The following is a 57,271-nucleotide window of genomic DNA, read 5'->3' as shown; positions in this document are numbered from 1 at the left end:
GCCCAGTACGGCAAAAAGGCGCCCAGCGCCGCGAAATAGAAAAAATAAAAGCCGGACAACCGGCCGTAAGGCACTTTACGCGCCGAGAGCATGGCTGGCGGAAGATCGTTCGGGGCTACGGAGCCCTGGATGGAATCGGCGCCAATTCCGTCTTCACGTCCGGATTCTGGGCGCGATGCCGCAGGTAATGATCCATCAGCACTAGGGCCGTCATCGCTTCGGCGATGGGGGTGGCCCGGATGCCGACGCAGGGGTCGTGCCGACCCGTGGTGATCACCTCCACGGGCTCGCCCCTGACGTTCACGGAACGGCCCGGCAGGCGCAAGCTGGAGGTCGGCTTCAGTGCGATGCTGGCAACGATATCCTGTCCCGAGGAAATGCCGCCCAATACTCCGCCGGCATGATTGCTCAGGAAACCTTGCGGACTCATCTCGTCGCGGAACTCGGTGCCTTTCGCCTCGACGCAGGCGAAACCGTCGCCGATCTCCACCCCTTTGACGGCGTTGATGCTCATCAAGGCATAAGCCAGCTCGGCATCCAGCCGGTCGAAAATCGGTTCGCCCCAGCCCGGCGGCACGCCGGTCGCGACGACGTTGATGCGCGCGCCGATGGACTCCCCTTCTTTGCGCAGAGCGTCCATATAGGCTTCCAGTTCCGCGACCTTCTCGGGGTCTGGGCAGAAGAACGGGTTGTTGTCCACCTCCTCCCAAACCACCCGATCGATCTTGATCGGGCCGAGTTGGGCCAGATAAGCGCGGATCGTCACGCCGACCCGTTCTTTCAGATATTTCTTGGCGATGGCGCCGGCAGCCACCCGCATGGCGGTTTCGCGAGCGGACGAGCGCCCGCCGCCGCGGTAATCCCGGAAGCCGTATTTCATATGGTAGGTGTAATCGGCATGACCCGGCCGAAAGGAGTCGGCGATCGTGGAGTAATCCTTGGAACGCTGATCCACGTTTTCGATCAGCAAACCGATCGGGGTGCCCGTGGTACGCCCGTCGAACACCCCGGACAAAATCTTCACTTCGTCGGGCTCGCGGCGTTGCGTGGTATGCCGGGATTTGCCGGGGCGCCGCCGTTCCAGCTCCCCCTGAATGTCGGCCTCGGACAACTCCAGGCCCGGCGGGCAGCCGTCCACGATGCAGCCGATGGCGGGACCGTGGCTCTCGCCGAAGGAAGTGACGGTAAAGAGTTTGCCTAGGGTGTTTCCGGACATGGTAAAGATTTCAAACGTTCCTAAACGACGGAGCTATTAAGGTTCAAATCGCCCCCGCCACCTTGAGCCGATCCGCCACTGCCTCGGCCAGCATCCGATAGCCCGGCCCATTCGGGTGTACCCCATCGGATTTGAGCGAATTGTCCCGGATGATTTTGCTCAGCGTCCCGGTTTCGAAGGGAATCGCGAACTCTTCGGCGATCTTTGCATAAAACTCGGGCGGCGAGAACATCAGCCCGAACTTGGGCACGGCGATCAAAACCACGCTGATGCCGCGGTCCCTGGCCAATTTGACCATGGCCCGGACGTTGTCGGCCGCCTGCTGCTCGCCCAAGTTGCGCAGAAAATCGTTACCGCCGTGGCATAGAATCAACAGCGTGGGCTGATGCTCGTCCAGCAGTGCCGGCAGGCGCTCCAGACCTTCCGCACTGGTTTCGCCCGGCACGCCGGCGTTGATGACCTCTCGCCCGATCAAGCCTTGCAATACGGATGGATAACTCTGCTCGGAACCGGCGCCGGTTCCGAAAGTCAGACTGTCGCCAAACGCGAGCACCTTCGCCTCCGTCGGAAGCTTCGGCAGTTTCGCGCTAGAGCCACAGGCCACCAGCCATAACAGCAGAACAGACATACCGGCGAATTTTAACTGAACCCTCATTGTTTCCCTCTGCTTGATCTTGTTCGTTAGTAACGGGTCGATCACGTTGAATCAACGTGCAACAAATCCTGGGCTGTGGTTACGAGGAACCGCATAGTGAACGAAGCATACGGTTCGCGTACTCATCGCCCCCGACAAGAATAGTCGTGCCTCGGATTGCTGCCAGCAGAGATTCCATGAGAGATGCAATATTGTCCCAGCGCTGGCGGACTTGTCAGCTTCTTCTAACTCTTCTGAAAAAGCTTGCTACACCGGTCGACCTGTTCGGCAGTCAGCAGGAACACACCCTCGCCGCCCCGCTCGAAATCCAGCCAGTAGAAGGGAACTTCCGGGTAGGCGGTTTCCAGGGCTTCGGCGCTGCTGCCGACTTCGACGACAAGAACGCCCTCCGGTTTAAGGTGGCGATGGGCGTCCCGGAGGATGCGGCGCACGCAATCGAGGCCGTCTTCGCCCGCTTCCAGGCCCAGCCTCGGCTCGGCGTGATATTCCGGCGCCAAGCCGCGCCACTCGTCGAGGTTTACGTATGGAGGATTGCTGACGATCAGATCGTAACGCCGGTCGCCCAACTCGGAATAAACGTCCGATTTGATGGCGTTCACCCGGTCTTCCAGGTGGTGCTTCTTGATATTGATACGCGCCACTTCCAGCGCGTCCGACGAGATATCGACGGCGTCGACCCGTGCCTCCGGAAAGGCGTAAGCGCAAGCGATGGCAATGCACGCGCTGCCGGTGCAAAGATCGAGCACGTCGTGCACCCGGTCCGCCTCGATCCAGGGAGCGAAATGGTTTTCGATCAGTTCGGCGATGGGCGAACGCGGCACCAGTACCCGTTCGTCAACATAGAAGGGCAAACCGGCAAAAGAAGCCTCGTGAATGAGATACGCCAGAGGCTTGCGCTCGACGATGCGGCGCTGGACGAGTGCGAGGACACGCTCGCGCTCGTCCATGGTCAACGTGGCCGCGAAATAGCCGCCCGGGAGATCGTAAGGCATATGCAAGGTATGAAGCACCAAGGCGGCGGCTTCGTCCAGTGCGCTGGCGGTACCGTGGCCGAAAAACAACTCCGCTTGCACGAAACGGCTGGCGGCCCAACGGATGTAATCGCGGATGGTGGTTAAGGTTACGGACGGATGGGGTGATGTCGACATGGCCGAAGATTCCGGTAGACCCGGTATTGTAATGGAAAATCGCCCCGTACCGACGAGGCTTATGGAAAATCCGCCGACGGACGCACTAGAACCAACGCGTACGTTACCACCAGAGCTACGGTTTACGCGAACGGTCTACTTGAGTCTCTGCCCGTCACCACTGAAACCGCTTTAGGGATAAAGCCCGATATTTCTGAGCCCTTTCGTTTCCTCCAGGCCAAACATCAGGTTCATGTTTTGCACCGCTTGGCCGGCTGCACCTTTCACCAAATTGTCTATGACCGACAAAATTACCACCGTATTGCCGTCCATAGGCCTATGGACGGCAATCTGGCATCGGTTTACGCCGCGCACGTTGCGAGTGTCGGGATGGGAACCCGCCGGCAGAACGTCGACGAAAGGTTCGGCTCGATAGCGCTCCTCGAATAGCGCCTGCAAGTCGCCGTGCGCGGCGCTCAGTTCGGCATAAACCGTGGCGTGAATACCCCGAATCATGGGGATCAAATGGGGCACGAAGGTGAGGCCCACGTCCTGTCCTGCGGCTTGGTCCAATCCCTGCTTGATTTCCGGCCAATGACGATGGCCTTTGACGCTATAAGCCTTGAGGCTCTCGCCCGTTTCGCTCATAAGCATGGAAATTTCTGCTTTGCGCCCGGCGCCGCTAACACCCGATTTCACGTCGGCGATGATGCGGTCCAAGCGAATCGCCCTCGCCTCAATCAATGGCAATAATGCCAGTTGAACCGAAGTCGGATAACAACCGGGGCATGCGATCAGCCGCGCCGACCGAATCAGTGCCCGATTCACTTCGGGCAGCCCGTAAACGGCTTCTTCCAACAGCTGGGGAGAAACGTGCGGCTCTCCGTACCAATGAGCCCATACATCCGGGTTTTTGAGGCGGAAATCGGCGGACAGATCGATAACTTTGACGCCCCGCGCCAACAAGGCTTCGGCCGTCCGCATCGCAGTGCCGTTGGGCGTCGCGAAAAACACCACGTCGCATCCGGCTAGCGCATCCGCCGAGGGCTCGACGAAGATCGCATCGACGAAACCCCGCAGGTTCGGATACAACTCGTCGACTCGTTTTCCGGCATCGGCCCGCGAGGTGACGATGGTTATGGCGACGTCAGGATGAAGCGCGAGAATCCGCAGCAACTCCACACCGGTATAGCCGGTACCGCCTACAATGCCGACTCGGATCATTCTCGGCTCTCTCGTTCGAAACGAATTAGGGACGATTTCCGCGAAGGAAGCAGGTCAAGAAAACTCAAGACCCTCGAGATTTTTTCGCACTCGGCGCTTCGCTTTCTAGCCGAACGTTCTCGGCGTTTTGTCTCGAATACGCTTCCACGCTGACCTTCAATTTCTGTCCCGGCTTGAACGTCACCACACGGCGCGCGGTGATCGGAATCTCTTCACCGGTTTTCGGATTTCTGCCCGGCCGCTGATTTTTGTCGCGAAGATCGAAATTGCCGAACCCGGACAACTTCACTGAATTTCCTTGCGCCAGCGCGGCCTTGATCTCTTCGAAAAACTGGTCGACCAACTCCTTGGCATCCCGCTTGTTAATGCCGTGGTTCTCGAAAAGCCTCTCAACCATGTCTGCTTTGGTCAGTGCCATCTTTTCAATCTCTCAACCTAGCATTGAATTCTATGCTCAGACGTTCCAAAACGCGTCCTACCGTTTCATCGACCCTGGCGTCGGTCAAGGTTTCGGCCTCATCCTGCAACACCAAACCGAGAGCGACGCTCTTCCGACCGGTCTCGACACCCTGCCCCCGGTAAACGTCGAACACCACGACCTGGCGCAAGATAGAGCTATCCGCTTCTTTCACGCACTCGATCAAACGATCGATCGTGACGGATTCGTCAACGATGACCGCGATATCCCGGCGCACCTGCGGGAACTTCGATATTCCGTGGAATACCGGAATATGCCTTCCGAGCAGCACGTCTTGATCGAGCTCGAACAGAAACACGCTCTGTTCGAAGCTTAGTTGCTTTTCCAGGCGAGGATGCAGCATTCCGATCCAACCGAGCCGTTCGCCGTCGAGCCGGATTTCCGCCGATTGCCCCGGATGAAGTGCCGGATGAGCAGCGGCGACAAATTCCAAACCAGCCTCCCGGCCGGTCAGTTTGACGATGCCCTCGACATCGGCCTTCACGTCGTAAAAATCCACGGAGCGAGCCGCTTCTCCCCACTGCTCTTCATGTACCGCCCCTATCGCCAGGCCAGCGATAGATTTCCGCTGTTCGATGCCGCTGCCCCGCCTCGCGAAACGCAGACCTGCTTCGAATAGGCGCACCCGGTTCTGCTGGCGGAACGTGTTCTTGAGAGCCGCGTCCAGCAAACCGCACCAAAGGCCGGTGCGCATGACGGCCAAGTCGGAGGAAATCGGATTCTTCAAGGCCAGATAGGGAATTTCCGGCTCGATCAGCGCCTGCCGAGCTTCGTCCACGAAACTGTAGGTAATCGCCTCCTGGTAACCGCGATCGACCAGGAGGTTCTTAACCCGGTCCAGATCGAGTATTCGTTCGGACACCGGACGCATCGCCGTCGCCATGACCGGATGGCGGCGCGGCAACGATTCGTAGCCGTAGACCCTTCCGAGTTCCTCGATGAGATCGGCCTCTATGGCGATATCGAAACGAAATCCGGGCGGCGTCACGGTCCATCCCTCCGGATGGTCCGCGAGAGTCATTCCCAGCCGTTTGAGAATTTCGGCGACCTTCGGTTGCTCGATGCTCATGCCGAGCAGACGGGTAATCCTCTCGTAACGCAGCGGAATCGGCGCGCGTCGCGGCAAATGCGGGGGGCTGGCCGCTTCGACGATGGGTCCCGCTTCTCCGCCAGCAATGGATAACACAAGTTCGCTCGCCCGCTCGATGGCACGAGTCTGCAACTCGGGATCGACGCCTCTCTCGAAGCGATGGGACGATTCGGTATTCAGCCCATAGCGCCTAGCCTTGCCCATGATCACGCTCGGCGTGAAAAAAGCGCATTCGACGAAAATATCGGCAGTGCCATCGCCCACCGCGGAGTCGCTGCCGCCCATGATGCCCGCCAATGCCAAGGCTTTTCGTTGATCGGCGATCACCAAAACATCGGAGTCCAGCGCGATTTCCTCGCCGTTCAAGAGGCGCAGCTTCTCGCCCGGCGCCGCATAGCGAACGTGGATGCCGCCCTCCAGCTTGGCCGCGTCGAAGGCGTGCAAAGGTTGTCCCATTTCCAAGAGCACATAATTGGTAACGTCCACTACCGCATCTAGGGATCGGATACCGGCGCGCCGCAAACGTTCGCGCATCCATAGCGGCGTCTGAACGGTACGCGATACGCCTTTGATCAGCCGCCCCAAATAGCGCGGGCACGCTTCGGGTGCGGAAACGCTCACCGGGTGCTCTTCTCGAATCGTTGTAGGAACGGCAGGAACGTCCGGTACTGCCCAATCCAGAGCGTTGAGCGAGGCCACTTCGCGCGCAATGCCTTCTACGCTTAGACAATCTGCGCGGTTCGGTGTCAGATCGACCTCGATGATGCAATCGTCCAGCTTCAGATAATCCCGAACATCGGTCCCCACTGGAGCATCCGAGGGCAATTCCATCAGCCCTGTTTGGGGATCGTCTATTCCCAACTCCTTGGCCGAACACAGCATGCCAAACGAGGCGATGCCGCGAAGCTCCGATTTCCGAATGGAAACATCCCCCGGCAGACGTGCCCCTTCGATGGCGAGCGGCACACGCATCCCGACCCGGACGTTAGGCGCTCCGCATACGATTTGAAGAGGCTCACCGGAACCGCCGGACACCAGACAGACTCGCAGCCGGTCGGCCTGTGGATGGGGCGAGACCTCGAGGACTTCGGCCACGATAACGCCGCTGAACGATGCAGCGGCGGGTTCGGCGCTATCGACCTCAAGACCCGCCATCGTCAACTGATGAACCAGTCTTTGCGTGTCTATCGATGGATTGACGTATTCTCGTAGCCAGGCCTCGCTGAAGCGCATGGGAAGGACCGTATGTTGTTCTTAAAATGCCGCGAATTGTGAAAGAAATCTAAGGTCGTTCTCGAAAAACAGCCTGAGGTCGTTGATGCCGTAGCGCAGCATCGCGAGCCGTTCCACGCCCAAACCGAAGGCGAAACCGGTATAGCGTTCCGGATCGATTTTGACGAATTCGAAAACCCGCGGATGGATCATCCCGCAACCCATTACCTCCAGCCAACCGGTCTGCTTGCAAACGCGGCAACCTTCGCCTCCGCACATGACGCACTCGATATCGACTTCGGCGGACGGTTCGGTAAACGGGAAATAAGACGGGCGGAAACGTACCTGCATGTCCTTTTCGAAGAACAAGGTCAGGAACTCGTAGAGAATACCCTTGAGGTCGGCAAAGCTGACGTCCCGATCGACGACGAATCCTTCCACTTGATGAAACATCGGGGTGTGGGTCAAATCGGAATCGCAGCGATAGACGCGGCCCGGCGCGATGACCCTAAGCGGCGGGCTCTGGGTCTCCATGATCCGCACCTGCACCGGTGAGGTATGGGTACGCAGGAGGGTGTGCTCGTCGAAATAAAAAGTGTCGTGCATCGCCCGCGCGGGATGATGGGCGGGTATGTTCAATGCTTCGAAGTTATGGTAATCGTCCTCGACTTCGGGGCCTTCGACGATGTCGAATCCGATGTTCTTGAATAGTTGGCTAATGCGCCGCAACGTCAGAGTGACCGGATGGAGCCCTCCCGTACGCTGCCCGCGCCCCGGCAGGGTAACGTCGATGGTTTCCCGCTTGAGACGTTCTTCCAGCTCGCTCGCCTCCAGAACGCTCTTTCGGGCCTCCAAATCGGCTATAAACCGGTCTTTGGCCCGATTAACCCGGCCTCCGGCCTCCCGTCGCTGTTCCGCCGGAAGCGTACCGAGTTCTTTCATGCGCTCGGTAAATACACCTTTCTTGCCGAGATAATGTACTCGCACTTGATCGAGTTTTCCGAGCGTATCGGCCTCGGCCACTTGCTTTCTGGCCTGCACGAGAAGCTCTTCAAGGGGTGTACTCACAGCCTTGCTCGCTTGGACAACGGTTTTGAAATGAAGAACGGGAAAAACTCGGGGCGAGTCTTTCCCGTGAAGATCAGGCGCGGGCTAACCCTGGGCGATCTTGGCCAATTCAGCGAACGCATCTTTGTCGCGAACAGCCAAATCCGCCAGAACTTTACGGTCGATTTCGACGGACGCCTTTTTTAGGCCATCCATAAAACGGCTATAAGACAGTCCGAATTCGCGTGCCGCGGCATTGATTCTCACGATCCAAAGCGCACGGAATTGGCGTTTTCTCTGTCTGCGATCCCGATAAGCGTATTGGCCGGCTTTGATAACCGCCTGCTTGGCAACGCGATAAACTCGGCTACGGGCGCCGTAATAACCTTTCGCCTGCTTGAGAACCTTTTTGTGCCGGGCTCTCGCAGTGACGCCTCGTTTTACTCTAGGCATGGGCTTCTCTCTCGATGGGCAAGAAAAAATCAGCTATAAGGCAACAAGCGAGTCGCGCTCCGCACATCCGAAGGGTGCAAGGCAGCGGGATTGCGCAGTTGGCGCTTTCTCTTGGTGCTCTTCTTCGTCAGAATGTGACGACGATGCGAATGATTGCATTTGAAACCGCCGGACGCAGTACGCTTGAAGCGTTTCGCTGCGCCGCGATTGGTCTTCATCTTAGGCATATAAATCTCCAACAACTCAAGATTATTTTTTTCTCTTCGGCGCAAGCGTCATGCTTAACTGCTTACCTTCCATTTTCGGAAACTGCTCTACGACGGCGTGCTCCACGAGGTCCGTCTCGATCCGCTTCAGAAGGTCAATGCCTAATTCGCGATGACTCAGTTCTCGACCGCGAAACCGAACAGTGACCTTTGCCTTATCGCCGTCCGATAGAAAGCGAATGAGATTGCGCAGCTTGACCTGGTAATCGCCCTCGTCCGTACCCGGCCGGAATTTGATTTCCTTAACCTGAATCTGCTTTTGCTTTTTCTTGGCCGCTTGCAGCTTCTTATTCTGCTCAAAACGGAATTTACCGTAATCCATTACCCGGCAAACGGGAGGATCGGCTGCCGGCGAAATCTCGACCAGATCCAGATTCGCATCATAAGCAATTTGCCTGGCTTCTCTGGTCGACACGACTCCTACTTGATTACCGTCGGGTCCGATCAACCTGACAGTGGGCGCCGTGATCTCTTCATTCAGGCGCGGCTCTTTTCTTTCAGCAGTGATATCCTATTCCTCCGAACGCAATTATTGAAACGCAGCGCGACTCGCCACCTCGTCGGTAAACTTGCCGATCAAATCCGGCAAGCTGAAACCGCCTAGATCCTGGCCTTTCTGTGTACGAACAGAAACGGTACGGGAATCCAGTTCTTTATCGCCGACGATTAATAAATAAGGCACACGCTGCACGGTATGCTCGCGGATTTTAAAGCCGATCTTCTCATTTCTCAAGTCGGACTTTACCCGAAAGCCTTGTTTTACAAGCTCCGCAGCCAATTCGGCGGCATATTCGGCTTGATTTCCGGTAATGTTGAGCACCACCGCCTGAACCGGCGCCAGCCAAAGCGGAAAATACCCTGCGTAATGCTCGATGAGAATGCCGATGAAGCGTTCCATCGATCCTATGATCGCCCTATGCAGCATGACCGGCGTATGGCGGGCATTGTCTTCGCCCACGTATTCGGCACCGAGACGCCCCGGCATCATGAAATCCACCTGAATCGTCCCGCACTGCCATACCCGACCGATCGCATCCTTCAACGTGAACTCGATCTTGGGGCCATAGAAAGCTCCCTCACCGGGCTGCAATTGGTATTCGATGTCTTGCGCGGCCAAAGCAGCCATCAGCGCAGCTTCGGCCTTATCCCAAATTTCATCGCTGCCGAGCCGCTTGGGCGGGCGCGTGGACAGTTTGTACTGGATATCGGTAAAGCCGAAATCCGCGTACACCTTACGCAAGACACCTATGAATGCGACAACTTCCGCCTGAATTTGATCCTCGGCACAAAAAACATGGCCATCGTCCTGATTGAAACCGCGCACACGCATGATCCCGTGCAAGGTGCCGGAGGGCTCGTTGCGATGACAGGAACCGAATTCCCCGAACCGGATCGGCAGTTCGCGATAGCTATGCAGATGCTGTTTGAAAACCTGGATGTGACCGGGGCAGTTCATGGGCTTTACCGCATACTCTCTATTCTCGGACGCGGTAAAAAACATATTCTCGTGAAAGTTGTCCCAGTGGCCCGAAGCTTTCCAAAGGCTTACGTCCAGAATCTGAGGACAGCGGATTTCTTGATAGCCATTCTCACGGAACACCCGGCGCATGTACTGCTCGACCTGCTGATACAGCGCCCATCCATTGGGATGCCAGAACACCATTCCGGGAGCTTCCTCCTGAGTATGGAACAGGTCCTGCAGCTTGCCGATCTTGCGATGATCGCGCTTATCCGCCTCTTCCAGCCGATGCAGATAGGCGTCCAAATCCTTCTTGTCGGCCCAGGCGGTGCCATAGACACGCTGCAGCATGGCATTGCGGGAATCCCCCCGCCAATAGGCACCCGCCACCTTCATGAGCTTGAAGGCTCTAAGCTTTCCGGTATCCGGCACATGGGGACCGCGACAAAGATCGGTAAAATCCCCTTGCGAGTAGAGGGAGATTTGCTCGCCCTGAGGTATGGCTTCGATAATTTCGGCCTTATAGTGCTCGCCCTGGTCACGGAAAAATTTGACGGCTTCTTCCCGACGCATCACCTCCCGCCTGACGGGAATCGCCTTTGCCGCCAATTCCGTCATTTTCTTTTCGATTGCCTCGAGGTCTTCCGGCGTAAAGGGACGTTCGAAGGCAAAATCGTAGTAAAACCCGTTTTCCACCACCGGACCGATCGTCACTTGCGCGCTCGGATACAACGCCTTAACGGCCTGAGCCAGCAGATGGGCAGTTGAATGGCGAATAATCTCCAGCCCGTCCGCGTCCTTACCCGTGACGATTTCGACTGCGGCGTCATGTTCGACAAGAGTCGACAAATCGACCAGTTTCCCGTCGATTCGACCAGCCAATGCCGCCTTAGCCAATCCCGGACCAATGGACTGCGCCACCTCCATAAGCGTTACGGGGTGATCGAATGTGCGAGCGGAACCATCCGGCAGACGTATCACGGGCATCAGTCGAAACCTCTTCAACAAAAAAAGCATCGCCCAGCGATGCTTTTCGGAATTGGTAGGCGCGATTGGACTTGAACCAACGACCCCCACCATGTCAAGGTGGTGCTCTAACCAACTGAGCTACGCGCCTAAAATCAAGAGACGCAATTATAGAGCTATTTTTTGTTTAATTAAAGCCTTTCGTTCTCATCGCATTTAAGCGGCAAAATTTCACGGGTGGCAACGACGGGAATTGGTTATGATGGCCACTAGATGTGAATTCGGCAGGAGCAGTTCTGTCCAATTAAGAGGAAAGCAGTTCCGCAAGGGTGATAAACATGGCCATGTCACCGATCGAAACCTCGATTTCGGAAGTTTGTTTGGGTAGATCGAAGTTGTTCCGATTAGTATTGTTATGGATAACGCTCTTAAGCATAGCGGGGTGCGCAACCAGCCCGTTTTCGAAACCCATTCGGACGGCGACGAAAACGCAGCCATCGTTCTCGGAAATCAGCGCCCGCCCCGACGCCTACAAAGGCAGGACGGTCATGCTGGGCGGCGTGATCGTCCAAACCAGCAACCGCCCACAGTTCACCGAAATCGAAGTCTTGCAAAAACCGCTAGAAAGTTCGGATCGCCCGGAAGACGTCGACACTTCCGCCGGACGATTCCTGATTCACTGCAACCGCTTCCTGGATTCGGCGGTCTATGCGAAGGGACGCGAAGTGACGGTCGCCGGAGAGGTCCAAGGCAAGGAAACCAAGCCTCTCGATCAAATCAACTACACCTACCCGGTAATCGGTTGCAAGGAAATTCATCTTTGGGCCAACCGGCCGACTTACACCTATTATCCGACGCCATACTGGTACGATCCTTGGTGGCGAGGCTGGCCCGGCTATTACCCTTATTGGTACCCTTATTGGTAAGACTCATTCAACTCAAAAGGCTGCAACGCTACTGTGAGAGAATCTCGGATCTCGAAAAAGGACATCCGATCCGGCTACCCAATATCCTGGCCCCGCTTTCTCGGCCTGGCCGCCTTACTTGCGATCACGCTACAACTCAGCGGTTGCGGCTCGGTACTGTCGCGAGCGACCATGGACCAGGTCGATCCGAAACTTTCGCCCGAAACTGTCCTGAATAACCCAAAAGCGTTTATCGGCCAAGCCATTCTCATCGGCGGAACTATCCTTAGCGCCGAAAATCTACAGGAAGGCACGTTAGTCGAAGTACTGACCTATCCCACCGATAGACGAGGCGAGCCGGAACTCAGTGAGCCCGCATTGGGCCGATTCTTAATATTGTATCCCGGCTATTTAGACACACTCATCTACGAACAAGGCCGGCGAATTGTTGCAGCCGGTCGCGTCATCGGCGAACGCACGACGGAAACCGGCGAAGCGACTCGTGCATTTCCGTTGTTACGTCCTTTGGAGATCAAACTGTTATCCGAATATGACACCGGACCTCGGATCGGTATTGGCTTAGGCGTTGGATTTGGCTTTTGATCGATGATCATAGCCTCGCGTCTTGCCGGTCCCTGCAACACTCAATCCCACCCGATAAACCAGTTAGAAAACGTGCGGATTGAAAATCCATTCGATGCTATCCAAAATGGCGTCGCGTGCATTCGCCAAGGCGGATGCTTTTTCCAATTCGTGCTCTTTGAGGCAACTCTATGGAAAGATTTGCAGCCCCTTAAGGATTGTTAGTTAATGCCCATCTCTTATTTTTTATTTTTATAGTGAAAAAATGATTAACGGTTTACTCGACCTCCCCTGGTGGGGACTTATTGCCGTTACGCTCGGTCTGACCCACATCACCATTGCCAGCGTCACGATTTTCCTACATCGCCACCAGGCGCATCGCGCTTTGGACCTTCATCCGGCGGTCAGCCATTTTTTTCGGCTCTGGCTGTGGCTGACAACTGGCATGGGCACCAAGGCCTGGGTCGCGATTCATCGCAAACACCACGCCAAATGTGAAACCCCGGAAGACCCCCATAGCCCTCGCGTGTTTGGCATAAGCAAGGTCTTATGGGAAGGCGCGGAACTCTACCGGACCGAAGCAGCCAATCCGGAAACCTTGGATCAATACGGCTACGGCACGCCTGATGACTGGCTGGAGCGAAAACTTTACTCGCCGCACCCCGGTCTTGGCGTCGCGCTTATGTTTCTCGCCGACGTTGCGCTGTTCGGCTTCTTCGGCATTACCATTTGGGCCGTACAAATGCTCTGGATTCCCTTTTGGGCAGCGGGCGTAATCAACGGCCTGGGGCATTTCTCCGGTTATCGCAATTTTGAAACCCGCGATGCGTCCACCAATCTCTTCCCGATAGGCTTACTGATCGGCGGCGAGGAACTTCACAATAACCACCATGCCTATCCCTCTTCGGCGCGGCTATCCTCCCGTTGGTGGGAATTGGACATCGGGTGGGCCTACATTCGCCTGATGGAACTATTGAAGTTAGCAACGGTTCGCCGGGTTGCTCCAAAAATTCGCATTCTTCACGACAAGAAATTGATCGATTTGGCGACAATACAGGCCGTAATGCGTAACCGGGTCCATGTGCTGGCTTTATACGGCCGTAGCGTGGTGCTTCCGGTCCTGCGTCAAGAATTAAAGACTGCCCTCCCGGCATCCCGACGCCTGCTCCGCGATGCAAAGCCGCTCTTGGTTCGAGAGGATATCCAATTCGATGAGGCCGCCACCCACATCCTTGATCGAGCACTGAACTTGAGCCAAACACTTCACACCGTTTACCAATTCAAGGAGGAATTGAAACAGCTTTGGGCGAACTCTTCAGTCGGCTACGAAGCACGTGTGCAGTCGCTCAGAGAGTGGTGCCAACGAGCGAAGGAGACTGGCATCCAATCACTTCATGAGTTTGCCGACTTGTTGCACGGCTATACCATTACAAATCGGCTGTCCGTCAATTATTTACCCAGCACTTAAGCCAAGCACCACTCACATGCTGCCGTGCGGCGTCTCATGTGAGTCATGATATGGTCGGGAAAGTAGCGACCTGTTCATCCAGGATCAGGCTTTCTCGGCCTTCCGCAACGATCATTTGCGATTGATAAGAATCCCCGATTTACTTGGCGCACCGGTCCTTAGGTCGGCAATCCATAGCGACAAACCCATTGCGTAGAAAAAGGATTTTCGACTTACAAGTCGTGCAGCGCTGTAAGCCGGAATAAGCATTTCCGCGGGTTTATCCATGTAGCTTTGGACAGCGATGCCAAGGACACGGGCCCAAAGCTGAAAATGCTTCAAAAAAAAGCCCCATCCGAAGATGGGGCTTTTTTACACTTAAATGATCGGTCGGCGATTACATCATGTCGCCCATGCCGCCCATTCCACCCATGCCTGCCGGCATCGGAGTCTCTTCCTTCGGCTCTTCGGCAACCATTGCCTCAGTGGTGATCATGAGACCCGCCACGGAACCGGCGTTCTGCAGCGCGGTACGGGTCACTTTCGCCGGGTCCAGAATGCCCATGGCGACCATATCGCCGAATTCGCCGGTTGCTGCGTTGTAGCCGAAATTTCCGGAACCCTCGGCTACCTTGTTCAGAACCACGGACGACTCGTCGCCGGCATTGGCCACGATCTGGCGCAGCGGCTCTTCCATCGCGCGGCGGGCGATGCTGATGCCGACATCCTGATCGTGGTTTACGCCTTTCAGATCCTTGATCTTTTGCAGAGCGCGGACCAGAGCCACGCCGCCGCCCGGCACGATGCCTTCTTCAACCGCAGCGCGGGTCGCGTGCAACGCGTCTTCCACGCGGGCTTTCTTCTCCTTCATCTCGACTTCGGTGGCCGCGCCGACCTTGATCACTGCCACACCGCCGGCCAACTTCGCCAAGCGCTCTTGCAGCTTTTCTCTATCGTAGTCCGACGTGGTCTCTTCGATCTGCTTACGGATCTGGGTGATACGGCCCTGGATTCTTTCCTTAGCGCCGGCGCCATCGATGATGGTGGTCTCTTCCTTGCTGATCTGAACCTTCTTGGCATTGCCCAAATCGTTCAGACTCGCTTTCTCCAGGCTCAGACCCACTTCTTCGGAAATTACGGTGCCGCCCGTCAGGATAGCGATGTCTTCCAACATGGCTTTACGGCGATCGCCGAAACCGGGCGCTTTAACGGCGCAAACCTTGATGATGCCGCGCATGTTGTTGACGACCAAGGTCGCCAGCGCTTCGCCTTCGACATCTTCCGCGATGATCAGCAGCGGACGACCGGCTTTAGCGACGCCTTCGAGTACCGGCAGCATGTCGCGGATATTGGAAATCTTTTTCTCGCAGATGAGGATCAGCGGGTTTTCCAGCTCGGCGCTCATGCTTTGCTGATTGTTGATGAAGTACGGCGACAAATAGCCGCGGTCGAACTGCATACCTTCGACGACATCCAGGCTGTTTTCAAGGCCCGAACCTTCCTCGACCGTGATCACGCCTTCCTTGCCCACCTTGTCCATCGCTTCGGCAATGATCTTGCCGATGCTCTCGTCTGAGTTGGCGGAAATGGTGCCGACTTGAGCGATCGCGTTGCTGTCGGTGCAGGGAACGGACATCTCGTGGATAGCGTCGACGGCGGCGGTGACCGCCTTGTCGATACCGCGTTTCAGATCCATAGGATTCATGCCGGCGGCCACGGCCTTCAGGCCCTCGACCAGAATCGATTGCGCCAGAACGGTGGCGGTGGTGGTGCCGTCGCCCGCGACATCGGAAGTCTGAGACGCGACTTCCTTCACCATCTGAGCGCCCATGTTTTCGAACTTGTCGGAGAGCTCGATATCTTTCGCCACGGATACGCCGTCCTTGGTGACGGTCGGCGCGCCGAAACTCTTTTCGAGCACCACATTGCGGCCTTTCGGACCCAAGGTCACTTTCACCGCCTGTGCCAGAATATTGACCCCGCGAACCATGCGGATCCGCGCGTCATCACCGAATCTTACGTCTTTCGCTGCCATTACGATTTACCTTCGTTGGTTGATGTTGAATTCCGGGCGTGCTCAGTCTTCGAGCACAGCCATGATGTCGTCTTCGCGCATGACAAGGATATCCTCGCCATCGAGTTTCACCTCGGTGCCGGAATATTTGCCGAACAGCACCTTGTCGCCCGCTTTGACTTGCAGCGCGCGCACTTGCCCGTTATCCAGAGTCTTGCCGTTACCCACCGCAAGAACTTCACCGCGCATCGGTTTTTCCGCAGCCGTATCCGGAATCACGATTCCGCCCGGCGAAGTCCGCTCCTCTTCGAGGCGCCTCACGATAACACGGTCATTCAAAGGACGAATTTTCATCATACTCTCCTGTTCCTACTGATGATGTATTGACTGACGAGCGGTCGACCAGACCCTAGCTTTGTTAGCACTCGACTAAAACGAGTGCTAATCATAGCCGTCGAATATTTCATGTCAAGATCAACGCTCCCCCACCACATGTGGAAGAGCTGCGCGAATCCGCGTTTTTCCTGGGTTAAGATTCGTGCGCAACCAGCTTCGAGAAAAGAACATGGACCGCACCGAACGCTTCTACAAAATCGATCAACTGATCCGCGACCGGGAAAACGTCTCTCAAAAGGCGTTTCTTGAAGAATTGGGTATATCGGCAGCCACTTTCAAGCGTGATATCGAATATATGCGTAGTCGATTCAACGCGCCGATCGTTTGGGACCGAAAAACCCGCGGCTACCGCTTCGGGCCCCATGGCGGCGATGCGGCCTACGAGCTGCCCGGCCTTTGGTTCAACGCCTCGGAAATTCACGCTCTTCTCACCATGCGCCAACTGCTCGCAGACCTTCAGCCCGGACTGCTCGAACCGCATATCCAGCCGCTGCTCGCTCGCCTCAATGCCCTGCTCGGCGCCGGCGATCACGAGTGGCAGGAAGTCGAAAAACGGGTCCGGGTGTTCCATGTCGCACGGCGAACGGTGGATCTACAGCATTTCGAAGTGGTTGCGACGGCTCTGCTCAGACGCCGCCGGCTGCGAATTGTCCATTACAACCGCAGCACCGATGAAACATCCGAACGCACGGTGTCGCCGCAGCGCCTGATCCACTACCGCGAAAACTGGTATTTGGACGCCTGGTGCCATCTCCGTGAAGCGATCCGAAGCTTCGCCGTGGATGCGCTCCGCTCCGCATCGGCGCTCAACGAACCCGCCGTAGACATCCCGGACGAAGAGCTGGATCGAGAACTGGCATCCGGTTACGGCATCTTCTCCGGCGCCGAAATCCACTGGGCGGAATTGCGTTTTACGCCCGAACGCGCGCGCTGGGTCAGCCATGAAATCTGGCATCCCAAGCAAAAGACCCGGTTCGAGCCGGACGGCAGTTACACCCTCGAAATCCCCTACGCCGACGACCGCGAACTGATCATGGACATCCTCAAGCATGGCGCGGACGTCGAAATCCTCGCTCCCGAATCGCTCAGGAGCAAACTGCAAGAAACGGTTCGGGCAATGGCGGCCCGCTACGAATAAAAATTTTTACCGATAGAGTTAGTGGCTCACGCCCTGAGCGACTACCTGTCGTAGAGTATCTCCGTCGTTACACCCATCGGAGATACGATCATGTTCAACGTCTTCTCTTCCATCCGCAAAATCCGGAACGCTCGGGCTTCTGCAAGCTCCGCCACCAGCCATCCCGCCTGTCCTTTACAGCCGAGCCCGTTATCCCGCCAAACGCCGGATGCTTCGGCGCGCGTCAACTACGATATTCCGACGTACATCCGACGCGGTATCAAACTCAGCAGCTTGAACTAAGAAACAAGCACGGAACGGCACGATAAATACCAAGCCGAGAATTCGATACAATGACCATATTAACTGGTCATATAGTATCGAGGTATCAATCATGGAAATCACCGCAGCGGAATTCAAAGCCAAATGTTTGAAACTGATGGACGAGGTCAGCAAAACCCATGAGCCCGTCGTCATCACCAAGCGAGGCAAACCGATTGCCAAACTGGTACCGATCGAAGAACCGTCGGAAACCCAATTCGGTTACATGAAAGGCACGGTCACCGTTCTGGGCGATGTCGTTTCCCCTATCGACGAACCCTGGAGCGCGTTAACGGGCGACGAGGATGATCTCTACCGTGATCTCGCGCCGGGTGGACAACCCAACGATGGATGCCGGGCAAATAAATGAACGGACTGTTGCTGGATACCCACGCGTGGCTTTGGTACGCGGAAGGCAATTCCGAGCGCTTGCCGGCGGATGCGGTCGCACATATCGAAGCCATGCGCCGACAGTCGAGACTATTCGTTTCCACGATTTCCATTTGGGAAATCGGCATGTTGCAGAACAAACGCAGACTTACGCTCTCGGCGGCGTTCAATGTTTGGGTCGAGCACGCAACGGCTCTACCGGGGCTTCGATCACTGCCTCTGGATGCCGAAAGCGCGGTGGAAAGCACCCAGCTTCCCGGATCGATCCACGGCGATCCCGCTGATCGTTTTCTTATCGCTATTGCGCGAGTCAAGGGGCTGCATCTGATGACCGCCGACGAGAAGATCGCCGAGTATGCGCGGGAAGGTTATCTCAAAGTTTTCGGTTTGGCGGGCTGAAGGAAATCACATTGCCCGAAGACGATGTAAAAGGCCCAAATCCCTTATTGGAGTCCATGTAAATGTATGGAGGTGCGGTGATCTACTATGCACACAGCGATAACAAGGCCGGATCCAAGCATCCACTAGCAGAGCATTTGCGGGACGTTTCGAAACTCGCAGGAAAATTCGCGGAAGCTTCCAGCTTCGCGGACGAAGCCGGCCTTGCCGGGCTCTTGCACGACCTCGGGAAATATGGCGATCGGTTTCAGGCACGGCTTGAAGGAAAGGACCATGGACTGGATCACTGGTCGATAGGTGCTTGGCTGGCGCTACAAAAGGACTATCAAGCCGTCGCTGCGGCGCTGGCGATTCAAGGTCATCACATTGGCCTGCAATACTTGCGCGGGTCCGAGTTGGCGAAACTAAACCCGACCAAGCTCGTTCAAAGCCATCCCCAACAACTCAGTTTGAGTGAAACGGATCTGGCAACCCTCAAATCACGCCTCCTCGCCGACGGTCTGACTCCGGCAAAGCCCGAGAAAACTGTCTGTGGAACGGAAATCAGATCGGGCTTCGATCTTATGCTCGACATTCGCCTGCTGTTCTCCGCCCTGGTCGATGCCGATTTCCTCGACACCGAAGCACATTTCCAAGGCGGACCGGACGGCAAGCGCCACCGGCCGGACGGGCCGAAGTTGCAAGCTAGCGATGCGCTGGAAATTCTGCTGGCCCATATCGACAAACTCGGCCGCAGTTCGAAGGCCGATCCCGGAGTGGCAAAAGTCCGACAATGGCTGCGCGACGACTGCCTGAGCGCCGCGGAACATCCGCCGGGGCTATTCACACTGACGGCACCGACCGGCAGCGGAAAAACCCTCGCCATGCTCGCCTTCGCCCTGGCGCATGCTGCGAAATACGAATTACGACGGGTGGTCGTCGTCATCCCGTATCTCTCGATCATCGAACAGACGGCTGCCATTTACCGAAGTCTGTTCGAACCGCACTTCGGTACCGACTATGTCTTGGAACATCACTCGCTGGCCGGTTTGGGGAAGGAAGAGTGCGGGTCCGATGCGGAGGGGGAATTTGGTGACTCCGACGAACGCCGACGGCGACAACTCTCGGAGAACTGGGATGCGCCGATCATCGTTACGACCAGCGTGCAGATGTTGGAATCATTGTTTTCGAACCGGCCGTCCGCCTGCCGCAAGCTTCACCGCCTGCCCCGGTCCGTGATTCTGTTTGACGAGGTCCAAACGCTGCCCGCGCCGCTGGCAGTACCGACGCTGGCGACGCTTACTCACTTGGCTCACGCCCATAAGAGCAGCGTCGTGTTCGCGACGGCAACGCAGCCGGCGTTCGAGCATTTGCACGCCCATGTTCGAACGCATGCGCCAGCGGACTGGCAGCCTCAAAAAGTCGTTCCGGCACCGGAGCGCCTATTTACACCGATGCAGCGAGTTAAAAGAATATGGGCTGATCCAAGCCAGCCCGTAGTTTGGCCGGAATTGGCCGAGCAAATCCGTGAAAAACAGCAAATCCTGTGCATCGTCAATCTCAAGCGTCACGCGCGTAAGCTTTGGGAAGAGTTCGACGATCCGAATACCTTTCACCTTTCCACAAATCTTTGCCCTGCGCACCGGCAAGTGTTGTTGGCGGATATCCGTGAACGGCTTGCCACGGATAAACCAGTACGCCTGATCGCCACCCAATGCGTGGAAGCCGGTGTGGACCTGGACTTCCCATCGGTTTTTCGCGCTTATGGCCCGCTCGAAGCTATCATCCAAGCTGAAGGCCGTTGCAACCGAGAGGGAAGACTCGTCGATTTGGGAGAGCTGCGGATATTCATGCCCGAAGACGAAAACTATCCACCGGGCGGTTACCGCCAAGCTGCGCAAATCACCAAGATGCTGTTACAGCGGTTCGGGCCGGAAGGCATGACATTGGATAACCCCGATTTCATCACGGCCTACTATCGGGAGCTTTACGACATCGGAAAACCGGAGGCTTCGAAAAAAACGGAGGAACTCCTCCAATATGTCCGGGAAGGCTCCTTTCCGGATGTTGCTCGCACTTACCGCCTGATCGAACAGGATGCCATTAACGTAATAGTGCCCTACCAGGGAGAAATGGCCTTGTTCGAAGAACTCCTCCGGATGGCGGAAGAAACCGGATTAACCGGAGAGTTCATCAGAAAGGCACGACCGCTCGCTGTCAGCCTGTTTCGCCCCGAATCTGGTAGCCCGGTATGGGACAGTCTGTTGGAAGTTCAGACTCTGAAAAAAGGGCGACGGGGGCGACAAGAAGAATGGTATATCGCCGCGAAATCCGAGCACTATCATCCGCAATTGGGTTTCATGCCGCCGGAAAGCTTGAATTTGTGGATTGCATGAACCATGCGATTAAATCAGTCATCAGCCGCCGAATAAGACTCACTACTACAATTGATCGAGTGCATTGCTCGTTCGAATTATGACAAAGGGGGGATTACTCATGCGTGGACAAACGCACTGCTTGGAAGTGTGGGGCGATTTCGCTTGCTTCACCAGGCCGGAAATGAAGGTCGAGCGCTTCAGTTACCCCGTCATTACGCCGTCCGCCGCCCGCGGCATCTTCGACGCGATTTATTTCAAACGGAGTTACGGGTTCTACTGGCAAATAGAGCGGGTAGAAGTTTTGGCATTTCCGAAATACGTCGCTCTGCGCCGCAATGAAGTAAAAGACAAAGCTCCCAGCGAACGCACGCTGTGGGCATGGATGGAACGAAGAGAGGAACCCGAACCATTGTGGGCGGACGGCGATCGGGACTCCCTCGGCACCGATCAGAAAGGGCGCACACAAAGGCAAACCATGGCGCTTCAAGACGTGCGCTACCGGATTCACGCCCATATTCGGTTACGACACGAAACCCACGACATTCGCGAACTCGACGAACAATTCGCCCGCCGTGCACGAACCGGCAAATGCTTTTACCAGCCCTATTTCGGCTGCCGCGAATTCCCGGCTTATTTCGAACCCGTCGACGAGACCTCTCCGCGGAAACCAGCAATCGGCCTCGATTTGGATTTGGGTTGGATGCTGTATGACGTATTCGACTTGAATCTTGCCAACGATTCTTTCGGAAAACCCTCCATCAGCGTATTCCACGCTCGAATGTCACGCGGAGTGATCGAAATTCCGCCCTATAACAGTTCCGAAGTCCGTAAGAACGAGGAAGCCGGACATGCTTGATTCGGTTCTTAAGCAAGCCGGTAACTCCGAGCCAGGCTTTTCCGAAAAGACCGTCAAATGGCTGATTACCTGCACGAGCGAAGGGCAATTTACCGGGCTGGTCTCTTTAGGCGAAGGCAGAGGCCGTACATTTTCTTCCTGCCCGAATCTGACCCAACCCGAATTGGTCGGCGGCGGTGAGGTACGCAGTCATTTCCTGATCGAAGGACTCCCTACTGTCGCTCTGTATCTTGATCCGAAAGCCGACGAAAAAGAGAAAGCCAAGTTCGAAGCAAAGCACGCGTATTTCATTCATCTACTTAAGCAGGCCGCGGAGCATGCGCCGTATTTGACTGTTGCGGCGAGCCTTCTAGAAAATCCCGAGGCGCTGGCAGCAATTCGGGAAGAACTGCGCGGAGCTAAAGCCAAGTTCACCGAAACCGCAACGCTGCGTATCGACTCCATCACTCCCTTAGAACGAGACGAATGGCGGAACTGGTGGCGGACATTCCGCTCGGGCCTACGAACCGCAAAAGGTAGAAAAGCATCGCCGATGCGCTGTCTCGTTACCGGGGAACTGATCGAGCCAGCCCCTACTCATCCCAAAATCAGCGGCTTGGCAAGCGTAGGGGGTCTCCCTGCCGGTGACGTCCTGGTGGGTTTCGACAAAGCCGCATTTCAATCCTACGGACTGGATCAATCGGCCAACGCCGCCATGTCCGAGGAAATCGCAACGGCCTACACGGAAACCCTCAAACAGCTCATCGCCAAAAAGAGCGTCAAACTCGCCAACACTCTTGCCGTCTATTGGTACACCGAGACTCCCGAACTACCTGATGAAGAGAATCCGCTCAGCTGGATAACCGAAGCACCGGAACTGACCGCCGCAGGCGCCGAAGCCCTGGCCCGCGATCTGCTAGAAGCCATCCGCGAGGGCAAGCGCCCCGACCTTGCCAACAATCGTTATGTCGCCCTGATGCTATCCGGCCAAGCCGGCAGAGTCATGGTGCGGGACGTAATGCAGGGCTGTTTCGAGGAGCTTACTGAGTGTGTTGGTAATTGGTTCGATGACTTGGCCATCGTTACCCGCGATGGCAAAAGCGTGGCCAAATCGCCCAAGTTTCTCGCTGTAGCCGGAAGCTTGGTCCGCGATCTCAAGGATTTACCTTCGCCCTGGCTCCAACAGCTTTGGCGAGCGGCGATAACCGGCGCGCCGATTCCAACCTTCGCTTTGGCGCAAGCGGTTCTGCGCGCCCGCATCGACGTCATCAACCACAACCTCGCATCCCATCCCCGCATGGGTCTCTTGAAAGCCTTTCACATCCGACAAGGAGATCGAGCCATGAGCGCATATTTGAATCCGGAACATCCAAACTCCGCCTATCACTGCGGCCGTTTGCTGGCCGTCTTCGCTAGACTGCAACGAGCCGCTCTGGGCGATGTCGGCGCCGGTGTCGTGCAACGCTACTACACGGCCGCCAGCCAAACGCCGGGACTGGTATTGGGACGATTGGCCGCGAACGCCAAAAATCATTTAAGCAAGCTGGAGGGAGGCTTGGCGTGGTGGTACGAAAACCAGATCGCCGACGTAATGAGCCGGATTCGCGACCAAATTCCAGGCACCTTGACCTTGGAAAATCAAAGCCTGTTCGCCCTCGGTTATTACCAGCAGCTCGCCGCATTGAATGCCGGCAAAGGCAATGGCAATAGAAATTCAGGCATAGAGACTGATCAAAGCACTTCACCCGAATCACAAGACTAACAACAACGACAAGGATCACGGACTATGGCTATCGTAAACCGTTACGAATTCCTGTTTCTGTTCGACTGCGAAAACGGCAACCCCAACGGCGACCCGGATGCGGGCAATGCGCCCAGGATCGATCCCGAAGATATGCGAGGACTGGTTTCGGATGTCGCTTTGAAACGGCGGGTGCGGAACTATGTACAGATAGCGCGAAATAACCAGATGCCCAACGCCATTCTGGTGGAGCATGCCACCAATATGAACCGGCCGATACTTAAGGCGCATGAAGAAACCGGGGGTATCCCGGAAAAAGGAGCGTCCAAGAAAAAGGTCGGCGAAGCTAGGAAATGGATGTGCCAAAGCTTTTTCGACGTACGCACATTCGGCGCCGTAATGAGCACCGGCACTAACGCTGGTCAGGTACGCGGCCCGGTCCAATTCACTTTCGCCCGATCGCTCGACCCGGTCCTGCCGCTGGATATTTCCATTACGCGCATGGCCGTTGCCGAGGACGTCAAAGGCGCAAAAACGTCGGCGGAATTTCAGCAGTGGGAGGAAGAACAGCCCGAAGACAAACTCCGCACCATGGGCCGCAAAAACCTGATTCCCTATGGTCTCTATGCTGCCAAGGGTTTCATCAGCGCCAATCTAGCCCAAGATACAGGCTTCGGCGACGACGATTTGGCCTTGTTTTGGGAGGCGCTCGCCAATATGTACGACCATGACCGTTCCGCCAGCAAGGGTTTTATGTCGTGTCGCGGCCTTTACGTGTTCAAGCATGTCGGCACCGATTCGAATCTGGAACAGCGCAAACGCCAAGCGATGCTCGGTTGCGCTCCCGCTCACAAGCTGCTGGATATTGGCAGGACCCCGGAGGAAGGCAAAGTAATCGAGATTTGGCTGAAGAAACAACTTGAGACGGCATCGCCCCGTCGCTTCAACGATTACGAAATCAATGTCCGCGCAGATAGGATCCCCGCCGGTGTAGAACTCTGGATGTGGGACGCTGAACGCGGGGCGTTGGTCAAGCAATGACCGACACAAAACCACCTGATCTCATCCCCCTCTCCGCTCTCAACCAATACGCCTATTGCGCGCGGCGCTGCTTCCTCATTCACGGTGAGGGCGAGTTCACGGACAACGTGCATACCGTGAGCGGATCGCGGGAACACGAACGGGTCGATAACGCCGGCTATGAACACAAAGCCGATGTCCGGGTCGAGTATGCGGTACCCGTTTGGTCGGATCGCTTGGGGCTGACCGGGAAATGCGACGTACTGGAGTTTCGAGATGACGGAACGATTTATCCCGTGGAATACAAGCACGGTCCCAAACGGCGCTGGCTAAACGATGACCTGCAGCTCGCAGCTCAAGCCATGTGCGTGGAAGAAATAACCGGCAAACTCGCGCCCAAGGGAGCGATCTTTCACCAAAAATCGCGACGACGGCGCGAAGTGATTATCGACGATTCCCTTCGCTCGCTGGTGAAAGAGACGGCCTCAGCAATTCGCTCGATGCTTGCCGCAGGCGTCAGCCCACCTCCTATCGAGGACTCACGGCGTTGCGGGGAATGCTCTCTCAAGACGATATGCGAACCGGAGCTTCTGCGGGCGGTTGCCCATGTATCGAAATTGGCAGCCGGTCTGTTCCAGCCTGAAGAGGACGCCGTATGACCGTTCTTCTCAACACCCTTTACATCACCACGCCGGATGCATACTTGCGCCTCGAAGGCGAAACCGTGTGTGTGATGATCGAAGAGGAAAAACGGCTACAGGTACCGCTGCATCATTTGGGAGCCTTCGTGCTGTTCGATCATGTAATGCTGAGCCCGGCACTGCTGGGGCGCTGCGCGGAGGATGGCCGCTCCATCGTTTGGCTGGACCGGTCGGGACGCTTCAAGGCACGGCTCGAAGGCCCGGTCAACGGCAACGTGCTGCTGCGCCAGGCCCAGTATCGGGCGGCCGACGACGAGTCGCAAACGCTGGCAATCGCCCGCGCCACCGTCGCCGGCAAGCTGCGCAACAGCCGCCAGGTGCTCATGCGGGGTGCACGGGAAACCGACAGCCCGCCGGAGCGGGACGCACTGGTTCAGGCGGCGCGTCTCATCGCCAATCAGATCCGCAAGATCCCCCAAGCGGACAATCTCGACACGTTGCGGGGGCTCGAAGGCGATTCCGCGCGCATTTACTTCGATGCCCTGCCCTATCTGATGAAGCCGTCGGCCCGCGAAGCTTTTCCTTTCTCGACCCGAAACCGCCGCCCGCCGCGAGACCGCTTCAATGCTCTGATCTCGTTTCTCTACGCCTTGAAGCTGGCCGACTGCCGATCGGCGCTGGAAACGGTCGGGCTCGATCCGCAACTGGGATTCCTTCACGCGGTTCGGCCGGGGCGTCCGGCACTGGCGCTCGATTTGTTGGAGGAATTCCGCGCGCCCCTGTGCGATCGGCTCGCGCTGACCCTGATCAATCGCGGCCAGATTCAACCCAAGGATTTCGACGAACGGGAAGGCGGTGCGGTGCTGCTCAACGACAGCGGCCGGAAGACCGTGATCGCCGCGTATCAAACCCGCAAGCAGGAAACCTTGAAGCATCCGGTGCTGGATGCCGAGGTATCCATCGGTCTCTTGGCGCAATTGCAGGCGAGGCTGTTGGCCCGCTATCTACGCGGCGATATCCCGCACTACGTTCCCTTCCTGAACCGCTGAGGTAAACATGTTGCTTCTGGTCAGTTACGACGTCTCGACCGAAACCTCGGAAGGCCGCCGACGGCTCCGGCGAGTCGCCAAGGTCTGCCTCAACTACGGTCAGCGTGTGCAAAAATCGGTGTTCGAGTGCAAGGTCGAGCCGATGCAACTGGAAATCTTGAAGAACGACCTGCTGGACATCATCAATGAAGAGGAAGACAGCTTGCGGATTTACCGCATCGTAGAGCCGCTTGAAAAAAACGTCATGGAATTCGGCAAGTTCAAGGCGGTCGACTTTACGGATACCTTGATCGTATGAGTGCTCTGCCGATGCGCGAACTGGAAGCAATGGCAAAATGCCGGGACATTCGCGCAGACCATAAACTTATGACTTTATTCCCTTTCGTTGCCAAGAATTCAAAATTTCTTCCGGCTTTGACACTCCCGGTCCTCCCGTTCGCGCTTTCCTGCCGTTTTTTCCTGATTTATTCTTGCTTTGCCGAAAGGCTGTATCTCCCGGCTTAATAGCCGGGAGTGGATTGAAACAGCAAGGTTTTGGACGGTTCAACGGCTGAGGATTTAGCGTATCTCCCGGCTTAATAGCCGGGAGTGGATTGAAACTCAATGGGTTCTGGCAAAAAACCTGTCCGAAATAGTATCTCCCGGCTTAATAGCCGGGAGTGGATTGAAACTCCGATTCGATTGATCTCCGCTGGAATTTGCGGAAGTATCTCCCGGCTTAATAGCCGGGAGTGGATTGAAACTTACAGTGAGCATTAGTTATACACACATTTCCTTAGTATCTCCCGGCTTAATAGCCGGGAGTGGATTGAAACGCGAGATAGCCGACATTGCCCAAATGCTCCAGCCGTATCTCCCGGCTTAATAGCCGGGAGTGGATTGAAACCAATAAATGGCCATCACTGCTACCGAAATCGAGTGTATCTCCCGGCTTAATAGCCGGGAGTGGATTGAAACTCTCAACCACGGAGTTAAATCCATGTATTTTCTAAGTATCTCCCGGCTTAATAGCCGGGAGTGGATTGAAACATCGCGGGCGTAACGGGCGCAATCTCGGTATACGGTATCTCCCGGCTTAATAGCCGGGAGTGGATTGAAACCGCCTCCGCACGCAGCATAAGTTCCAGTCGTGCCGTATCTCCCGGCTTAATAGCCGGGAGTGGATTGAAACTAAAAGCAGGTAAGTAATGGCGAAACGAGGCGTGAGTATCTCCCGGCTTAATAGCCGGGAGTGGATTGAAACCTGCGTATCGGTATTGGGCGTAATGGCCGCAATCGGTATCTCCCGGCTTAATAGCCGGGAGTGGATTGAAACCTCGATAGTGTTCTGAGTACAGATAAACCGTGTCAGTATCTCCCGGCTTAATAGCCGGGAGTGGATTGAAACTTCTTGCGCCTGTTGCTTGAGATAGGCAACGCCGCGTATCTCCCGGCTTAATAGCCGGGAGTGGATTGAAACGCGGTTTAACCCTCAATCCAGTTGAATGCCTTATGTATCTCCCGGCTTAATAGCCGGGAGTGGATTGAAACTCGTCGACCGTGCACTTCTCCCGCCAGGTGCGCAGTGTATCTCCCGGCTTAATAGCCGGGAGTGGATTGAAACATTTATTGGCCTTCGCTTTCAGCCGCTTATGCTTTGGTATCTCCCGGCTTAATAGCCGGGAGTGGATTGAAACTTGATCGCGTCATGGGCGGGTATCACAAATCCGAGTATCTCCCGGCTTAATAGCCGGGAGTGGATTGAAACATATCCCATACCCGCCCCGGTAGTTATTCACCCACGTATCTCCCGGCTTAATAGCCGGGAGTGGATTGAAACCCTCGTGGCGTTGAGCGCTACACCGATGCGATGTGGTATCTCCCGGCTTAATAGCCGGGAGTGGATTGAAACTTGCAGCGTAACAGTACGCAACAAATCGTTGAATGTGTATCTCCCGGCTTAATAGCCGGGAGTGGATTGAAACCTTAGCTGTAATCGTTTTACTGCTCAATGTGTCAGACAAGTATCTCCCGGCTTAATAGCCGGGAGTGGATTGAAACTACGAAGATTCGATGAAAGAACAAATTGCACGGGAGTATCTCCCGGCTTAATAGCCGGGAGTGGATTGAAACAATCGGAACGACGACGGAGACATAGCAATCAACGGTATCTCCCGGCTTAATAGCCGGGAGTGGATTGAAACTTCTCGGCCAGTTCCTTTTGCATTACAGCGCTATGTATCTCCCGGCTTAATAGCCGGGAGTGGATTGAAACTCACTCGGGACGGCTGCATGTCGGCGTGATGATCGGTATCTCCCGGCTTAATAGCCGGGAGTGGATTGAAACTTCTTTCAGTTTTTGATATTCGACCCAGTTTCCAGTATCTCCCGGCTTAATAGCCGGGAGTGGATTGAAACGTCTTTGAAGTAGCTATTAGCAATTTCCTGTAGGGTATCTCCCGGCTTAATAGCCGGGAGTGGATTGAAACTTGTAGTCATCGTATCGGCACCATGAGCCTTTAATTCGTATCTCCCGGCTTAATAGCCGGGAGTGGATTGAAACGTTAACCGCGCTATCAATCATGTAGCCGATTCCGGTATCTCCCGGCTTAATAGCCGGGAGTGGATTGAAACTATTCACGACAGGCAAATACGGCGATTGCATCGGATGTATCTCCCGGCTTAATAGCCGGGAGTGGATTGAAACAACCATGCCTAGCGGCGTGAGTATGTCGCAAGAAGTATCTCCCGGCTTAATAGCCGGGAGTGGATTGAAACTTCACGAGCTTAGTAGCATCACCGGAACGGTTAAGGGTATCTCCCGGCTTAATAGCCGGGAGTGGATTGAAACCAGGTGCCTATATTGATGTGGGCGGGGCCGGTGTAGTATCTCCCGGCTTAATAGCCGGGAGTGGATTGAAACGCATCCCGGTTGATCGTGAACGCCGCCAGGCTGTTGTATCTCCCGGCTTAATAGCCGGGAGTGGATTGAAACTGGATATGCTTGTTTGTATAACTCCATCCTCGAGTATCTCCCGGCTTAATAGCCGGGAGTGGATTGAAACTACAGAAAACTATCGCCTCGCGAGCTTGAAGCGCGAGGTATCTCCCGGCTTAATAGCCGGGAGTGGATTGAAACATTTTATGGCGGCTATGCGGCTCAGGCCGGAAACGTATCTCCCGGCTTAATAGCCGGGAGTGGATTGAAACTTCACCCCTTTTGTGTGCTCCCTAAACCACCGGCGTATCTCCCGGCTTAATAGCCGGGAGTGGATTGAAACATCGTCCGATCCCGGCTCGCTCTCGAAGCAGGCGCGTATCTCCCGGCTTAATAGCCGGGAGTGGATTGAAACAACACGGATGAAAAATATGGCAGCAACGAGGAAGTATCTCCCGGCTTAATAGCCGGGAGTGAATTGAAACTTCCACGGCCCCGCTGTTACCACACTGATCCATGTGTATCTCCCGGCTTAATAGCCGGGAGTGGATTGAAACCATATCCCCATGCTCATGCCGGTGAATACCCCAATGTATCTCCCGGCTTAATAGCCGGGAGTGGATTGAAACAAATAGTATCAAAACGACAATATGTTAAACGCACCACGTATCTCCCGGCTTAATAGCCGGGAGTGGATTGAAACAGACATTTCACGCATGACCATGTATAGGCTTTTGAGTATCTCCCGGCTTAATAGCCGGGAGTCGATTGAAACATTGTTATAGGCTTTTATGGTCTCAGGGAATAACGTATCTCCCGGCTTAATAGCCGGGAGTGGATTGAAACTTCGAGCTTAAAATGAACCACCCACCAATTAAAAGGTATCTCCCGGCTTAATAGCCGGGAGTGGATTGAAACGCATTACGAATTAACAGCGCTTGACGCTTTAACGGTATCTCCCGGCTTAATAGCCGGGAGTGGATTGAAACGGTATAAGGACCGTACCCCGGCCGCGCCAATCCGAGCGTATCTCCCGGCTTAATAGCCGGGAGTGGATTGAAACATGAGTACACCTACCAGTAACGGCACCATTTGTAATGTATCTCCCGGCTTAATAGCCGGGAGTGGATTGAAACACATATCGGTCTAACCTAAAGACTCTCATCCCGCGTATCTCCCGGCTTAATAGCCGGGAGTGGATTGAAACCATGATTCACGACCCATGGACGATGACCTGGGGCAGTATCTCCCGGCTTAATAGCCGGGAGTGGATTGAAACTTTACTCCGGTAAAGGGCAATCCTTTGCCCTCTTGTATCTCCCGGCTTAATAGCCGGGAGTGGATTGAAACCCGAGTGATCTCGATGACCGCACAGGGGGCGGTGCGTATCTCCCGGCTTAATAGCCGGGAGTGGATTGAAACTTCGAGCTTAAAATGAACCACCCACCAATTAAAAATGTATCTCCCGGCTTAATAGCCGGGAGTGGATTGAAACATCCGCAAACGATTTATATGTGGAATAATCTTGCGTATCTCCCGGCTTAATAGCCGGGAGTGGATTGAAACCGATCATTCGTCAGATTTACGCGGCGCTATTTTGTCGTATCTCCCGGCTTAATAGCCGGGAGTGGATTGAAACAGGACGTGAAAATCTTATGCAAAAAAGCTTTACATGTATCTCCCGGCTTAATAGCCGGGAGTGGATTGAAACAATAAAAGACCGAGCGTAGTGAACTTCCTGTCGTAGTATCTCCCGGCTTAATAGCCGGGAGTGGATTGAAACTTCTCGGCTAGTTCCTTCTGCATTACAGCGCTATCGTATCTCCCGGCTTAATAGCCGGGAGTGGATTGAAACCAATTCGCCGTCACGTAATGCGTCATGAAATCGTGTATCTCCCGGCTTAATAGCCGGGAGTGGATTGAAACATGATTGCCCATTTAATTTTATGGGCAGAAGCGCGCGTATCTCCCGGCTTAATAGCCGGGAGTGGATTGAAACTTTATTAGGTCGCGGTTTTCATGATTTGATCCAGAGTATCTCCCGGCTTAATAGCCGGGAGTGGATTGAAACTTCACCAGGGAAATACCAACATCCCAGTCGAGACCGTTAAGGAAGCTCTGATCAAGTCCTTCGACAGGCTCAGGACGAACGGTAATGTATTGATTCCGTTCGTGGTGAGCCCTTCGACTCGGCTCAGGACAGGCTTGTCGAACGCTCTCCTGAGCCTGTCGAAGGGGCATGAACGGAATCCACTTGTTCAGAGCTTCCTTAAGACGTGAGGCGCGGTGCGAGCAAGATGGGGAGGTAGCGCACCAGAAACAGCAGATAGGCCGCGACCCAGAACCCTATCGCGGCTAACATGGGTAGACCATCCGGTTGCGCGAAAAGCCGGAAAACGGTTCCGAGGGTCATCATTGCGAAAGCGGCGGTCATCGAAGGAAAGGCTCGCAATGGCCGTCCGGTGTGGCCGAGCGCGACTCGAGCCGCGACACCCAGAATCATCGTGCCGATAGCCCCGTAGCCGAGCGCATGCAGACCGCTATCCCAAAGTCCCGGATGATCGAACAGCAGACTCGTTCCGAGCAAGGCCAGCCCGATGGGTATCCAGGCATAGCCGACGTGCAGAATCCAGAGCAGCGGTTCCGGATAGGCCAGCCAACCGCGCCATCGAGCGAGGCGGATGAACTGGAATACGGACGCAATGACGCCCAGTGAGCCGATTTCCGCCGAGTGGGGCCAAAAAACGAAGCCTAGGGCAAACAACAGGCTTACCGCGACGGTGGTGCCCTCGAATCGGTCGAAGGGAGGCAAACTTGTCCCGAGCTGAGGACGATTCAGACGCAGCCAGTTCTGAGTGAAGCTGGGAATGATCCGGCCGCCGATCAGCAGGATCATGCCGATCACGAGACATAACCCGATGCGCAATGCGGCCTCCTGTCCCGCCACATCGCCGGATGCCACGAAGAAGAAATATGCCTCGGTTGCGAGAAATGCAAATAGCAAACCCAGCACTTTATAGTTTCGGGTATTCCGGACCGCGATGACCTCGCGGGAAACGAGCGCCAGCATTCCTCCCCAAAACAGGACACTGGCCGAAGCCCATAAACTGCTGCCGAAAAGACTTGGAAGGAAAGCGCCTATCCGGGCCGCGCCCCAAAGCACACACAGTATCATCAGTGGCGTTCCCGCAACCGGAGGCCGGCCGGTCCAGGTAGCGACGGCCGTCAATAAAAACCCCGCAATCGCTGCTCCGGCGAACCCGAAGATCATTTCATGCCCGTGCCGAACCGCGGCGGGCAATGCATCCGGCCAGGCCAGGACTCCGCTAAGGTGAAGCCCCCAAGCCGAGATAGCCAGAACGGCGTAAACACCCACCAGCAGGAAAAAGGCGCGGAAGGCATAGCTGAACAAAACGCGGGAATCGAAATGGATAGGGTCCATAAATCAGTCGCTCCAATGTACGATACCTTAAGCCAAAGGCGAGGATAAGCGCTTCAAAAGATACTCCGCCAAAGCCACCGCACTGTTGTGCTCGGTGTCGCGAGCGCTGTAGAGCAAGGTGATCCTTCCGCGAGCGGCAGCCTCCAGGAGCGGCCGGAGCACCTCGGGGTTTCGGTCCAGTTCGGTAAAATAACGCCGCCTGAATTCGTCCCATTTTGAAGGGTCATGGCCGAACCAGCGCCGCAGATCGCCGCTCGGTGCCGCCTCTTTGATCCAGGCCGTCATCGCCAACGCCTCTTTTTTGATTCCTCTCGGCCAGAGCCGCTCGACCAGGAAGCGTTCTCCATCGCCAGCAGCCGGCATCTCGTAGACCCGTTTCACACTTACCATGAAGACTCCTCGCGAAACCACGAAATCGATGGCAACTAACATACAGTCAGCCGGCCGCGCGAAATGCTTGAGGCTGACAGCAACGTACGTCGAGTGCGCTAATTGCCTTATAATAAGCCCCACGTCCCGTCCGCCCCGAACCACCTCCCCAATACCTAGCTAACTATCATGTCGGATAATCTGATTTACAAGGTCGTCTTTATCAATCAGAACCAGGTTTACGAAATGTATGCCAAGCGGGTTTTCCAGGGCGAGATGTTCGGATTCGTGGTGATTGAGGATTTTATTTTCGGCGAGACCACATCCGTGGTCGTAGATCCTTATGAAGAGAAGCTAAAGACGGAATTTGCCAATGTCCGGCGCTCATTCATTCCGATGCATGAAATCATTCGCATCGATCAGGTGGAACGCCGCGGGACCGCCAAGATCATTCCCCTCGATCGGGAGGCGGGTCAATCGGGCAAAGTCACGAAGTTTTACGTGCCGGACAAGTCGTAGCGCACACGTTTGTCGGCAAAGGATTGCCGACCTACAAGTGAGTTACTTGACGACCTTGAGCACCGGCTTTTTCTTCGTGCTAGGTGTCTGAGGCGCGGAATCGGCGGGTGGAGGCGTGTCGTCATCTCCCTCATCGTCGAAAATCATTCCTTTTCCGTTTTCTTGCGCATATATAGCCAGAACTGCGCGCATCGGGACGGTTATTTGCATCGGCGTTCCGCCGAATCGGGCACCGAACTCGACCTCTTGATTACCCAGAGACAAGCCGTGCACGGCTTGCGGCCGCAAATTCAGCACGATCTTTCCGTCTTGAACGTACTGCCTGGGCACGACGACACCCTGCGCCTCGGCATCGACGAGCAGATAGGGCGTGAATTGGTTATCGACTATCCAGTCGTATATCGCTCGTATCAAATACGGCTTGAGCGAAGTCATCAGGCACTCAGCGGCTCGGCAAAAGAGGTTAAATCCCGCTCTTGTTCACTTAAACTGGCTTGAAACGCATCGCGCTCAAACAAGTGTCGAGCATAGGCCGTAATCGCCTCCGCCTGTTTCGGCAGATCTATGCCCAACGTGGGCAAGCGCCAAAGCAGCGGAGCGAGCGTACAGTCTACCAAAGAAAATTCGTCACTGAGAAAATAAGGCTTGGAAGCGAATGCCGGAGCCGCGGCAATAAGACTGTCCCGCAGCAGTTTCTTCGCTTTGGTGTCCTTTTTATCCTCCGAACTTTCGATTTCGTCCAGCAATCGGTACCAATCCTGGTCGATACGATGGACCAACATGCGAGCCCGCGCTCTCGATACGGGGTCCATGGGGTGCAACGGCGGATGAGGAAAACGTTCGTCCAAGTATTCCATGATGATCCGGGACTCGTACAGCACCAGATCGCGGTCCACCATCGTCGGGGTGTTCCCGTGGGGATTCAGCGCAAGCAATTCTTCCGGCGGCTGATTGGCATCGACATATTCGATATCCGCCGCAATTCCTTTTTCGAATAAAACAATCCGTGTTCTGTGGCTATAGGCGCAGGTCGGGGAACAAAAAAGCGTCATTACCGATTTGCGACTGGCAGTGGTTGCCACGCTGAACACCTCAAGAAAGACTAAAAGGTTCCGGTTGGAAAAAATTAACGGTTGGCGCACCGGCCTCCGCCGGGAAAAGTCGTTCGCTGCGAGCGCCTACGAACATCATCGGTTTCCAACCGGCCGGCCGCTCATTTTACCATTAAACCTCAATGAATATTCTTCCAATATTCTTTCTTCAATCGGTACATGATTACCGCCAGCACCACTAGGAATAAGATGACGTATTTTCCGAGCGGAAGACGTTGAAGCTTGGAAGGCTCCGACACATATGCAAGAAAGTTGACGATGTCCGTCAGGGCTTGGTCGAATTCCTTAGGCGGCATCTCGCCTTTCTTGACCAGCCGAACGTCGATGACCGCATCTGCGCCATTGATCTTCTTGATCACAGGCTCTTGAGTGCCTTGCAGCTCCCATAAGACATTGGGCATCGCTACGTCCGGAGAAACCAGATTGTTTACCCCGAACGGCCGCTTGGGATCGGTATAAAAGCCTTTGAGATAGCTATAGACCCAATCCCCGCCCTTGGCCCGCACGACGAGAGAAAGATCGGGCGGCGCCACGCCGAAGGCGTTTTCCCCATCCTCCTTGCTCATCGCGGTCTCGAGATAGTCGTGAATTTTGACATTGCCGAACATGAACTCGCGTCGCATGGTGTCCTCGCTGAGCTCCAGGTCCTTGGCGATCCGCGAGTAGCGAATCTGCTTCGCGGAATGGCACCCCATGCAGTAGTTGGCGAAGAAACCGGCTCCTCTCCGAACCGAATCGGTATCGAAAATATCCACATCGGCGTCCAAGAGTGGCTTTACCGGATCTACCGCAGACGCAGCAAAAGAAAATAACAACAGTGCTATGCCGAATGCCGTTTTCATTCTTATTTGCTTCCGTAAGTTTTCAGCCATCCGGTTACCGCCGATAGCCGTTCTTTTACGTTTTGATAATAGGGATGGGCTCCAACAGCCTCTAACCGCGCTTTCACGTTCCGATAGAACGCACTGGTCCGAACTGCCTCCACGCCGCGTTCGACCATCCGCCAATGCTTGCCCTCGCGCTTGCTTAGCGGAATAACGGGTTCGGCCAAGCGTTCGGGTACCGGTTTGGTTTTTTCAAAACTCGGATAAAACGGCATCAAAAGCAGGAAAGCGAAATAAATGATCGTGAACAGCCGAGCAAACGCCGTTGCAGTCGGCGTGACGGGCTTGGTTCCGAGTATGCCGAGTCCGAAAAAACTCACCACGAACAACGCCAGCGCGATTTTAAAAATCCCCCCTCGGTAGCGGATCGATTTCACCGGCGAGCGATCCAGCCACGGCAGCAAGAACAGCAGAACGATCGATGCCCCCATCGCCATGACGCCGCCCAGCTTATTCGGAATCGCGCGTAACACCGAGTAAAACGGCGTGAAGTACCATACCGGCTGAATGTGCTCGGGCGTCGCCGCCGGATTTGCCGGTTCGAAGTTCGGATGCTCCAGGAAATACCCGCCCACTTCCGGCATGTAGAAGATGACGATCGAACAGACGATCAGGAAAATGACCGCGGCGTACAGATCCTTGACGGTGTAATACGGATGGAACGGTATGCCGTCGATCGGAACGCCGTTTTCGGCCTTCTGTTTCTTGATCTCGATGCCGTCTGGATTGCTGGAACCCGTGGTCCGCAGGGCGACCAGGTGAAACACCACCAGAATCAGGATGGCCAGGGGAATCCCGACGACGTGGAGCGCGAAAAACCGGTTCAAGGTCGCATCGGCGACCACGTAATCGCCCCGGACCCATATCGCGAGGTCTTCGCCGATGACCGGAATCGCACCGAACAGCGAGATGATGACCTGCGCTCCCCAGTAGGACATTTGCCCCCAAGGCAGCAGATAGCCCATGAAGGCTTCCGCCATGAGGAGCAGGAAAAGCGTCATGCCGAACAGCCAGATCAGTTCCCGAGGCTTCTTGAAAGAGCCGTAGAAGATCGCCCGGAACATGTGAACGTAGATGACGATGAAAAACATCGACGCGCCCGTCGAGTGCATGTACCGGAGCAGCCAGCCGTAATCGACATCGCGCATGATGTATTCGACCGAATCGAACGCGAGTTCGGCCGAGGGCTTGTAGTGCATCGTCAGAAAAATCCCGGTCAGGATCTGATTGACGAGTACGAGTATCGCCAGGGAACCGAAGAAATACAGGAAATTGAAATTCTTCGGAACGTAGTATTCAGTGAGCTGGCTTGTCCAGAGCTTCGTGACCGGAAACCGCTCGTCCAACCAATTCAAAAGAGCTTTTGCTTTTTCCGAAGCCATCTCGCCTACTCCTCGCCGCCGCTCATACCGATTACGATGCGCGTATCGCCTACAAAGTGATAAGGCGGAATTACCAGATTGGTCGGTGCCGGAACCGCCTTGTACACGCGCCCCGCCAAATCAAAGCGAGAGCCGTGGCAGGGGCAGAAAAATCCGCCCTTCCAGTCCGGCCCCAAGTCGGCGGGTGCAACTTCGGGACGATAGACGGGAGAACATCCGAGGTGGGTGCAGATGCCGACAGCGACAAAAATCTCGGGCTTGATGGACCGAAACTCGTTAGTCATCGCTTTCGGCTGTTCCGACTCTTTCGACCGGGGATCACGCAATTGGTCGTCGAGCGTCGGCAGGATCGCCAAGCTGTTGGGAGTTCTGTTCAATATCCAAACCGGCTTGCCCCGCCACAAGACGCGAATCAATTGTCCTGGCTCGATCTTGCTGATATCGACTTCCACCGGAGCCCCCAAGGCTTCTGCCTTGGCGCTGGGCTTCATGGACGAGATGAACGGCGCCGTCGCGGCGCCGGTGCCTATGGCGCCGATAACCACCGCCGCCTGGGTTAAAAAACGGCGTTTGTCGATATCCACGCCTTCAGTAGTCATGCCAACATCTCCCGAGTACCCCTCTAAGCTAGGTCTTATCGTTTTCAATTGTATTTGGTTCTAATTCCGGAACCCGCCAGTTCCATATCGTTGAATCGTTATAGTTGACAATGCGTTTCTCCAGGGGGGAGGATTTTGTTTGAGAAAGGCTCAGAAAGCAATAGCACAGGATATATGCCCTACGAAGCCAGAACGTTCGCAAGCGCCTTAAGGAATTTGCGATTTTCCTCCGGCATTCCGATGGTTACACGCAAACACCCCACCAGCCGGCCGCCGGAAGGGTGCAGATTCTTGATCAAGACGCCCGAATCTTTCAGCTTCCGAAACACTTGATTGGCATCGTGCCGCAACAGCCTGAACAAGATGAAATTAGCGTCGCTCTGATAGACCTGGACACCGGAAAGCCGGCCAAGTTCTTCGTATAAGTACTGCCGGTCCTGCAAAATGAGCCCCACCTGAGCCTCTAGCACACTCCGCTTCTCGATGGCGAATTCGGTGCTGATTTGGGTCAATACGTTGACATTGTATGGCAGCCGAATCTTGTCGAATTCGTCGATCCAGGCCTTGGCGCCGGCCAAGAAACCCAAGCGCAGCCCCGCCAGCCCCAATTTGGACAGTGTGCGCATGACTAGGAGCCTATCGAATTCCGCGAGTCGAGGCATGAAGCTGCGCCCCGCATAGGCCGTGTAGGCTTCGTCCAAGACCACCAATCCCGGAGCTATTTGCAGGATTTCGGCGACATCGTCGGTATGGAACAAATTGCCGGTCGGGTTGTTGGGGTAGGCCAGAAAGATCACGGCAGGTCGATGCGTCTCGATCGCCGCCCGCATCGCGTCCATGTCCAGAGCAAAGTCCGCTTCCCGCAAGGGTACGCCTACAAACTTGAGCCCCAAGCAGGACGCGATCTGCCGGTACATGACGAAAGTCGGCTCGGGCGCCAAAACCGTCGCGTCGCGTCCTTGCAGTGCCATGAGAATGATCTGAATGATTTCGTCGGAACCGTTCCCCATCAGGAGATCGGCTTCCTCGGGCACCCCGTAAGCTTCGCGCAACTTGGCTTTGAGCCGGTTGCACGAGGGATCGGGATAGCGATTCGGCTGAGCTTCGCGGAGCCGGGCCAGCCATTCCTCGACCATGTCATCCGGCCACGAATAAGGATTTTCCATGGCATCCAATTTGACGTAACCCGAAGAATCCGGAACGTGATAGGCCGACAAAGCCAGTATTTCCGGTCTCAGCAAGGAACAGACCTTGCTCGCGAGATCGCTCATGAGCGTTCTACGATCCGGTATTCGGCGGAGCGCGCATGAGCCGTCAGTCCCTCGCCTCGTGCCAGCACGGACGCGGTCCTCGCCAATTGGTCGGCGCCTTGCGGTGAGCAGAAAATCAGGCTGGACCGCTTTTGGAAATCGTAAACGCCCAAAGGCGACGAAAATCTGGCGGTCCCCGAGGTGGGCAGCACGTGATTGGGACCGGCGCAGTAGTCGCCCAAGGCTTCCGCCGTATAGCGGCCCATGAAAATGGCGCCGGCATTGCGGATTTTGGTAGCCAAACTTTCCGGATCTTCCACGGAAAGCTCAAGGTGCTCGGGCGCGATGCGATTCGCCACCTCCGCCGCCTCGTCCAGATCCCGGACTTCGATCAGAGCGCCGCGGCGGGACAGCGAGGTCCGGATGACTTCGGCCCGCTCCATGGTCGGCAACAGACGGCGTATGCTCGCTTCCACCGCATCCAGATGAGCGCGGTTCGGACTGACCAGTATCGCCTGGGCATCCTCGTCGTGCTCGGCCTGCGAAAAAAGGTCCATGGCAATCCAGTCCGGGTCGGTGCCGCCGTCGCTGATGACGAGAATTTCCGACGGGCCCGCCACCATGTCGATGCCCACCTGGCCGAACACCAGCTTTTTCGCGGTAGCCACGTAGATATTGCCGGGGCCGACGATCTTGTCGACGCGCGGCACCGTGGCGGTGCCGTAAGCCAGCGCCGCCACCGCCTGCGCGCCGCCGATCCGAAATACGCGGTCTATGCCGGCAAGATAAGCGGCCGCGAGAACCAGGGGATTGGTCTCGCCGCCCGGAGTCGGAACCACCATGACGATCTCCGGCACGCCGGCCACCTTCGCCGGAATGGCGTTCATCAATACCGACGATGGATAAGCCGCCTTTCCGCCGGGCACATAGACGCCGACCTTGTCCAAGGGCGTCACTTGCTGTCCCAGCACCGTGCCGTCGGGTTCCGCATAGCGCCAGGAGTCCATCTTCTGGCGCTCGGCGTACAGCCGGATGCGATCCCCGGCCTTCATCAACGCCTCGGCCGATTCGGCGGGCAAACCGTCCCACGCCTTTTTCAGCTCGTCGCGCGACAGTTCGAGACCCGAGGCGTTCACCGCGTCGAAACGGTCATAAAGACGGGTGAGTTCTATCAGCGCGGCATCGCCCTCCTTCCGGATACGCGCGATGATGTCCATCACCCGCGCGTGAATCGCCGCGTCCTCGGCTTCGTCCCAGGCCAAAACCGCGTCCAGACCCTTCGCGAAATTCGCTGACCCCGCTTCGAGACGGGTAATCGAGATATCCAACATGGTGCTTACCCCGCTTGCTTGCTGCGTTCGCTGACGACTTGCCTCAATTCTTCGACGAAGGACGTGACCTCGCGGTGCTTCATCTTCATCGCGGCCTTGTTGACGATGAGCCGGCTGCTGACGTCCATGATCAGATCGCGCGGCTCGAGTCCATTGGCCTTCAGCGTGTTTCCGGTGTCGACGAGATCGACGATGCAGTGGGCCAAACCTACGAGAGGCGCCAGTTCCATAGAACCGTAAAGCTTAATGATATCCGCCTGAATGCCGCGGCTGGCGAAATAACGGTGGGTAGTTTTCACATATTTGGTCGCCACCCGCAATCGACCTCTCGGCACGGGCGCCGAATCCTTCATGGCCGCCGTCATCAATCGGCAGCGGGCAATGCCCAGATCCAGCGGCTCGTACAGCCCTTGGGCATCGTACTCGACCAATACGTCCTTGCCGGCGATTCCGAGATCGGCGGCTCCGTATTCCACGTAGGTGGGCACGTCGGTAGCCCGGATAATCAGGAACTGAACATCCTCGCGATTGGTCGGCAGGATCAGCTTACGGCTCTTGTCCGGATCCACGGTCGGAGCTATCCCGACCTGCGCCAGCAGCGGGAGCGCCTCCTCGTAGATACGTCCTTTCGATATGGCTAGAGTGAGCATGCGGGGCGTTTCAATTGGGTATGCGGCGTATCTCCGCGCCGAGCTGCGATAGCTTCTCTTCGATGCACTCGTATCCGCGATCGATATGATAAATCCGGTCGACGATGGTCTGGCCTTCGGCCACGAGTCCGGCCAGCACCAGGCTTGCCGAAGCCCTCAAATCGGTGGCCATGACCGGTGCAGCCGTCAGGTTCGGCCTGCCCTGAACGATGGCGGTATTGGATTCCAGCTGGATGTCGGCCCCCATGCGCTGCATTTCGTGCACATGCATGAACCGATTTTCGAACACGGTCTCGGTGATCACGCCGACGCCCTCGGCAACCGTGTTCATGGCCGTGAATTGCGCCTGCATATCGGTCGGAAACGCCGGATAGGGCGCGGTGCGCAGCGATACCGCTTGCGGCCGATTGCCCTGCATGTCGAGTTCGATGGTCGAATCGGTACACGTGATCAGCGCCCCGGCCTCGCGAAGCTTGGCCAAGACCGCGTCCAACAAATCCGGGCGGGTATTCTTCAATTTGACCCGGCCGCCGGTCATGGCGGCGGCCACCAGATACGTGCCGGTCTCGATGCGGTCCGGCAGGATACGGTAGTGCAGCCCGTTGGCGGATAGGGATTCGACACCTTCGATTTCCATGATGTCGGATCCCGCGCCGTAAACTTTCGCGCCCATCTGATTGAGGAAATTGGCCAAATCCACCACCTCGGGCTCGCGCGCGGCATTTTCGATGATGGTCGTCCCTTTCGCGAGCACCGCCGCCATCATGAGATTCTCGGTGCCGGTAACCGTAACCTGATCCAGAACCAGGCGGCAACCTTTGAGACGCTTGGCGCTGGCGTGAATATAGCCGTTCTTCACATTGATATCGGCTCCCATCGCGGCCAGACCGTGCAGGTGCAGATTCACCGGCCGGCTGCCGATGGCGCAACCGCCGGGCAGCGAAACCTCGGCACGGCCGAAGCGCGCCAACAAGGGCCCCAAGACCAGAATGGAAGCCCGCATGGTCTTCACGAGCTCGTAAGGCGCGAAAAAATTCTCGATCGGTCCGGAATCCACTTCGATATTGAGCTTTTCGTCCACCATCAGGTGCACTCCCATGCGCCCGAGCAATTCCATGGTGGTGGTAATGTCGTGGAGATGCGGAACGTTGCCGATGATCACGGGCGTTTCCGACAACAATGCACCCGCGAGTATCGGCAATGCAGCGTTCTTGGCCCCCGAAATGCGCAGCTCCCCATGAAGAGGTTTGCCGCCGGTAATAAGAAGCTTATCCATTGTTTGTATATGTTTTTGCTAGTCCGAGATCGATCGATCGACCGCGTCGGTTGAGTCGACGGAAATCAAGTGCTCGATACCGCTGACTCGAGCGATCGCCATGACATGCTGTGGAAGATGCACATAACGCAGTTCTGTCCGGGCTTGCGCCGCCTGCCGCATCCACTCCACCATAAGAGCGACGCCGGCGCTGTCGACGCGGGAGACCCCCCCCAAATCGAACGAAAGCCTGGACGCATCCCGGAAGACGGCCAAAGTCTTCTTCAGCACATCCGCTACGGTCGAAAAGCTCAGCTCGCCCTCGAGCCTGTAGCGGCCTTGACCTTCATCGATAAATTCGAATGGGACGGGGGATTCAGCCATAACGAGCATCGCGTAATTCCGGTATTACTCGGAGGACGTGGCAGCCCCGCCACTCGCTCCGCCGCCTTCCGCTTTGTTGAACAGGAAACGGCTGATGACCTGCTCGAGCACGATCGCCGATTGAGTCAGTTCGATTTCGTCGCCGTCGGCCAGGTGCTCTTCCGCGCCGCCGGGCGACAGACCGATATATTGCTCGCCCAACAGACCGGCCGTAAGTATGCTGGCACTGGTGTCGATCGGAAGCGTGTCGTATTTCGGATCGATCCGCATCTCCACCACGGCTTCGTAGGTTTGATTGTCGAACGATATGGCGCTGACCCGTCCCACCGTGACACCGGCCACCGATACCGGAGCCCGAACTCGCAGACTGCCGATATTTTCGAAGCGCGCGACGATCCTGTAGCTGTCATCGTTGCTCCGCAGTTCGGCGAGATTGCTGACCTGCATAGCTAAGAAAAACAAAGCGATCAAACCAACGGCAACGAACAAACCAACCCAGATCTCGATTGCTTTCGATGACTGCATCAATCCCCCCCGAACATTAAAGCTGTCAGCACGAAATCCCACCCGAGCACGGCGAAGGCCGAATAAACGACCGAGCGCGTGGTCGCCCGGCTGACCCCTTCGGAAGTGGGCACGGCATCGTAACCTTCGAACACCGCAATCCAGGTGACGATGACCCCGAATACCGCGCTTTTGATGAGACCATTAACGATATCATCGTAAAAATCGATTCTGCTTCTCATCTGAGACCAGAACGCACCCTCGTCCACCCCGAGCAACCCGACGCCGACGAAATATCCCCCCATGACGCCGATCATGCTGAACAGCGAGGCCAACAGAGGCATCGACAAACAGCCGGCGAAAAAGCGTGGTGCGATAATGCGTTTTAACGGATCGACCGCCATCATTTCCATTCCGGAAAGTTGTTCGGTCGCCTTCATCAAGCCTATTTCCGCGGTCAAAGCGGAACCCGCTCGCCCCGCAAACAACAAGGCCGTGACCACCGGCCCCAGTTCCCGCACCAAAGAGGCCGCCACCATCACGCCCAAGGTCTGCTCCGCCCCGAAATCGGAAAGTACATTGTAGCCCTGAAGCCCCAATACCATGCCGACAAACAAGCCGGAAACGCTTACCAACAGAATGGTGAGCACCCCCACCGAATAAACCTGCGCCAGCAGCAGGCGAATGCGCCTCAGTATTTCAGGCAGCCCCGTTAGGACATGGCAGATGAACAAATTGGCCCGACCCAACTTTTGCATCGTGCCCAGGGTCGCGTGTCCAAGTTGCTGGAATGGGGCTAACATGGGATTTTCCGAATAAATGACGGTCTATTTCAGGCAGGCGGATTGAGTAAATCGGCCGCATAATCGGGCGCTGGATAATGAAACGGCACCGGACCATCCGCCAAACCTTCCATAAACTGTAGGACCCAAGGCGACTCCGAATGACGGATCGCGTCGGGCGTGCCTTGGCCGACTACCTTGCCCTCGGAAATAAGATAGATGTAATCGGCAATGGATGCGGTTTCTTCGACATCGTGGGATACGACGATGCTGGTGAGTCCCAGTTCCCGGTTCAGGTCGCGTATCAGCTTCACCAGCACGCCCATGGAAATCGGGTCCTGTCCGGTAAACGGCTCGTCATACATGATCATCATGGGATCGAGCGTAATAGCCCGCGCCAATGCCACCCGCCTGGCCATGCCTCCGGAAAGCTGCGCCGGCATCAGGTCGCGAGCGCCCCTTAAGCCTACCGCTTGGAGTTTCATCAAGACCAGAGTCCTGATCATGGACTCGGGCAGTTTGGTATGCTCCCGGAGCGGAAAAGCGACGTTTTCGAATACGTTGAGATCGGTCAGAAGAGCGCCGGTCTGAAAGAGCATCCCTATTTTTTTGCGAAGCTCGTACAAACGACCGAGCGATAGCTCGTGCACTATGCGCCCGTCCACGGTGATCGTGCCGCTGTCCGGCCGCAGTTGACCGCCGATCAGTTTCAGGAGAGTGGTCTTGCCGGTGCCGCTGGGCCCCATGATGGCGGTAATCTTGCCTCTGGGGATGTCCAGATTGACGCCATCGAAGATCTTGCGGCTGCCGCGGCTGAACGTGAGGTTTCTGATAGAAACTAGAACTTCGCCACCCGCATTCCCGCCAGCCATGTTTTGATGAAGCGCCACTTAAATCGGTCGGAAAAATGGCGTATTCTGGCCAGCTATGACGCGTGAGTCAACTTTGAAGCGGCTGCAATGGATCTGACAACCCATTCGAGCCCCTGCCGATTAGTCCGTCCGGGGCGCCGCATCAAAGGAATCTTAATAAAAATCCGCAAACGCGAAATGGCGCTGAGAAACATTCTTCGCAAGTTCATCCTGACGTTCGTCGCCCTCACCGTTATCCCCGTCGCCCTGCTTCGCTGGCTTCCTCCGCCGACCAGCGCGTTCATGCTGCGCGCGCAATTTCTGGCGCTTATCGAAGGAAAACTGGGATTCCGGCCGCGCTATAACTGGGTTTCCTGGGACCACATTTCGCCTTATGCGAAAGTCGCCGTGATCGCCGCCGAAGACCAGTTGTTCGACCGGCACTATGGTTTCGATCTGAACGCTATCGGCCAAGCCTGGAAGCATAACCAGCAGGGTAAGCACGTCCGGGGCGCCAGCACGATTTCCCAGCAAGTCGCCAAGAATCTGTTTCTTTATCCGGGGCAAAACTACTTCCGCAAGGCCTTGGAGGCTTATTTCACTGCGTTGATTGAATTGATGTGGCCGAAGCGGCGGATACTGGAGGTTTACCTGAATATCGCCCAATTCGGCGAAGGAATTTACGGCGTTTCGGCCGCCGGGAAAGCCTTTTTCGCCAAATCGGCATCGAAACTCAACCCGAACGAAGCCGCCCTGCTCGCCGCCGTTCTGCCCAACCCCGTGCGTTTACGTGCGGACAAACCTTCGGCTTATGTGATGCATCGCCGGTTATGGATACTAAGACAGATGAAGCAGTTGGGAGGGTCGGATTATTTGCGGAATGTCTGACGCTCGCCCTTGACCTGCATTTCTCACACCCCTTCAATCGCAGACGGTCGTCCTGGTGCTCCTAGGACGACCGTCTGCGATGGGGAAGAAGTAGGTCGGCAATCCTTTGCCGACAACTGCGTCGGGAAAGGATTCCCGACCTACTTACCGGACCGACGGTCTTGGACCTTCGCCGGACGGCCGTACGATAAACAAAGAGGATCAGATCCCCAGGTTGCTCAAGGCAACCATCAAGTCGTTGAGAATGCCGGTAATGCGGGGATGTTCGACTTCGAACTGCGAAATCGCTTCTTTCATGTCATCCACCAAATGCAGGTGATGCTCGTCTTCCGATGCCTCGAGCCGCCGCTCGAGATCGGCAAGCAGCGTTTCCAGCCGAGCCCTCACTTCCGGGTCGCTGGTATTCAGATGTTCAATCTCGGTGCGCAGGTTGAAAAGCGCTTCGCTTATTTCTTTCTCAGTCATGGGATCTTTTCCTCAAACCCGTCGTTTTCCGCAAATCGTAACACAGGCCGCCGTCCGCTCAAGCCATCGCCGCCCTGAAGAACTCCGGCGCGACGAAAGCTGCCTTATGGATCTCGGCGTTGTAATAGCTCGTTGCAAACGGTTTGTTTCGGGCATCGGCCTCGCGGAAATGGGTCAGACCCGATTTTCCCGCCAGGGTCCCGCTCCACCAGCCAGATGGATAGATGAACTGAGGAAAGAACAAGGTGCGCGTTTCGGGAAATCCCGCCTGGCGCATGGTCTTGTGCATGGCCTCGATCAGCGGCATGTGGAACAGCGGCGATTCGCTCTGCTGAGCCAGAATCCCGTCCTTGCGCAGACAGCGGAAACACTCGCGGTAGAACGCCTCGTTGAATAAGCCCTCGGCCGGCCCCACCGGATCGGTGCTGTCCACGATGATGAGATCGACGCTGTCGGCCGCCGCATCCTTTACCCACTGAATGCCGTCGATGAAGAGCAGCTCGGCGCGCAGGTCGTCGTTCGATTCGCACAACTCCGGAAAATACCGCTCGGCAAGCCGGGTCACCCGCTCGTCGATCTCGATTTGAACCGCCCGCTTGACCTCCGGGTGTTTGAGCACTTCCTTGAGGCTCCCGCAGTCGCCGCCGCCGATGATCCAGACGGTTTCCGGATTCGGATGGGTGTATAGCGCCGGATGGGTCATCATCTCGTGATAAAGAAAATTATCCCGATCGGACACCATCGTGCAGCCGTCGATGACCATGAGCGTGCCCAGCCATTCAGTCTCGTAGATCTCGATGCGCTGAAACGGCGTCTGCTCCTCGTGGAGCTTATCAGTCACCTTCAAAGAGAGCGCGCTCCCGTGTTTCGGATAAACCTCGGTAAACCAGTTTTCGTCGCTCAGCATGGTGTTCCTCGCAATGGAAAAATCGGAGGATTTTCCACATAATTCAACCTTTTTTAAAGAGCTTGGCCACCGAAATGAGTTGGAGTCTAGAGCAGGCGGTCGATACCTACGCCATCGAGCACTGGGGAGAAGGCTACTTCGGCATCAACGACGAAGGCCACGTGGTCGTCCGTCCGACCAAGAATCCGGTGCAAGGCACGGTGGATCTCTTCGAAATCGCCCAGGCGGTACGCCAGGAAGGCTTGTCGCTGCCGGTCCTGGTGCGCTTCACCGATATCCTCCGCGACCGCGTGGGCCTACTGCACAAGGCCTTCGAAAAGGCTCGCCACGAGCACGATTATCGAGGCAGCTATACACCGGTCTATCCGATCAAGGTCAATCAGCAGCGGAGCGTGGTCGAGGGCATTTTAAAAAATGGTCATACGTCAGTCGGCTTGGAAGCCGGCAGCAAATCGGAACTTCTGGCCATACTGGCCTTATCCGATGCCGGCACGGTAATCTGCAACGGCTACAAGGACCGATCCTACATCCGCCTGGCCTTGATCGGACTCAGCCTGGGACTGAACGTCTTCATCGTCATCGAAAAGCTGTCCGAACTGGAGCTGGTGCTTTCCGAATCGCGAGATCTGGGGATTGCGCCGCAATTGGGCGTCCGGATCAGACTGTCCAGCATCGGCGCCGGCAAATGGCAGAACAGCGGCGGCGAAAAATCGAAGTTCGGTCTGCACGCGAACGAACTCCTCAAGCTGATCGTCAAATTGCGAGAAGCCGGCGGACTCGAATGGCTCAAACTGATGCATTTCCACATGGGCTCGCAGGTCGCGAACATCAACGACGTCAAGACGGCGCTGCGGGAAGCCAGCCGCTATTACGCGGAATTGCGGGAACTCGGCGCCCATCTCGCCTGGGCCGACGTGGGCGGCGGACTCGGCGTCGATTACGAAGGCACCCATTCGGTCAGCGACTGTTCCATCAATTACAGCATCGACGAATACGCCCACAGCATCGTGCGCGCCTTTTCGGAGGCCTGCGCCGAATACGGTTTGCCGCATCCTAACCTGATCACCGAATCCGGACGCGCCATGAGCGCGCATCATGCGGTGCTGATCACGAATATCATCGATATCGAATCGGTGGCCGAAGACGGAAGCCCTCCGGCCGAAATCAAGGCAAAACCCTTGCAGGACCTGGCCGACCTGCTCCGCGCCCTGCCCCAGGAGTCGCCGCTGGGCGTGTATCACGACGCGCAATTCGATCTCGCCGAAGCCCGAGCGATGTACGTGCAGGGCAAATTGAGCCTGGCCGAACTCGCCGATGCGGAACGGCTCAACGCAGCCATTTGCCATGCCGTTCATAGGCGCCTCGACATCCGTCTCCGCGCCCATCGCGAGCTGATCGACGAACTCAACGAGCGGCTTGCCGACAAGGTGTTCTGCAATTTCTCGCTGTTCCAGTCCATGCCGGACGCCTGGGCGATCGCACAGGTGTTTCCGGTCATGCCGCTGCAGCGCCTGCACGAGGAACCCACGCGCCGCGCGGTGATCCAAGACCTGACCTGCGATTCCGACGGCCGGATCAATACCTACATCGATCGGCAGAGCCTCGAAGCCACCCTGCCGCTGCATACCCACAAGCCGGGCGAACCCTATCTCATCGGCATCTTCCTGGTCGGCGCCTACCAGGAAATTCTGGGGGACATGCACAATCTGTTCGGCGATACTCATTCGGTCAACGTCGAACTCGATGGAGCCGGCGGCTACCGTTTCATCCAGCCCATGCGGGGCGACGGCGCCCACGACCTGCTGCGCTATGTGCATATCGACCCGGAAGAATTGGAGCGCGCCTATCGCAAGAAGCTGGTCGAGGCGCGGATCCCCTCCGAACAGCGCAAGCGCTTCGAGAGCGAGTTGATCGCCGGCTTGCGAAGCTACACCTATCTCGAGGAGTAAACGGCATTGAACACCGAAGGCAAAAAGGACATTAGGGCGGGCTTCATCGGTCTCGGCGCGATGGGCACTCACATGGCGCGAAACGTGGCCAAGGGCCGTTATTTGGCTTCCGTCTGGAACCGCACCGAAGCCAGCGCGATAACGCTTTCTCAAGAATTGGGCGTACAGTGCGCCGTCTCGCCCGCCCTGCTCGCCACCCATGTCGATGTGATTCTGATTTGCGTCTCTGCCGATGCCGACGTGCTGGAAGTGATTCATGAGCTTCTGCCGGCGCTGCGCCCGAACACGGTGGTGATCGACATGTCCACTGTGAGCAGCGATACCGCGCGAGAAGCCGCCAGACTGGTTGAAAGCAAGGGCGCGGATTTTCTCGACGCTCCGGTGACCGGCGGCGTCGAAGGCGCGAAGAACGGGACCCTCGTGATCATGGTCGGAGGCAAACTCGAGATTTTGGAGCGAGTTCTGCCGGTACTGGAAACCATGGGCAGCCGGATCGTTCACATGGGCGACGTGGGTGCCGGTCAAGCGGCCAAGGCGGTGAACCAGATCATGGCGGCCGGCATCAACGAGGCCGTGACCGAAGCCATGGCATTCGGAGCGGCGCTGGGACTCGACATGCGCAAGGTCATCGACGTCGTTTCCGGCGGCGCGGCCGGAAACTGGTTTCTGGAAAAGCGCGGACCGACCATGACCCAAGGCGTGTTCAAACCCGGCTTCAAGCTCGCCCTGCACCAAAAGGATCTGAAAATCTGCAAGGGCATGGCGGATAAACTGGGGCTCAAACTCCCGGTCACCGAAATGGCCATGAACGATTACGCCAAGCTTATCGCGGAAGGCCACGGCGACGAGGATATCTCGGCTCTCTACCGTCTCAAGCGGCCATCGCCGTGAATTTCGCGCGAACAGCCTGGCTCAGGATCCATCTTTATCTCGCGCTGGGCGGCGGTTTTCTATTCGTCCTGCTGGGGCTCAGCGGAAGCCTCAGCGTCTATCGCGAGGAACTGGACGAACTTTTCAACCCTCGGCTGACGGTCGATGAACCAAAAGGGGAATACCTCCCCTTGGACCGCATCATGGCGGCGGTGCGGGCGGCGCATCCGGACCGTTATGGCGCCTGGGTACTGGAAATGCCCCGCTCCCGCAACGGCGTGATCACCGCCTGGCACGAGAGACCCTTCGAGACTTTGGGCGAGTTCTATGCGCCGCTCATGGTCTCGGTGAACCCGTACACGGCCGAAGTCGTAGCCAGCCGATTCTGGGGCCGAACGGCGGCGACCTGGATATATGACCTCCATACTCAACTGCACTTCGGACGGTTCGGGTGGAACGCCGTCGGCATCCTGGGGCTGTTGCTGATCGTTTCGGCGAGCACCGGTCTCTATCTCTGGTGGCCGGGATTCAGCCGGCTCCTTCAAAGCTTCGCAATCCGGCACGACGCCGGCCTGGCACGACTCGCTTTCGACCTGCACCGCACGCTCGGCCTCTCCAGTGCCGTTGTCCTACTGTTGCTGGCTTTCACCGGATTTCATCTGGCTTATCCGAGCCTGCTGGAAACGATGCTGGGAGCCTCGGATATGGGCCACGGCGACGAGGGTCCGGAAATCGTGAGTACGGCCGCTCCCAATGGCCGTCCCGTCGGCCTGGCCGAAGCGGTTTTGGTCGCGCGGGGGCTGTTTCCGCACGCCGAGGTGAAGCGCGTCGCGACGCCGACCGGGGAAAACGGCACCTACCGCATCAATTTGCGCCGCCCTGGAGACGCGAACATCAAGCACCCGGCCACCCTGGTCTGGGTCGACCGCTGGAGCGGGCAGATTCGCGAGGCGCGCAACCCCAGCACTTTCACCGGCGGGCAGACTTTCATCAGCCGAATATGGCCCTGGCACACCGGCGAGGCTTTCGGCGCGACGGGCCGCTTCGTCTGGTTCTGTGTCGGCCTGATGCCGCTCGTGCTTTATGTAACCGGCCTATTGCACTGGCTGCACCGGCGCGGTTCGATCGCGGATAGGGAGATCGATCTTTCGACACTTCGGCCTAAGCTGGAACGCGCCTGGAGCGCTTTTTTGCGCCAGTCGGCGGACCTTCTCCGCTTTGTCCGCATCTTGGCAGGGTGGGCTCTGGTGCGATTGATGCGCCTCGCCCAATGGGGCAAGCGGCGCTATCTGGATTGAGGTTCGACGAGGACTCCCTTGGCACGTCGCTTTGATGGGTTACGGCGCACTCGCAGCGCATTAGAGCGTTTTTCATGTCGGTGTACGGATTCGTGTCGGGAAGGAAGACTGTAGGTCGGCAATCCTTTGCCGACGACCCCATTGGCCCAACCGCACTCGCGAGTACCCGCACAGCAGGTATGAAAATGTTCTAGCGGCCGGCCCCATCGAGCGCAATCACCTTGAGCCCGTCCTTTTCCGTAGCCCAGGAAACATAAACCCGGTCGCCGTTGGCGTGCAGGAAGGGGTTGTCAGCCCCGCTTTCGGTTTCGGCCAGAACGCGCGGTTCGGTCCAATTCGCTCCGCCGTCGGTCGAGCGCATGGTCTTGAGCTGATTGTTCTTGCCGTCGAACTCCAGCCAAACCAAATCCACCCGCCGCCCCACGCTCAAGACGTGCGGATGGGCCGGCATGGCCGCCGGATTCCCGAACTTGATCGGTTGGGTAAAGTGCGAGCCGACATCGTCGGAATAGGCATAAAACAAACCCGTCGCGTCGGGCGCGGCGCTATACCAGGTCAAGTGATAGCGTCCATCCCTGGCGATCGACAGCCCTGGCCCGTGGTGGGGACAACCTTCTATGTGCCAGTTTTCATGCGTCACCCGAACCGGCCGGCCCGGCTTGTCCCAATCGGCGAATTTGAGCAGCGCATGGTCGCGGATATTCTCGGGATAGACGTTGCGCCAGACGATGAGCGGCAAGCCGTCGATGTCGATGGCGGCCTGCAGCCGGCAGCACTGACAGGTGTAATCGGCCGCCTTGACATTCGGCTTGAAGCTCTTGCCGCCGTCGTCGGACCAGGTGTAATAGAGAGAAGAACCGTTATACGGCTGGTTCTTGGCCTTCGCGGCTTCGACATCCCTCGCGTCCAGCCAGGCAATGAAGATCTTGCCGTCGCGGCTGATCGCCAGACTGTCGAAAGAATGGCCGATGATGTCCAGGTTGTCGTTAACCGTGACCGGCTTGGAGAACGTCTTGCCGCCATCCACGGAGCGGGCGAAGCGGATATAGCTGCTGAAACGTTTTTCCAAACCTTGCGTCCAGGTGAGATAAATCTCGCCTTTCGGGCCGATCGCGATCTTGGGTCGGCTCTCGCCGTGAGCCAAAACGTTTTCCGGCTCGCGATTGACCGCCACCGGCTTGCTCAAGGTCTTGCCGCCATCCTTCGAGGACTGAACATAGATTCGCCCTTGCTGGACCCATGAAAGCCATAACCGACCGTCGGCATCGAATACCACGCTGGGCGTCCGCGCGCATTTTGGTGTCGGAGCGGCCGCCGAATCCTTGCAATAAGCGGGTTGAGAGGAGGACGGGGCGCTCCCGTGCCCGGCCCAGACGAATTGGCTGACCAGGGCCAACGCCGGCAAGCCGACCAATCTGCAAAACACATTCATCAATCTTCACCTTTTCCGGGTTAACACAACCTCAAACGGAAAATAACCGAGAAATCCCTGTCGGGCTAGGCGCCCTGGAGGGACCTCGGGTGGAAAAACGGCGGGCGAGAAGCAGGGCCTCCTCCGCCGCTGGTTGCCAAGCAATCAGTAATCTATCGAGATGCCCCCGAAGATCGTGCGGTCGAAACCGGGATTCAGGATAGCGGTCCCGCTCCGAGTTGCCCTATCAGCCACGCTCGTGCTGGCGACCCATTTTTCGTCCGTGAGGTTACGTCCTTCGACAAACACGTGATAGCCGAGTTTATTGAACGTATTCTTATAGCCGGCACGGGCGCCAAACAAGGTATAAGCAGGCGCCTTGAGGGTGTTGGCGTAGTCCACGTAATAATTGCTGGTCATGCGGATATTCGGGCCGATGTAGAAACCGGAGGGATGTTCGTACACGGCTTCCGCGCCGCCGAAATGATTGGGCGCCCCCGGAATGTAATTGTCGCCGTAGGCGGAATCGTTGTCGTACAGGAATCGCTGATAGGTATAGGTCAATCGCACGCGCAGCAGATCATCCCCCATCAAATCCAAAGGAATGAGAGCGCCCGTACCGACTTCGACGCCCGTATGTGTGGTCTTGTCGGCATTATTGGTGCTCGTCTGAGTCTGACCGGGCAGCAGCGTGGAGAGAATCTCGTTGTTGATCCAGGAATGGTAGACGGCGAGGTCCCAATTGAAGACGCCTGCCTCGCCGCGGGTCCCCACTTCGATCGTCGTCCCCTCCTGCGCATCAAGAGCAGATTCGCTGCTTGTTTGATTCAGCCGCGGATCCCGGAACGCCAATTGGGTATTGGTCGGCGGCTCGTAACTGCGGCTGAAATTGGCGAAGAACTGTTGCTTCTCGGTCGCCTGCCAAAGCAGCCCGACCTTGGGACTGAAGGCGGTGTACCAGCGAGACGCATCCGTCTCGAAGGCGTTGCCGATCTGTGACGTGGGCACGAAGAAATCGGTCAGGCTGCGCCGCTTGGCATGAATGAATTGACCGCCCACCACGAGATCCAGGCTGGAGGTCAATGCGAAACGATCTTCCCCGAAGATTTCGATGTTGAAGGCCTCGCTCTTGGCGTTATTCAGCTTGGTGCCGATCTCCGCGCCCGGCAGGGTGTTGTCCACCGTGCCGTAGGACTTGCCCCAGCCGAAGAAGCCGCCCAGCACGAAGCTGTTACGCGAACCGAACAGCGATCCGTCGTGAGTGAAACGCCAACTGAGGCCGGCGTCCTGCTGCCGGTTGCGGTTGAACGAGCCCGCCAAATTGCCGTAGTCGATCAGAAGACCGCCGCACGCGGGATTATTGATCGTCACGATGCCCTCCGAATCCGGCGTTCCCCGGCAAGGCGAGTTTCGGTTGAAAGAATTAAAAGGCGATAAGGGGTGCCACAGCCGACGATTTTCGTACCAAGCCCCCACCGTCAGCACGTCATCTGGCGTGAACTTGATGGTATGCCGGACATCGCCGCGCAAGGTCTCGAGGTTACGTTGAACGTCGAGGGTTTCGAATTTATTGAAGAACGATCCCGGCGATAGACCATTCTGGGCTTGGTAAGGGTCATCATAATACTGCTCGAACGAAAGAGACCCCGGCAGCTGCAGCTGGTTCTTGCTGGCGAACAGATGCACGCGGGTTTCCTGATCCTCGTTCCAGCGGTAACCGAAATTGGCGTAGCCCCTGGAAATATCCTCTTCGCTATGGTCCCGGAAACTATTGTTGTAGGTCCCGGTATAAGAAACGAAATAATCCAGATCCTCGTTCAGCACGCCGCCGACCATCAGTTGGGGACGGTAGTAATCGTGCGAACCGGTGACGAAGGTCGTATGAATGCCCGGCGTATTGCGGCCGTTGCGCGAGACGAAGTTCACCGCGCCGCCCAAGAAGGCCGAACCGTATTGCAGGGCGTTGGAGCCGCGATAAACCTCGGTGTAAAGCGCGTTCATCGGCTCCAGAAGCTCCGGATTGGTAAAGCCGTCGGTTCCGGTGAGCGGCAGGCCGTCGCGCAGATAGCGCAGCCCCGCCGAACCGAAAGTCAGCGAAGTTCCGGCGCCGCGCACCAGAATGCGGGTTTCGGAATTGCCGTATCGGCTTTGAGAAAAAACACCCGGCGAATAACTCAGGACATCGGCCACGCCACCCGGCGTCGGACGGCTGCGGTACTCTTCGGAATGGATGAAGGTGGTTGCGCCCGGAACCTGGGAAAGCTTGTACTTGGCCGTTTCCGCGCTGGGCGTTGTCAGCGATTCCCCGGTTTCTTCGGGGGCCGTCACTTCGATCGTCTGCAAACGATGTTCTTCGGTATGATCGGCGACAGCGAATCCGGAAAACAATAAATTCAGACTGAAAACCGCCATCCCAACACGAAATGGCGATATCAATACATCCTCCTGCATCTTCATATTTATTTTTTCTTTTATTAAGACCGAGCCTTTTAATAGGAAAATTCGTGCCACTCCTTTTCGTCAGCAACCATCCGGTCCACAGCGGCCATGCACGCTGCCGACAGGCAAGAACTGCGTGATATGCCACACCTCGATGTGTCAAATACCGATATCGCTTTCCGCCAAATCGCTCTTCCCCACCGGAAACGAACATGAGCAATTTTCATTTAGCATTTATTTTCAACGATCTATAAAATACGCCGCCACAACACGATGCTGTCCAGGAACGGAGTCTCCGTGAAACCCAAGATGGGATATCCGGATTGCGTCATATCACACAATCGGACATGCGCGATGAGCTCATTTGTACCGACAGCCTAGATTTGGCGAGCAGCGCTCCACTCAACTTGATATGGACCGATATTTGCTAAGAATAGATGGTCATAGCACCGGTATTTAGACGTTTGGGATTAAAATCCGTATGTAAAATGCTTACACAGTAAAAATTCTCGTTATTATTCTCAATTTGAGTTGTACCCTCCAATTTCTACCGAACCATCACTCGCACATCTGTATATGACTTCGATGTCCGCCGACACCAAGCAAGGATGTCGCTCGTGGCTGGAGACCGCTTTCTCGATCGCTGCCGCAGCGGCACTGCATGCCGCGGTTTGGGCCGCCTGGCTCGCCGCCCCGGTAGACCGGGAACCGGCGGAAACTCCACCGCAACTGCTGGAAGTCTCGCTTGTCGCGGCACAGCCCGAAGCCAGTCCCGAGCCGCCCCAACCGCAGGTACAACAGCCGCCGCCCAAACCCGAGCCCAAACCGGAAAAACCCGCACCGAAAAAACCGGACAAACCTAAACCCAAGCCCAAGCCTAAACCGGTGGCTCGGCCGACACCGGCACCCGAGCCCTCTGAAACTCCGACGCCCAGCGCGCCGGCCACTGTCCCGACCGCGTCGACCCAGGGCAAGCCGGCCGCACCAGCCCCTGCGCCATTCGTCGAAGCCTCTTACAAGGCGCCGGGCCTGAACAATCCGCCGACGCGTTACCCACGTGTCGCGTTGGAAAGACGCTGGGAAGGCAAGGTCACCTTGCGCGTTCAAGTCATGCCGAACGGCTCGGCGGGCGAGATCAAAATCGAAGGCAGCAGCGGCCACGAGATTCTGGACGACGCGACCGTGGATCAGGTCAAGAACTGGCGCTTTATCCCCGCGCGCAGGGGCGACCGGGCCGTGGTCAGTTGGGTTATCGTCCCGATTGAATACAAACTAAAACGATGAAAAAGGCTATCGCATGATTCAGATCTCTTCTACCGATATCGTTCAGATCACCTTAGGGGTGCTGATCGGATTTTCCGTCATTACTTGGAGCATCATCTTTTTCAAGAGCTGGACGCTCTGGAATATCGGCCAGCGAAATCGCGGCTACAGCAAAGACTTCTGGGCGGCGCCGGATCTCGCCACTGCCTCGGGTCTGGAACATTCGGCGAGTGCCTTGGGCCGCATCGCAGGAGCAGGATTCGGCGTTCTCAAGGACATGCGCAGCAAAACCTCGCGCATGCTCGAGTGGAGCGGCGACATCGAGTCGATTCTGGAACGGTCCCTGCGCCAACAGATCAGCCGAGAACGCAAGGATCTGGAACAAGGGCTGTCCATGTTGGCCAGCATCGGCAGCACGTCGCCCTTCGTCGGGCTGTTCGGCACGGTATGGGGCATCATGCACGCTTTGCAGGACATCGGCGAGGCCAAATCGGCCAGCCTGGATGTGGTCGCCGGCCCGATCGGCGAAGCACTGGTCGCCACGGCGATCGGCATCGCAGCGGCCATTCCGGCGGTATTGGCTTACAATTTCTTTTTGAGACGCATCAAGCTATGCGAAGCGGACCTCGAATATTTTGCCACCGATTTCCTTAATCTCGCCGTGAAGACAGGCCTTAAAGCCGACGGGAGCGAGTAACCATGGGATTCAAAACCGATTCGTCTTCCGATCGGGAGGCCATGAGCGAAATCAACGTGACGCCGCTGGTCGACGTCATGCTGGTATTGCTGGTCGTGTTCATCGTCACCGCACCGCTGCTGACCCAGGCGGTGAAAGTCGATTTGCCGAAAACCGAAAAAACCGACCCCGCCCCCGACAAGCACCTCGCCACCATCGCCATCGACGCCCAGGGTCAGATCACCTTGAACGATCAGCCGCAACCGCTGGAAGCCATGGAGCAGCTTCTGCGCGATCTGCAACAGGCCGATCCGGAACTGATCGTGCAGTTCCAGGCCGACACCGCCGTTCCCTACGGTCGGGTCGCGGAAGCCATGGCCGTCGCTCACAAGGCAGGCATTACCAAGCTCGCGTTTGTCACCCGGGAGTGACCGCTTTTGCGGCACCAAATGCCTCCATTCCCATCG

The 57,271-nt window shown here is 56.6% G+C and carries 55 protein-coding genes, 1 tRNA gene and 1 CRISPR repeat array (1 of these 57 cut by a window edge); of the genes, 21 read left to right on the top strand and 35 right to left on the bottom strand.

All coding sequences use genetic code 11. The annotated features are described in order from the left end of the window. The 13 genes from ACR2TX_RS12705 to ACR2TX_RS12645 form a co-directional block, all read right to left on the bottom strand. Positions 1-92: the beginning of an MFS transporter gene (locus tag ACR2TX_RS12705; protein ID WP_347257280.1), read on the bottom strand. 1,069 nt of this gene lie to the left of the window's left edge; the window shows 92 of its 1,161 coding nt (coding positions 1-92); its start codon is at positions 90-92; its stop codon lies beyond the left edge, outside the window. A gap of 23 nt (positions 93-115) precedes the next feature. Beyond that, positions 116-1,216 carry a chorismate synthase gene (gene aroC, locus ACR2TX_RS12700; RefSeq protein WP_077731159.1) on the bottom strand — a complete coding sequence of 367 codons (1,101 nt, stop codon included), beginning with the start codon at positions 1,214-1,216 and terminating at the stop codon, positions 116-118. A 43-nt stretch (positions 1,217-1,259) separates the two neighbouring features. Continuing rightward, positions 1,260-1,871, bottom strand: a complete 612-nt coding sequence (locus ACR2TX_RS12695; RefSeq protein WP_086135274.1) for a GDSL-type esterase/lipase family protein — start codon at positions 1,869-1,871, stop codon at positions 1,260-1,262. A 224-nt stretch (positions 1,872-2,095) separates the two neighbouring features. After that, complete coding sequence (gene prmB, locus ACR2TX_RS12690; protein ID WP_086135273.1) at positions 2,096-3,019, bottom strand: 50S ribosomal protein L3 N(5)-glutamine methyltransferase; 924 nt, start codon at positions 3,017-3,019, stop codon at positions 2,096-2,098. Positions 3,020-3,190: 171 nt separating this feature from the next. Next, entirely contained in the window at positions 3,191-4,222 is a 1,032-nt protein-coding gene (argC, locus tag ACR2TX_RS12685; protein WP_434132311.1) for an N-acetyl-gamma-glutamyl-phosphate reductase, read from the bottom strand. 64 nt (positions 4,223-4,286) lie between these two features. Continuing rightward, entirely contained in the window at positions 4,287-4,640 is a 354-nt protein-coding gene (locus ACR2TX_RS12680) for an integration host factor subunit alpha (protein WP_077731155.1), read from the bottom strand. Between the two features lie 4 nt (positions 4,641-4,644). After that, positions 4,645-7,023 (bottom strand): phenylalanine--tRNA ligase subunit beta, encoded by a 2,379-nt coding sequence (gene pheT, locus ACR2TX_RS12675; RefSeq protein ID WP_434132308.1) that lies wholly within the window; start codon positions 7,021-7,023, stop codon positions 4,645-4,647. 21 nt (positions 7,024-7,044) lie between these two features. Further along, on the bottom strand, positions 7,045-8,070 hold the full coding sequence (gene pheS, locus ACR2TX_RS12670) for a phenylalanine--tRNA ligase subunit alpha (protein WP_434132305.1): 1,026 nt from the start codon (positions 8,068-8,070) through the stop codon (positions 7,045-7,047). A gap of 84 nt (positions 8,071-8,154) precedes the next feature. Then, entirely contained in the window at positions 8,155-8,502 is a 348-nt protein-coding gene (gene rplT / locus ACR2TX_RS12665) for a 50S ribosomal protein L20 (RefSeq protein ID WP_077731152.1), read from the bottom strand. 29 nt (positions 8,503-8,531) lie between these two features. Next, positions 8,532-8,729 (bottom strand): 50S ribosomal protein L35, encoded by a 198-nt coding sequence (rpmI, locus tag ACR2TX_RS12660; protein ID WP_077731151.1) that lies wholly within the window; start codon positions 8,727-8,729, stop codon positions 8,532-8,534. Positions 8,730-8,751: 22 nt separating this feature from the next. After that, a complete protein-coding gene (infC, locus tag ACR2TX_RS12655) occupies positions 8,752-9,276 on the bottom strand; it encodes a translation initiation factor IF-3 (protein ID WP_077731150.1) in 525 nt (174 codons plus the stop codon). A 21-nt stretch (positions 9,277-9,297) separates the two neighbouring features. Further along, complete coding sequence (gene thrS / locus ACR2TX_RS12650; RefSeq protein WP_077731212.1) at positions 9,298-11,214, bottom strand: threonine--tRNA ligase; 1,917 nt, start codon at positions 11,212-11,214, stop codon at positions 9,298-9,300. A 53-nt stretch (positions 11,215-11,267) separates the two neighbouring features. Beyond that, positions 11,268-11,344: transfer RNA gene (locus ACR2TX_RS12645), tRNA-Val, on the bottom strand. 229 nt (positions 11,345-11,573) lie between these two features. On the opposite strand from ACR2TX_RS12645, the gene ACR2TX_RS12640 reads away from it, so the two are divergent. The 3 genes from ACR2TX_RS12640 (at position 11,574) to ACR2TX_RS12630 (ending at position 14,148) form a co-directional block, all read left to right on the top strand. After that, positions 11,574-12,119 carry a Slp family lipoprotein gene (locus tag ACR2TX_RS12640; protein ID WP_166642486.1) on the top strand — a complete coding sequence of 182 codons (546 nt, stop codon included), beginning with the start codon at positions 11,574-11,576 and terminating at the stop codon, positions 12,117-12,119. A gap of 33 nt (positions 12,120-12,152) precedes the next feature. Continuing rightward, on the top strand, positions 12,153-12,701 hold the full coding sequence (locus ACR2TX_RS12635) for a Slp family lipoprotein (protein ID WP_276205404.1): 549 nt from the start codon (positions 12,153-12,155) through the stop codon (positions 12,699-12,701). A 244-nt stretch (positions 12,702-12,945) separates the two neighbouring features. Next, the gene (locus ACR2TX_RS12630; RefSeq protein ID WP_077731147.1) at positions 12,946-14,148 is read left to right on the top strand and encodes a DesA family fatty acid desaturase; all 1,203 of its coding nucleotides are present in this window, start codon (positions 12,946-12,948) and stop codon (positions 14,146-14,148) included. Positions 14,149-14,524: 376 nt separating this feature from the next. Here the strand turns inward: ACR2TX_RS12630 and groL are convergent, their stop codons facing one another. Both groL and groES read right to left on the bottom strand, forming a co-directional pair. Beyond that, positions 14,525-16,162: a chaperonin GroEL gene (gene groL / locus ACR2TX_RS12625; protein ID WP_077731146.1), complete on the bottom strand. Its 1,638-nt coding sequence runs from the start codon at positions 16,160-16,162 to the stop codon at positions 14,525-14,527. Between the two features lie 42 nt (positions 16,163-16,204). Next, positions 16,205-16,495, bottom strand: a complete 291-nt coding sequence (gene groES / locus ACR2TX_RS12620; protein WP_077731211.1) for a co-chaperone GroES — start codon at positions 16,493-16,495, stop codon at positions 16,205-16,207. Positions 16,496-16,706: 211 nt separating this feature from the next. On the opposite strand from groES, the gene ACR2TX_RS12615 reads away from it, so the two are divergent. Next, positions 16,707-17,675: a helix-turn-helix transcriptional regulator gene (locus tag ACR2TX_RS12615; RefSeq protein ID WP_077731145.1), complete on the top strand. Its 969-nt coding sequence runs from the start codon at positions 16,707-16,709 to the stop codon at positions 17,673-17,675. A gap of 41 nt (positions 17,676-17,716) precedes the next feature. Here the strand turns inward: ACR2TX_RS12615 and ACR2TX_RS12610 are convergent, their stop codons facing one another. Beyond that, positions 17,717-17,902 carry a hypothetical protein gene (locus ACR2TX_RS12610; protein WP_086135268.1) on the bottom strand — a complete coding sequence of 62 codons (186 nt, stop codon included), beginning with the start codon at positions 17,900-17,902 and terminating at the stop codon, positions 17,717-17,719. Between the two features lie 146 nt (positions 17,903-18,048). On the opposite strand from ACR2TX_RS12610, the gene ACR2TX_RS12605 reads away from it, so the two are divergent. The 9 genes from ACR2TX_RS12605 (at position 18,049) to cas2 (ending at position 26,705) form a co-directional block, all read left to right on the top strand. Continuing rightward, the gene (locus tag ACR2TX_RS12605; protein WP_077731143.1) at positions 18,049-18,345 is read left to right on the top strand and encodes a type II toxin-antitoxin system Phd/YefM family antitoxin; all 297 of its coding nucleotides are present in this window, start codon (positions 18,049-18,051) and stop codon (positions 18,343-18,345) included. Then, positions 18,342-18,764, top strand: coding sequence for a type II toxin-antitoxin system VapC family toxin (locus tag ACR2TX_RS12600; RefSeq protein WP_077731142.1), 423 nt, complete (start codon positions 18,342-18,344; stop codon positions 18,762-18,764). The genes ACR2TX_RS12605 and ACR2TX_RS12600 overlap by 4 nt, the downstream gene beginning before the upstream one ends. A 77-nt stretch (positions 18,765-18,841) precedes the next feature. Further along, complete coding sequence (locus tag ACR2TX_RS12595; RefSeq protein ID WP_434132301.1) at positions 18,842-21,139, top strand: CRISPR-associated endonuclease Cas3''; 2,298 nt, start codon at positions 18,842-18,844, stop codon at positions 21,137-21,139. 100 nt (positions 21,140-21,239) lie between these two features. Then, positions 21,240-21,977: a type I-C CRISPR-associated protein Cas5c gene (cas5c, locus tag ACR2TX_RS12590; protein WP_077731140.1), complete on the top strand. Its 738-nt coding sequence runs from the start codon at positions 21,240-21,242 to the stop codon at positions 21,975-21,977. Further along, a complete protein-coding gene (gene cas8c, locus ACR2TX_RS12585; protein WP_434132298.1) occupies positions 21,970-23,718 on the top strand; it encodes a type I-C CRISPR-associated protein Cas8c/Csd1 in 1,749 nt (582 codons plus the stop codon). Before cas5c ends, cas8c begins: the two co-directional genes overlap by 8 nt. Positions 23,719-23,742: 24 nt before the next feature. Then, a complete protein-coding gene (gene cas7c / locus ACR2TX_RS12580; protein ID WP_077731138.1) occupies positions 23,743-24,738 on the top strand; it encodes a type I-C CRISPR-associated protein Cas7/Csd2 in 996 nt (331 codons plus the stop codon). Continuing rightward, positions 24,735-25,376: a CRISPR-associated protein Cas4 gene (gene cas4, locus ACR2TX_RS12575; RefSeq protein ID WP_077731137.1), complete on the top strand. Its 642-nt coding sequence runs from the start codon at positions 24,735-24,737 to the stop codon at positions 25,374-25,376. The genes cas7c and cas4 overlap by 4 nt, the downstream gene beginning before the upstream one ends. Continuing rightward, positions 25,373-26,407 carry a type I-C CRISPR-associated endonuclease Cas1c gene (cas1c, locus tag ACR2TX_RS12570; RefSeq protein ID WP_077731136.1) on the top strand — a complete coding sequence of 345 codons (1,035 nt, stop codon included), beginning with the start codon at positions 25,373-25,375 and terminating at the stop codon, positions 26,405-26,407. Before cas4 ends, cas1c begins: the two co-directional genes overlap by 4 nt. 7 nt (positions 26,408-26,414) lie before the next feature. Then, positions 26,415-26,705, top strand: coding sequence for a CRISPR-associated endonuclease Cas2 (cas2, locus tag ACR2TX_RS12565; protein ID WP_077731135.1), 291 nt, complete (start codon positions 26,415-26,417; stop codon positions 26,703-26,705). 190 nt (positions 26,706-26,895) lie between these two features. Next, positions 26,896-31,395: a CRISPR direct-repeat array (repeat unit 37 nt; unit sequence GTATCTCCCGGCTTAATAGCCGGGAGTGGATTGAAAC). A gap of 198 nt (positions 31,396-31,593) precedes the next feature. Here cas2 and ACR2TX_RS12560 read toward each other — a convergent pair. Further along, a complete protein-coding gene (locus ACR2TX_RS12560) occupies positions 31,594-32,766 on the bottom strand; it encodes an NnrS family protein (RefSeq protein ID WP_077728106.1) in 1,173 nt (390 codons plus the stop codon). A 27-nt stretch (positions 32,767-32,793) separates the two neighbouring features. Continuing rightward, the gene (locus ACR2TX_RS12555; protein ID WP_077728136.1) at positions 32,794-33,156 is read right to left on the bottom strand and encodes a DUF488 domain-containing protein; all 363 of its coding nucleotides are present in this window, start codon (positions 33,154-33,156) and stop codon (positions 32,794-32,796) included. A 168-nt stretch (positions 33,157-33,324) separates the two neighbouring features. Here ACR2TX_RS12555 and ACR2TX_RS12550 point away from each other — a divergent pair, with 168 nt between their 5' ends. After that, positions 33,325-33,654: a DUF1820 family protein gene (locus ACR2TX_RS12550; protein WP_077728105.1), complete on the top strand. Its 330-nt coding sequence runs from the start codon at positions 33,325-33,327 to the stop codon at positions 33,652-33,654. 42 nt (positions 33,655-33,696) lie between these two features. On the opposite strand, the gene ACR2TX_RS12545 is transcribed toward ACR2TX_RS12550, so the two are convergent. The 13 genes from ACR2TX_RS12545 to ACR2TX_RS12485 form a co-directional block, all read right to left on the bottom strand. Next, positions 33,697-34,089, bottom strand: a complete 393-nt coding sequence (locus ACR2TX_RS12545) for a ClpXP protease specificity-enhancing factor (protein ID WP_077728104.1) — start codon at positions 34,087-34,089, stop codon at positions 33,697-33,699. After that, positions 34,089-34,736 (bottom strand): glutathione S-transferase N-terminal domain-containing protein, encoded by a 648-nt coding sequence (locus tag ACR2TX_RS12540; RefSeq protein WP_077728135.1) that lies wholly within the window; start codon positions 34,734-34,736, stop codon positions 34,089-34,091. The genes ACR2TX_RS12545 and ACR2TX_RS12540 overlap by 1 nt, the downstream gene beginning before the upstream one ends. Positions 34,737-34,885: 149 nt before the next feature. After that, positions 34,886-35,608: a cytochrome c1 gene (locus ACR2TX_RS12535; RefSeq protein WP_077728103.1), complete on the bottom strand. Its 723-nt coding sequence runs from the start codon at positions 35,606-35,608 to the stop codon at positions 34,886-34,888. Between the two features lie 2 nt (positions 35,609-35,610). Next, a complete protein-coding gene (locus ACR2TX_RS12530) occupies positions 35,611-37,032 on the bottom strand; it encodes a cytochrome b (protein WP_077728102.1) in 1,422 nt (473 codons plus the stop codon). 5 nt (positions 37,033-37,037) lie between these two features. Then, on the bottom strand, positions 37,038-37,631 hold the full coding sequence (gene petA, locus ACR2TX_RS12525) for a ubiquinol-cytochrome c reductase iron-sulfur subunit (RefSeq protein ID WP_077728101.1): 594 nt from the start codon (positions 37,629-37,631) through the stop codon (positions 37,038-37,040). A gap of 179 nt (positions 37,632-37,810) precedes the next feature. Next, entirely contained in the window at positions 37,811-38,902 is a 1,092-nt protein-coding gene (gene hisC / locus ACR2TX_RS12520) for a histidinol-phosphate transaminase (protein WP_156879547.1), read from the bottom strand. Continuing rightward, positions 38,899-40,212, bottom strand: coding sequence for a histidinol dehydrogenase (hisD, locus tag ACR2TX_RS12515; protein WP_434111864.1), 1,314 nt, complete (start codon positions 40,210-40,212; stop codon positions 38,899-38,901). The genes hisC and hisD overlap by 4 nt, the downstream gene beginning before the upstream one ends. 5 nt (positions 40,213-40,217) lie before the next feature. Beyond that, entirely contained in the window at positions 40,218-40,862 is a 645-nt protein-coding gene (gene hisG / locus ACR2TX_RS12510) for an ATP phosphoribosyltransferase (protein ID WP_156879546.1), read from the bottom strand. Between the two features lie 10 nt (positions 40,863-40,872). Continuing rightward, positions 40,873-42,138, bottom strand: coding sequence for a UDP-N-acetylglucosamine 1-carboxyvinyltransferase (gene murA / locus ACR2TX_RS12505; RefSeq protein WP_077728097.1), 1,266 nt, complete (start codon positions 42,136-42,138; stop codon positions 40,873-40,875). Between the two features lie 18 nt (positions 42,139-42,156). After that, a complete protein-coding gene (locus ACR2TX_RS12500; protein WP_166642485.1) occupies positions 42,157-42,501 on the bottom strand; it encodes an STAS domain-containing protein in 345 nt (114 codons plus the stop codon). Positions 42,502-42,525: 24 nt separating this feature from the next. Further along, positions 42,526-43,026 (bottom strand): outer membrane lipid asymmetry maintenance protein MlaD, encoded by a 501-nt coding sequence (mlaD, locus tag ACR2TX_RS12495; protein ID WP_077728095.1) that lies wholly within the window; start codon positions 43,024-43,026, stop codon positions 42,526-42,528. Then, positions 43,026-43,808 carry a lipid asymmetry maintenance ABC transporter permease subunit MlaE gene (gene mlaE / locus ACR2TX_RS12490; RefSeq protein WP_077728094.1) on the bottom strand — a complete coding sequence of 261 codons (783 nt, stop codon included), beginning with the start codon at positions 43,806-43,808 and terminating at the stop codon, positions 43,026-43,028. Before mlaE ends, mlaD begins: the two co-directional genes overlap by 1 nt. A 29-nt stretch (positions 43,809-43,837) precedes the next feature. Then, positions 43,838-44,659: an ABC transporter ATP-binding protein gene (locus ACR2TX_RS12485; protein WP_077728093.1), complete on the bottom strand. Its 822-nt coding sequence runs from the start codon at positions 44,657-44,659 to the stop codon at positions 43,838-43,840. 177 nt (positions 44,660-44,836) lie between these two features. Here ACR2TX_RS12485 and mtgA point away from each other — a divergent pair, with 177 nt between their 5' ends. Continuing rightward, positions 44,837-45,526, top strand: a complete 690-nt coding sequence (mtgA, locus tag ACR2TX_RS12480; protein WP_077728092.1) for a monofunctional biosynthetic peptidoglycan transglycosylase — start codon at positions 44,837-44,839, stop codon at positions 45,524-45,526. A 201-nt stretch (positions 45,527-45,727) separates the two neighbouring features. Here the strand turns inward: mtgA and ACR2TX_RS12475 are convergent, their stop codons facing one another. Together ACR2TX_RS12475 and speE are read right to left on the bottom strand one after the other, a co-directional pair. After that, positions 45,728-45,991: a DUF4404 family protein gene (locus ACR2TX_RS12475; RefSeq protein ID WP_077728091.1), complete on the bottom strand. Its 264-nt coding sequence runs from the start codon at positions 45,989-45,991 to the stop codon at positions 45,728-45,730. A 58-nt stretch (positions 45,992-46,049) separates the two neighbouring features. Beyond that, complete coding sequence (gene speE / locus ACR2TX_RS12470) at positions 46,050-46,898, bottom strand: polyamine aminopropyltransferase (protein ID WP_077728090.1); 849 nt, start codon at positions 46,896-46,898, stop codon at positions 46,050-46,052. Positions 46,899-46,972: 74 nt separating this feature from the next. Here speE and speA point away from each other — a divergent pair, with 74 nt between their 5' ends. Genes speA through ACR2TX_RS12455 form a run of 3 tightly spaced genes read left to right on the top strand, consistent with a single transcriptional unit; the run spans position 46,973 to position 51,015 of the window. Continuing rightward, on the top strand, positions 46,973-48,847 hold the full coding sequence (speA, locus tag ACR2TX_RS12465; RefSeq protein ID WP_156879545.1) for a biosynthetic arginine decarboxylase: 1,875 nt from the start codon (positions 46,973-46,975) through the stop codon (positions 48,845-48,847). A 30-nt stretch (positions 48,848-48,877) separates the two neighbouring features. Then, positions 48,878-49,738 (top strand): NAD(P)-dependent oxidoreductase, encoded by an 861-nt coding sequence (locus tag ACR2TX_RS12460; protein ID WP_434132461.1) that lies wholly within the window; start codon positions 48,878-48,880, stop codon positions 49,736-49,738. Continuing rightward, a complete protein-coding gene (locus tag ACR2TX_RS12455) occupies positions 49,735-51,015 on the top strand; it encodes a PepSY-associated TM helix domain-containing protein (RefSeq protein WP_434132293.1) in 1,281 nt (426 codons plus the stop codon). The genes ACR2TX_RS12460 and ACR2TX_RS12455 overlap by 4 nt, the downstream gene beginning before the upstream one ends. Before the next feature lie 190 nt (positions 51,016-51,205). Here ACR2TX_RS12455 and ACR2TX_RS12450 read toward each other — a convergent pair whose 3' ends face one another. Together ACR2TX_RS12450 and ACR2TX_RS12445 are read right to left on the bottom strand one after the other, a co-directional pair. Then, positions 51,206-52,447, bottom strand: a complete 1,242-nt coding sequence (locus ACR2TX_RS12450; protein WP_077728088.1) for a sialidase family protein — start codon at positions 52,445-52,447, stop codon at positions 51,206-51,208. Between the two features lie 144 nt (positions 52,448-52,591). Further along, on the bottom strand, positions 52,592-54,883 hold the full coding sequence (locus ACR2TX_RS12445; RefSeq protein WP_077728087.1) for a TonB-dependent receptor family protein: 2,292 nt from the start codon (positions 54,881-54,883) through the stop codon (positions 52,592-52,594). A gap of 558 nt (positions 54,884-55,441) precedes the next feature. Here ACR2TX_RS12445 and ACR2TX_RS12440 point away from each other — a divergent pair. Genes ACR2TX_RS12440 through ACR2TX_RS12430 form a run of 3 tightly spaced genes read left to right on the top strand, consistent with a single transcriptional unit; the run spans position 55,442 to position 57,235 of the window. After that, positions 55,442-56,149, top strand: coding sequence for an energy transducer TonB (locus tag ACR2TX_RS12440; protein WP_077728086.1), 708 nt, complete (start codon positions 55,442-55,444; stop codon positions 56,147-56,149). Positions 56,150-56,162: 13 nt separating this feature from the next. Then, positions 56,163-56,825 carry a MotA/TolQ/ExbB proton channel family protein gene (locus ACR2TX_RS12435; RefSeq protein ID WP_077728085.1) on the top strand — a complete coding sequence of 221 codons (663 nt, stop codon included), beginning with the start codon at positions 56,163-56,165 and terminating at the stop codon, positions 56,823-56,825. Positions 56,826-56,827: 2 nt separating this feature from the next. Beyond that, complete coding sequence (locus ACR2TX_RS12430; protein WP_077728084.1) at positions 56,828-57,235, top strand: ExbD/TolR family protein; 408 nt, start codon at positions 56,828-56,830, stop codon at positions 57,233-57,235. Positions 57,236-57,271 lie beyond the last annotated feature (36 nt).

The sequence above is a fragment of the Methylocaldum sp. GT1BB genome (assembly GCF_051027545.1).
Classification (GTDB): domain Bacteria; phylum Pseudomonadota; class Gammaproteobacteria; order Methylococcales; family Methylococcaceae; genus Methylocaldum.
Note: the sequence above shows the minus strand (reverse complement) of the source record. Positions and strands in the feature narration are given on the sequence as shown.

What these genes read in the sequence shown, in the direction of transcription:
- ACR2TX_RS12545 (WP_077728104.1), bottom strand. Translation starts at nt 34,089, where the DNA reads ATGACTTCGCTCAAGCCGTATTTGATACGAGCGATATACGACTGGATA.
- ACR2TX_RS12535 (WP_077728103.1), bottom strand. Translation starts at nt 35,608, where the DNA reads ATGAAAACGGCATTCGGCATAGCACTGTTGTTATTTTCTTTTGCTGCG.
- ACR2TX_RS12605 (WP_077731143.1), top strand. Translation starts at nt 18,049, where the DNA reads ATGGAAATCACCGCAGCGGAATTCAAAGCCAAATGTTTGAAACTGATG.
- ACR2TX_RS12630 (WP_077731147.1), top strand. Translation starts at nt 12,946, where the DNA reads ATGATTAACGGTTTACTCGACCTCCCCTGGTGGGGACTTATTGCCGTT.
- ACR2TX_RS12555 (WP_077728136.1), bottom strand. Translation starts at nt 33,156, where the DNA reads ATGGTAAGTGTGAAACGGGTCTACGAGATGCCGGCTGCTGGCGATGGA.
- hisC (WP_156879547.1), bottom strand. Translation starts at nt 38,902, where the DNA reads ATGAGCGATCTCGCGAGCAAGGTCTGTTCCTTGCTGAGACCGGAAATA.
- ACR2TX_RS12600 (WP_077731142.1), top strand. Translation starts at nt 18,342, where the DNA reads ATGAACGGACTGTTGCTGGATACCCACGCGTGGCTTTGGTACGCGGAA.
- cas7c (WP_077731138.1), top strand. Translation starts at nt 23,743, where the DNA reads ATGGCTATCGTAAACCGTTACGAATTCCTGTTTCTGTTCGACTGCGAA.
- ACR2TX_RS12695 (WP_086135274.1), bottom strand. Translation starts at nt 1,871, where the DNA reads ATGAGGGTTCAGTTAAAATTCGCCGGTATGTCTGTTCTGCTGTTATGG.
- ACR2TX_RS12560 (WP_077728106.1), bottom strand. Translation starts at nt 32,766, where the DNA reads ATGGACCCTATCCATTTCGATTCCCGCGTTTTGTTCAGCTATGCCTTC.
- ACR2TX_RS12475 (WP_077728091.1), bottom strand. Translation starts at nt 45,991, where the DNA reads ATGACTGAGAAAGAAATAAGCGAAGCGCTTTTCAACCTGCGCACCGAG.
- ACR2TX_RS12435 (WP_077728085.1), top strand. Translation starts at nt 56,163, where the DNA reads ATGATTCAGATCTCTTCTACCGATATCGTTCAGATCACCTTAGGGGTG.
- cas8c (WP_434132298.1), top strand. Translation starts at nt 21,970, where the DNA reads ATGCTTGATTCGGTTCTTAAGCAAGCCGGTAACTCCGAGCCAGGCTTT.
- groL (WP_077731146.1), bottom strand. Translation starts at nt 16,162, where the DNA reads ATGGCAGCGAAAGACGTAAGATTCGGTGATGACGCGCGGATCCGCATG.
- mlaD (WP_077728095.1), bottom strand. Translation starts at nt 43,026, where the DNA reads ATGCAGTCATCGAAAGCAATCGAGATCTGGGTTGGTTTGTTCGTTGCC.
- cas1c (WP_077731136.1), top strand. Translation starts at nt 25,373, where the DNA reads ATGACCGTTCTTCTCAACACCCTTTACATCACCACGCCGGATGCATAC.
- rpmI (WP_077731151.1), bottom strand. Translation starts at nt 8,729, where the DNA reads ATGCCTAAGATGAAGACCAATCGCGGCGCAGCGAAACGCTTCAAGCGT.
- aroC (WP_077731159.1), bottom strand. Translation starts at nt 1,216, where the DNA reads ATGTCCGGAAACACCCTAGGCAAACTCTTTACCGTCACTTCCTTCGGC.
- hisG (WP_156879546.1), bottom strand. Translation starts at nt 40,862, where the DNA reads ATGCTCACTCTAGCCATATCGAAAGGACGTATCTACGAGGAGGCGCTC.
- thrS (WP_077731212.1), bottom strand. Translation starts at nt 11,214, where the DNA reads ATGCCCGTGATACGTCTGCCGGATGGTTCCGCTCGCACATTCGATCAC.
- ACR2TX_RS12615 (WP_077731145.1), top strand. Translation starts at nt 16,707, where the DNA reads ATGGACCGCACCGAACGCTTCTACAAAATCGATCAACTGATCCGCGAC.
- ACR2TX_RS12445 (WP_077728087.1), bottom strand. Translation starts at nt 54,883, where the DNA reads ATGAAGATGCAGGAGGATGTATTGATATCGCCATTTCGTGTTGGGATG.
- hisD (WP_434111864.1), bottom strand. Translation starts at nt 40,212, where the DNA reads ATGTTGGATATCTCGATTACCCGTCTCGAAGCGGGGTCAGCGAATTTC.
- mlaE (WP_077728094.1), bottom strand. Translation starts at nt 43,808, where the DNA reads ATGTTAGCCCCATTCCAGCAACTTGGACACGCGACCCTGGGCACGATG.
- argC (WP_434132311.1), bottom strand. Translation starts at nt 4,222, where the DNA reads ATGATCCGAGTCGGCATTGTAGGCGGTACCGGCTATACCGGTGTGGAG.
- ACR2TX_RS12500 (WP_166642485.1), bottom strand. Translation starts at nt 42,501, where the DNA reads ATGGCTGAATCCCCCGTCCCATTCGAATTTATCGATGAAGGTCAAGGC.
- speE (WP_077728090.1), bottom strand. Translation starts at nt 46,898, where the DNA reads ATGCTGAGCGACGAAAACTGGTTTACCGAGGTTTATCCGAAACACGGG.
- ACR2TX_RS12440 (WP_077728086.1), top strand. Translation starts at nt 55,442, where the DNA reads ATGACTTCGATGTCCGCCGACACCAAGCAAGGATGTCGCTCGTGGCTG.
- ACR2TX_RS12680 (WP_077731155.1), bottom strand. Translation starts at nt 4,640, where the DNA reads ATGGCACTGACCAAAGCAGACATGGTTGAGAGGCTTTTCGAGAACCAC.
- ACR2TX_RS12550 (WP_077728105.1), top strand. Translation starts at nt 33,325, where the DNA reads ATGTCGGATAATCTGATTTACAAGGTCGTCTTTATCAATCAGAACCAG.
- mtgA (WP_077728092.1), top strand. Translation starts at nt 44,837, where the DNA reads ATGGCGCTGAGAAACATTCTTCGCAAGTTCATCCTGACGTTCGTCGCC.
- cas4 (WP_077731137.1), top strand. Translation starts at nt 24,735, where the DNA reads ATGACCGACACAAAACCACCTGATCTCATCCCCCTCTCCGCTCTCAAC.
- murA (WP_077728097.1), bottom strand. Translation starts at nt 42,138, where the DNA reads ATGGATAAGCTTCTTATTACCGGCGGCAAACCTCTTCATGGGGAGCTG.
- ACR2TX_RS12450 (WP_077728088.1), bottom strand. Translation starts at nt 52,447, where the DNA reads ATGAATGTGTTTTGCAGATTGGTCGGCTTGCCGGCGTTGGCCCTGGTC.
- pheT (WP_434132308.1), bottom strand. Translation starts at nt 7,023, where the DNA reads ATGCGCTTCAGCGAGGCCTGGCTACGAGAATACGTCAATCCATCGATA.
- speA (WP_156879545.1), top strand. Translation starts at nt 46,973, where the DNA reads ATGAGTTGGAGTCTAGAGCAGGCGGTCGATACCTACGCCATCGAGCAC.
- ACR2TX_RS12485 (WP_077728093.1), bottom strand. Translation starts at nt 44,659, where the DNA reads ATGGCTGGCGGGAATGCGGGTGGCGAAGTTCTAGTTTCTATCAGAAAC.
- ACR2TX_RS12530 (WP_077728102.1), bottom strand. Translation starts at nt 37,032, where the DNA reads ATGGCTTCGGAAAAAGCAAAAGCTCTTTTGAATTGGTTGGACGAGCGG.
- ACR2TX_RS12430 (WP_077728084.1), top strand. Translation starts at nt 56,828, where the DNA reads ATGGGATTCAAAACCGATTCGTCTTCCGATCGGGAGGCCATGAGCGAA.
- rplT (WP_077731152.1), bottom strand. Translation starts at nt 8,502, where the DNA reads ATGCCTAGAGTAAAACGAGGCGTCACTGCGAGAGCCCGGCACAAAAAG.
- groES (WP_077731211.1), bottom strand. Translation starts at nt 16,495, where the DNA reads ATGAAAATTCGTCCTTTGAATGACCGTGTTATCGTGAGGCGCCTCGAA.
- petA (WP_077728101.1), bottom strand. Translation starts at nt 37,631, where the DNA reads ATGACTACTGAAGGCGTGGATATCGACAAACGCCGTTTTTTAACCCAG.
- cas2 (WP_077731135.1), top strand. Translation starts at nt 26,415, where the DNA reads ATGTTGCTTCTGGTCAGTTACGACGTCTCGACCGAAACCTCGGAAGGC.
- cas5c (WP_077731140.1), top strand. Translation starts at nt 21,240, where the DNA reads ATGCGTGGACAAACGCACTGCTTGGAAGTGTGGGGCGATTTCGCTTGC.
- prmB (WP_086135273.1), bottom strand. Translation starts at nt 3,019, where the DNA reads ATGTCGACATCACCCCATCCGTCCGTAACCTTAACCACCATCCGCGAT.